The sequence below is a fragment of the Amycolatopsis coloradensis genome (assembly GCF_001953865.1).
Classification (GTDB): Bacteria; Actinomycetota; Actinomycetes; order Mycobacteriales; family Pseudonocardiaceae; genus Amycolatopsis; species Amycolatopsis coloradensis.
This window is the reverse complement of sequence record NZ_MQUQ01000030.1, coordinates 1-56920: the sequence shown is the minus strand read 5'-3', so window position 1 is coordinate 56920 and position 56920 is coordinate 1. Positions and strand designations below refer to the sequence as shown.

Genomic DNA, 56920 nt, shown 5'->3' with positions numbered 1-56920 from the left:
ACCGAGATCCCGCTGCTCGTCCTGCCGACGAACAAGACGATCCAGTACAACCTGCGGTCGGCCGACGTCATCCACTCGTTCTGGGTGCCGGAGTTCCACTTCAAGCGGGACGTCATGCCGGACCCGGAGAAGAACAACCAGGACTTCACCTTCCAGAACTCGATCGACAAGGAAGGGTCGTTCGTCGGCCGTTGCGCCGAACTGTGCGGCACCTACCACTCGGGGATGAACTTCGAGGTCAGGGCGCTGTCGGCGGACAAGTACGCGCAGTACATCCAGCTCCGCGGCACGGTGAACCCGAAGAGCGGCAAGCCGAACACCGCCTCCGAGGCGCTGACGGCGATGAACTGTGGCGACCTGTGCTCGCCCTACGCCGTCACCACCACCCCCTTCAACACCGACCGCACCGCGCGGGTCGCGTCCAACTGACCCGGCTGTTCGAGCCCGAAACAGGAGTGAGGCAACGTCCATGAAGGTCGAAGGACGGATTTTCTTCCTCGTCGCGGTCTTCTCCGTCGTCGTGGCGGGTGTTTACGCGTACATGACCGGAACGATGACCCGGGACGGCGTCGAGCCGGTCGGAGTGGTGGCCCTGATCCTCACCGGCGGCCTGGCCTTCCTGGCCGGGAGCTACCTGCAGTTCGTGGCGCGGCGCATCGAGCCGCGGCCGGAGGACCGGGAAGACGCCGAGATCAGCGACGGTGCCGGTGAGCTGGGCTTCTTCAGCCCCGGCAGCTACTGGCCGATCGGTCTCGCGGCGGCCGCCGCGCTGACCGGTCTCGCGCTTGCTTTCTTCCACATCTGGCTGCTGATCATCGCGCTGGGCCTGGTGATCGTCGCCATCGGCGGGCTGGTGTTCGAGTACCACACCGGTCCGAACCACGAGTGACGTCTTGACGCCGAATCGGCGCCCCGCTCCCTGGTGGAGCTGGGCGCCGTTTTCGCGTTCAGAGGACTAAACGCGGGCGGGGAGGGGTGCCGGGACGCGTTTCGGTGCGAGCGCGGCCACCAGGACGGCCAGCATCCCCACGCCCTCCAGCCACGTCGGCCGGTGCCCGTAGGCGAGGACGTCCACCACCACCGCGACCACCGGATAGACGTAGGACAGCAGAGCCACCGTCGCGGTCGGCAGCTTGCCGATGCTCGCGTACATCAGGACGTACATCAGCGCGGTGTGCACGGTCCCCAGCAACACCAGCCACAGCAGTCCCGAGGTGTCCGTCGGCAGCGGCGTGACGAGCAGCGCGGGCGCGAGCACGATCGTGCCGGTCACCAGCTGGATGGCCGCCAAGACGTGCGGGCGCAGGTGTTTGAGCTGCTTCGCGACGAACGAGGCGCCGGCGTAGAGCGCGGCCGCGCCGAGAGCGAGCGCGATTCCCGCCAGTCGCACGGGTTCGCCGTCGGCACCGTGCGCGGACAGCGAGATGAGCGTCACCCCGCCGAACGCGATCAGCGCCCGGATCAGCTGGCTTTTCACCATTTTCTCGCCGAGGAACGCCGCGGCGAGACCGACCAGCATCAGCGGCTGAGTGTGGTAGACGACGGTGCTGACCGAGATCGACGACAGCGCGTACGAGGCGAAGAGCAGCACCCAGTTCCCGACCAGGAACAGCCCGCCGAGGATGGCGAGCAGCAGGTCACGACGGGTCACCGTCCACGGGCGGAGCCAGCCACGGGCCGCGCTCCACACCAGGAGCAGCAGGCCGCCGACGAGGCTCCTCGCGAACGCCACGGCGGGCGCGTCGGCGCCGCTTTCGAGGACGACGGCGCCGATCGTGCCGGACAGGGCCATCGCGGCGGTCCACTGGAGCAGAGGGTTGTTCTTGGTCATGGCGACCACTTTCGCCCTCGCACGACTACCCGACCAGTGTCAGAGATGACATCGACCGCAAAACTTATGACAGACTGCCGGGATGGATGTGAAGAAGGTCGCGGTGGTGCTCGCCGACCAGGTCTCGCCGTTCGAACTCGGCGTCGCGTGCGAGGTCTTCGGCACCGATCGCAGCGCGGACGGCATCGAGGGCTGGGATTTCGCGGTCTGCTCGCCCGGTGGGGAGAACGTCTTGAGCTGGTCCGGATTCGGCCTCGACGGGCTGGAGAGCCTGGACTTCGCGGCGTCCGCCGACCTGCTGATAGTCCCGACCTGCGCGCCACGGAGCGCGAGCCCGCCGGAGCCGGTCCTCGAAGTCTTGCGTGACGCCGCGAGCAGGGGTGCCTGGGTCGCGGGTTTCTGCGCGGGTGTCTTCTCGCTCGGCTACGCGGGGCTTCTCGACGGGCGCGACTGCACCGTGCACTGGGTTTACGAGCAGGAATTCCGGTCACGTTTCCCGACGGCGAAGGTCGACCCGAAGGCGTTGTACGTCCATGACGGTGGTGTCCTCACCAGCGCGGGGACCGTCGCCGCCGTCGACCTGTGCCTGCATCTGGTGCGCGAACTCCGCGGTGTCGCCGCGGCCACCGCGCTGGCGCGGCGGATGGTCGCGGCACCGCACCGGGTCGGCGGACAGGCGCAGTTCGTGCAGGCGCCGGTCCCCGAGACCGCCGCACCGGACGACACCGTGCTCGCCGAGGCGCTCGAATGGATCGAGCGGCGACTGGACCAGCCGTTCACCGTCGCGGAACTCGCCCGCCGCAGCGGTTTGGGGGAGCGCACGTTCCTGCGCCGGTTCTCGGCGGCCACCGGAACGACCCCGCACCGGTGGCTCACCGAACGACGGCTCGATCGCGCCCAGTCGTTGCTCGAAGAAGGCCGTCTGTCCATTGAGGACATCGCGACCGCCTGTGGATACGCTTCCGCGGCGGCGCTGCGGCACCAGTTCGGCAAGCTTCGCGGAACGAGCCCGAGCGCCTACCGTAGGACGTTTTCCGTCGGCTAGAAGGAGATTTCCTGCCCGACGGTGACGGTGACGTGGTCGGGTACCTCTTCGTGGCTGTCACCGACCGACAGGGTTCCGGTCGGTTCGAAGAGCAACAGCGACGCACCGTCCACTGAGGATGGTTTGTGGTAGGTGCCGCGCGGGACGACGAACACCGAACCGCGCGGCAGCGTGACGACGCGTTCGCCAGCCTCTTCGCGCAACGCGATGTCGAGGCTCCCGTCGAGGACGAGGAAGAATTCGTCGGTGTTCTCGTGGACGTGCCAGACGTGCTCGCCCGCGACCTTGGCGAGGCGGACGTCGTAGTCGTTGACGTGGGCGACGATCCGCGGGCTCCAGATCTCGTCGAACCCGGCCAGCGCGGTCCCCAGATCGATCGGCTGCTTGCTCATGATCCGATCCTGGCCACTGGACCGCCCGAGGGGTGAGTGCTAGGAATCGCATATGTCGCATGATTTCTCGCACGAGGTCGCCGTCCTGGTCGACGAGGGCTCCAACCCCTTCGAAATGGGCGTCGCGACCGAACTCTTCGGCCTGCGGCGACCGGAACTGCACCGGCCCTGGTACGGCTTCACACTGTGCGCCGCCGAGTCGTCCGTGCGCATGCACCTGGGGATGTTCACCCTCACCGGGGTCGCCGGGCTCGAAGCCGCGGAATCCGCCGACACGGTGATCGTGCCCAACCGGCTCGATCCGGAGCGCCCGGCCCGGGAATCGGTGCTGACGGCCATCCGTGCCGCGGCCGCGCGGGGTGCCCGGCTGGTGAGCTTCTGCACCGGCGCGTTCACCCTCGCGCAGGCGGGTGTCCTGGACGGGCGGCGTGCGACGACGCACTGGAAGTGGGCCGAGCGGTTCCGGTCGCTGTTCCCCGCAGTGCGGCTGGAACCGGACGTCCTGTTCGTCGACGACGGCGATGTCCTGACCGCGGCGGGCAGCGCGGCCGCGCTCGATCTCGGGCTGCACTTGATCGGCCGCGACCACGGTGCCGAGATCGCCAACGCGGTGAGCAGGCGGCTGGTGTTCGCCGGGCACCGCGACGGTGGGCAGCGGCAGTTCGTCGAGCGCCCGGTGCCGTCGGTACCGGACACCTCCCTGGCGCCGGTGCTCGAATGGGCACGCGAACGACTGGACCGGCCGCTCACCGTCGCCGACCTCGCCGCCAGGGCGGCGGCCAGCCAGGCGACGCTGCACCGGCGGTTCCGCGCCGAACTGGGGACGACGCCCCTGGCGTGGCTCACGACGGAACGCATCGCGCTGGCGTGCCGGCTGATCGAGCGCGGCGAGCAGCGGCTGGACCGGGTGGCGCGGGCTTCGGGTTTCGGTACCGCGGCGAACCTGCGTACGCAGCTTCGGCGGGCTACCGGCCTGACGCCTACGGCTTACCGGGCGCGGTTCAGCACCGCTTCGTAAGGCTAGGACTTGTTATGAACGGACCTTTCATAACAGGATTTGTTATGAACGGTCCGTTCATAACGCCTCGTCCCGGTTGCGGGGTGTCGGCTGGAGAGTCCGTGGAGGCCTCCTTCCCTACTCTCAGGGTGGGTAAGGAGGCCTTCACTACGTCGCTGGCCAGGCGCGGGAGCGCGCCGGTGGCCGCTCCGCAGTCGCCCCAATGTTATGAACGGACCTTTCATAACAAATTCTGTTATGAACGGTCCGTTCATAACACGCGCGAAGCTAAGCGAAGGTAATCCACCGGTTCAGCAGGTCGGCCGCCGCACCTGAGTCGACGGCCGAGGCCGCCCGCGCCAGACCCGCGGCGAGGTCGTCTTCCAGCGAGTCCGAGAAGCCGGTGAAAGCGGCCAGCGCGGCCGCCGAGTTGAGCAGCACCGCGTCCCGCACCGGCCCGGGCTTCCCGCCCATCACCTGGCGGAACACCTCGGCGTTGTGCGCCGCGTCGCCGCCGCGCAGGTCTTCGGCGGTCGCGCGCGTGATGCCCAGCGACGAAGGGTCGAAGCTGCGCTCGGTGATCTCGCCACCGGAGACGACCCACACCGAACTCGTGGTCGTGGTGGTGATCTCATCGAGCCCGTCGTCGCCGCGGACGAGCAGCACGGTCATCCCGCGACGCGCGAAAACCTCGGCCAGGACGCGGGTCTTGTCCGCGTAGGCGCAGCCGATCAGCGAACTGCGCGGTTGCGCCGGGTTGGTGAGCGGGCCCAGCAGGTTGAACGTCGTCGGCACGCCGAGTTCACCGCGCGTCGGGCCGGCGTGGCGCAGGGCGGGGTGGAACTTCGGCGCGAAGCAGAAGCCGATGCCCAGTTCGTTGACGCTGCGCTGGACCGTCTCGGGCGGCAGGTCGATGGTGACGCCCAGTTCCTCCAGCACGTCGGCGGCGCCGGACTTCGACGAGGCGCTGCGGTTGCCGTGTTTGGCCACCGGGGCACCGGCCGCGGCCGTCACCACCGTGGCCATGGTGGAGATGTTGACCGAGTTGGACCGGTCGCCGCCGGTACCGACGATGTCCACCGACGGCCGGTCGATGGTCACCCGTTTGGCGTGCGCCAGCATGGCGTCGGCCATGCCGGAGATCTCCGCCGGCGTCTCGCCCTTCGCGCGCAGCGCGACGGCGAATCCGGCGATCTGGGAGGGCGTCGCCGCCCCGCTCATGATCTGGTCCATCGCCCACGCGGTGTCCTGTTCGGACAGGTCCGCGCGCGCGATGAGCTGGTTGAGCAGGGACGGCCAGGTCTTGGCGGCCGCGCTCATCGGCTCAGCCGCGCACGGCCGGCACCCGCCGGGCGCGCAGCACGTCGGCGACCGTCTCGGCGGCGGTCAGCGGGTCGAGCGGGTGGACCAGCACCGCGTCGGCCTGCGACCAGGTCGCGAGCCAGCGGTCGTCCTTGCGCCGCACCGACACGATGATCGGCGGGCAGTGCTCGATCTCGTTCTTGAGCTGACGGGTCAGCCCGATGCCGCCGGTCGGCTGCGCCTCGCCGTCGAGGATGGCCAGGTCCACGTTGCCCGCGTCCATCTCGACGAGCACCTCGGAGATGCCGGACGCCTCGGTGTAGTCCACCCGGCCGAGGTCGGCGGCGGGCCTGCGGCCGACGGCGTTGATGATCGCCTCGCGCACCTCCGCCTTGTGGCTGAACACCAGGATCCGCATCGCCTGCTCGCCCATGAGCGCGCCTCCGCCTCGTTTAGTCATGTCGACCCCGCGATGTTATCCGCCATGACCGACATCACGTGGACGCACCCGACGGCTGGAGCGCGTCCCAGCCCAGCGAGTCCCCGCCGAGCCGCTGCGCCAGGCCCGCCATCCGCGACCGTTCCTGCGCGCAATGCAGCGCGTCGAGGGTCTGGACGCGCACCGCGTGCGTCAGCGTGAAGCCGCCGTCCGGCCCCTGTTCCCGCAGCTCCCAGCCGTCCTGGGCGAGGATCGAGGTCGCCTCCGCCACCTTTTCGGGCGGAAGTTTCAAGTGGTGGCGCAAGATCGCGGGTGCTTCGGCGACCCAAGCGGGTGATCTCGCCAGCACCGAAGAGTCCGCCTCGGCCGGATCGAAGGCCTCCGCGACGACCTCCACGCCGGGCGTGTCGACCGTCAGACCTGGGAGGTTCGGCTTCTTGACCAGGTCACGGAGCCGATCTAGTAAACCCATGAGTAGCCCAGTCCCCTCTTTCGTTCAGATGTGACCCGACACGCATGCGACTTGCCGTGGACCCACCCGGCGGGCCCCATGCGTGAGAGGACATAATGCGACGCGTGACAACGGCAGCTCCCACCATCAGCCAGCGGGTCCACTCGCTGAACCGGCCGAACATGGTCAGTGTCGGCACCATCGTGTGGCTGTCCAGCGAACTGATGTTCTTCGCCGGACTGTTCGCCATGTTCTTCACCGTGAAGGCGCAGAACGCGTCCGGCCAATGGCCGCCGCCGCTGCACGGTGAGCCCTTCCACCTGAACATCGCGCTGGCGATCCCGTTCACGGTGATCCTCGTGGCGTCGTCGTTCACCTGCCAGTTCGGTGTGTTCGCCGCCGAAAAGGGTGACGTGTTCGGCCTCCGCCGCTGGTACATCATCACCTTGATCATGGGCGCGATCTTCGTGGGCGGCCAGGGCTACGAGTACCTGAACCTGATCCACGAGGGGCTGACCATCCCGTCCGGCGCGTACGGCACGGTCTTCTACCTCGCGACCGGGTTCCACGGCCTGCACGTCATCGGCGGGCTCATCGCGTTCGTGTACCTGCTTATCCGCACCAAGCTGAGCAAGTTCACCCCGGCCCAGGCCACCTCGGCGATCGTCGTGTCGTACTACTGGCACTTCGTCGACATCGTGTGGGTGGGCCTGTTCGCGGTGATCTACATCCTTCCGTGAACGAAGCCCCCACCACGACCTATCGGCCTGAACTGACAGCAAGGGTTGCCGCAAGATGACCTCCAGCAAGGACAAGACGGAGCGCCGCTTCCGCAAGCGCTCCAAGGCGCGCAAGCGGTTCGCCGGCGCGCTGGCGCTCGGGATCGCGCTGCTGAGCGTGGGCGGGCTGTACGCCGTTTTCGCACCGGAGCCGCAGACCGCGCAGGCGCAGGGCGAGTCCGCCCTCCTGCGCGAGGGCGAAAAGCTCTACAACAACACGTGTATCGAATGTCACGGGCCGAAGCTCGAAGGCGTCACCGACCGTGGCCCGAGCCTCATCGGCATCGGCGACGCGGCCGTGTACTTCCAGACCTCGACCGGCCGCATGCCCGCCGTGCGCCAGGAGGCCCAGGCGCAGCGGAAGCCGCCGAAGCTGTCCGAGGCCGAGATCAACGCGCTGGGCGCCTACATCCAGGCCAACGGCGGTGGCGCGCAGCGTCCCGCCGAGAAGGGTGACGCGCTGCGCGGCGAGGACGTCGCGCGCGGCAGCGAACTCTTCCGCCTCAACTGCGCCTCCTGCCACGGTTTCACCGGCCGCGGCGGCGCGCTCTCGTCGGGCAAGTTCGCCCCGAACCTGGACCCGGCCACGGAAGAGCAGATCTACACCGCGATGCTCACCGGGCCGCAGAACATGCCCAAGTTCTCCGACCGGCAGCTGTCGCCGGAGGAGAAGAAGGACATCATCGCGTTCGTGAAGTCCGTGAGTGACGGGAAAAACTCCCCCGGCGGTAGCTCGCTCGGCGGTCTTGGCCCGGCCTCGGAGGGCGCGATCGCGTGGATCGTCGGGATCGCCGCGCTGATCGGCGTGACGTTGTGGATTGGATCGAAGGCATGAGCGCCGAAGGGCCGAAGCCGCCGACAGAGGCGGAATTGGCGGACATGGATCGCGACCAGCTCGTCAAGCTGGGTACCGCGCTCGACGGGGTCGAGATCGTGGAGTACCCGAAGCCGTGGCCGGTCGAGGGGACGCGGGCTGAGAAGCGCGCCGAGCGCTCGGTCGCCCTCTGGTTCGTGCTGGCCGCGTTGTCCGGCCTCGCGTTCGTCGTGATCCTCGCCTGGCCGGAGTGGTTCGAGTACACCGAGCCGGGCCATCACGGGTACACGCTGTACACGCTCTACACACCGCTGCTCGGGGTCACCCTCGGCCTCGCCGTGCTCAGCATCGGCATCGGCGCGGTCCTCTACACCAAGAAGTTCATCCCGGCCGAGGTCGCGGTGCAGGAGCGCGGGGACGGCGGGTCGAAAGAGGTCGACAAGGCCACCATCCTCGCGCAGCTGGCCCACTCGGGCAGCGACAGCACCATCGCGCGCCGGTCGCTGATCAAGCGGTCCGCGGGCGCCGGTGCCGGGGTGCTCGGCCTCGCCGTCGCGGCGCTGCCGGTCGCGTCCTTCATCAAGGACCCGTGGAAGGACACCGAGAACCGCGACTCGCTGTGGCACTCGGGCTGGAAGAAGAACTTCCCGGAAGAGGTCGTCTACCTGCGCCGCAACACCGGCCGTCCGCACGAGGTCTCCCTGGTCCGGGTCGAGGACCTCGACGCGGGCGCCATGGAGACGGTGTTCCCGTTCCGCGAGTCTGAGCGGGAGGACGAGCACGCGTTGTCCGCCGCCTTCAAGCGGGTCGACAACCCCGTCATGCTGATCCGCCTCCGCCCGACCGACGCCGCCAAGGTCATCAAGCGTCAGGGCCAGGAAGACTACAACTTCGGCGACTACTACGCGTACACGAAGATCTGCAGCCACGTCGGCTGCCCGACCTCCCTGTACGAGCAGCGGACCAACCGCATCCTCTGCCCCTGTCACCAGTCGCAGTTCGACGCGCTCCACTACGCCAAGCCGATTTTCGGTCCGGCGACGCGGCCGTTGGCCCAGCTTCCGATTACAGTGGACAAAGAGGGCTTCCTGATCGCGCGCGGAGACTTCAACGAGGCCGTCGGACCGGCCTTTTGGGAGCGTAAGTCATGAGTTCACTCACCACCCCGACGAAGGGGACGAACCCGGTCGAGAAGGCCGCGGGCGCGGGTGCCAAGTGGGCCGACGACCGGTATCACCTGGCCAAGGGCATGCGGCACCAGATCAACAAGGTGTTCCCGACCCACTGGTCGTTCCTCCTCGGCGAGATCGCGCTCTACAGCTTCATCATCCTGCTGCTGTCGGGTGTGTACCTCACACTGTTCTTCGACCCCTCCATGGAGGAGGTCGTCTACAACGGCAGCTACACCGGCCTTCAGGGCGTCGAGATGTCGCGGGCCTTCGCGACCACGCTCGACATCTCGTTCGACGTCCGCGGCGGTCTGTTCGTCCGCCAGCTGCACCACTGGGCCGCGCTGATCTTCGTGGCCTCGATGATGGTGCACATGTTCCGGATCTTCTTCACCGGCGCGTTCCGTCGCCCGCGTGAGGCGAACTGGGTCATCGGCGCGCTGCTGCTGGTCCTGGGCATGTTCGAAGGCTTCTTCGGCTACTCGCTCCCGGACGACCTGCTCTCCGGTACCGGTATCCGCGCGACGCTGTCGGGCATCGTGCTGTCGGTGCCGGTCATGGGCACCTGGCTCCACTGGGCGCTGTTCGGCGGCGAGTTCCCCGGCAACGAGATCATCCCGCGCCTGTACACGATCCACATCCTGCTGCTGCCGGGCATCATGCTCGCGCTGGTGGGTGCGCACCTCGCGCTGGTCTGGTACCAGAAGCACACGCAGTTCCCCGGCGTGCGCCGTAAGGAGACCAACGTCGTCGGCGTTCGCATCATGCCGGTCTTCGCGCTCAAGGGCGGTGCGTTCTTCGCGCTGGTCACCGGCGTCATCGCGCTGATGTCAGGCCTCTTCCAGATCAACCCGATCTGGAACATCGGCCCGTACAACGCGGCGCAGGTCTCGGCGGGTTCGCAGCCTGACTGGTACATGGCCTGGGCCGACGGCATGCTGCGGATCTGGCCCGCGTGGGAGCTCTACCTCGGGAACTACACGGTCCCCGCGGTGTTCTTCCCCGGCGCGGTCGGGATGCCGCTGCTGATCGGGTTGCTGGTGATGTATCCGTGGATCGAGCGAAAGCTGTCCAAGGACATCGCGCACCACAACCTGCTGCAGCGTCCGCGCGACGTCCCGGTCCGGACCTCGCTGGGCATCATGGCCCTGACGTTCTTCGCGGTCATCATGCTGTCGGGCTTCAACGACATCATCGCGTTCGCCTTCGACATCTCGCTGAACGCGACGACGTGGGCGGGCCGGATCGGTGTGCTGCTCGCACCGCCGATCGCGTATTACCTCACCTACCGGATCTGCCTGGGTCTTCAGCGGGCCGACCGCGAGGTGCTGGAGCACGGTGTCGAAACCGGCATCATCAAGCGCCTGCCGCACGGTGAGTTCATCGAAATCCACCAGCCGCTCGGCCCGGTGGACGATCACGGCCACCCGCTGCCGCTCGAGTACCAGGGCGCGTCGGTGCCGAAGAAGATGAACAAGCTCGGCTCGGCCGGACACGCCGTCGCGGGTTCGACCTGGTCGCCGGACCCGGTCGAGGAGACGGTCGCGCTGGAGCGCGCCCGATCCAACGGGCACGGCAACGGCAAGGTCGACGACATCGGCGGCGAGCCCTCGGCGGAGCGCAGGGAGATCTCCTCCGGGCACTAGGTCGGCAGAAGTACGTGAAGGCCCCCTTCATTGCGCCTAGCGCAATGAAGGGGGCCTTCACGTATCTGGGACGGAGCTGTTACCCGTGGTGGATCCAGGTTGAACGTCCCTGTTTCCACAGCCGGCCGCCTGGTCGTCGTGACCGGACCGTTCACGCGGAACTGTGTGGCACGACCATGAGCAACGGAGGATTCGGGACACTCACCGTCCCCGATCCTCCGTTGATCATGGTCTGGAGTCGAGTGGCGTGGTGACGATGAAGGAATTGGGACGTTCAACGTCCCAATTCCTTCATCGTCGATCCCGATAGCCCTCGGTGATCGTCAGCCTCGCGTAGGTAGGCCTTCACGGACCGGTCACACCAGCGTCAGCCGACGACCCGCAGCTCCAGCGGCCGCATGTCGTCCTCGCTCGGCACCACGGTGAGGCCCGCGGCGGAGAGGACCGCGGTGAGCGCCGCCCTCACCGCCGCGTGTGCGGCGTTCAGCTGCCGCACTCTCGGATGCTCGATCTCCCCGGCCGTCAGGTGCCGGTAGACCTCCTCCTGCCAGGTGACGTTCATCAGCCAGTTCACGTAGACGCCGCCGGCTCGTCCGAAGAGGTCCACGTCGATCGCCGCGCCGCCCTCGTCGCTGAGGCCGGAGAGGTCCGGTTCGGCGATCACCCGGAAACCCGCCTCTCGCAGGACGGCCGCGGTCCGGCCGCCCAGTGCGAGCAGCCGTTCCTGGTCGGCGGGGGAGACCCGTCGCGGCGACGTCATCCGGCACCCACGAGCACGCGTTCCTCCTGGGTCTCGGCGATCAGCGCGCCGGGGAAGTGGATGCCGCGTTTCCGGTAGGCGTCCCGCATATAGCCCTGCAGGATCGTCTTGTACCCCGAATTGAGCAGTTTGTCTTTCGTCCAGTTCACGGAGAACGAGACGACCAGATCGTCCCCCATTTCAGGCACCCAATCCCGGTCGCAGTCGGGGCACGGCTTTCGTTCGGAGTACAGGGCCTTGATGTTCTTCGGATCCTTTCCCTTGGCCCGTACCTTCTCGACGATGTCCCGCTCGGAGTGCCGGTCCTCGCCGTCGCTGTAACCGATCACGTAGTTCGGGTATTTGCCGTCGGGGTTGGTCCAGCCTTCCAGATAGGCGACCGCGATGTTGTGCCCGATCCCGAAGCCGGACCCGATCCGCGCGTCCATCGCGATGGACGACATCCCGCCGCTGTCGTAATCGACGAGCCCGCAGGTGAAGTCCGGGAGATCCGCTGTCCTGGCGGCGGCCACCGGGACTTCGGAGAGCCGCTTGCACCATTTGCGGATGGTCTTGAAGATCGGCGTGACCTTCTCCACGACCTTGCTGAAGAGCGCGGACTTGCTCACGAACTTCTTGATGTTGTCGATGATCTTCACGACCGCCGAAGCCACCTTCGGCAGTTTCAGGAACACCGCGACCACTGACGCCACGTTGAGCACGGTCCAGATGCAGGCTTCGATGTTGCCGTCGCCGAAGCACCTTTCCGCGTCGCGCCAGCCGATGACCTCCAGCAGCACTTCGGCGCCGATCTCGACGAGGAATTCGACGACGCCGCCGCCGCTCTGGGCCTTCTCCCTCGCCTGCCGGTATTCGTCCAGGAGCATGCGCCCGAAATCGGACGTCGAAAGCATCGCGACCTCTTCCGGCGTCAGGTCCGGAAGCTGCCCGGACGCCTCGGCCGCCTTGCGCCGTGCTTCCTCCTCTTCCTGACGTTGCCGTTCTTCGGCGCGGTCCGCGGCCTGCTGGGCCTCGGTCGCGCTCTGCCTCGCCCTCTCGGCCGCGGCGGCGGCGTTGCGGGCGTGCTCCTCCGCCCGGTCGGCGGCGTCCCTGGCCTCGGCCGCCGACCTTTCGGCGTTCGTCGCCGCTTCCCTGGCCAGCCGCGCGTCGTTCTCGGCCCGGCCCGCGGCGTCACGGGCGGCCTGGGCATCCCGCTCGGCCGCCGCCGCGCTCCGGCCCGCGATGGCCGCGTCGGCGTTCGCCTCGTTGGCGGCGGCCCTGGCGGTCTGCGCGTCGGCCCTGGCGGCCGCGTCGGACGCGTTCGCCCGTTCGCCGGCCGCTCGGGCGAGTGCTCCTTCGGCCGCCGCGCGTGCGGCCGCTTCCTGTGCCTCCGCGGCGGAATTCGCGGCCGCCGCGGCCGACGACGCCGCCCGTGCCGCGGCTTCGAAGGCGGGTTTCACCGTCTCCGCCGCTCGCCTGGCGGCCTCGGCGGCACGCTCGGCGGCCAGCTGGGCTTCGGTGGCCCGTTCCCGCGCCGCCCTCGCCTGTTCGTCGCCGACGGCCCTGGCCTGGCTCGCGACCAGGATGACGAAGTCCGCGTCGATGTCCGTGCCCGCGTACGGCGCGACGACCCGGATCGCGGTGTTCGCCGGATCGGTGATGGCCGCCGACGAAGAGCTCGCCGCCGTGGACGCCCGGAGCGCGACGGACGCCTGCGTGGCCGCCGAAACCGACTCGTTGAAGGCCGCGTCGGCCTCGGCCCGGGTCCGTTCCGCCGCCATCAGCGACCGCATCGCCTCCTGGGACGCCTGCTCGGCCAGCTGGACGGCCGAACGCGCGGCCTCGGCCGCCTTGGTCTCCTCCAAGGTCGCTTCGCTGGCTTTGACGTTGGCCAGGGTCGCGTGCTGGTGCGTTTCCGCGGCCGACGACTCAGCCTGGCCCGCTGCCCTGTCCGAAGCCGCGGCCGCTGCCTTGGCCTCCTGCGCGGCCGCGCGTGCCCGGGCCGCGGCCCGGGTCGACTCGGTCGCCGCTTCCCTGGCGACCACGGCCGCCCCGGTCGCCCGGTTTGCCGCGTCCCGTGCCGCGGAAGCCGCCGAGGCGGCCTGTCCCGCCTCGGCACGGGCCGAGTCGGCCGCCCGGCGCGCGTCGCCCTCGGCCGTCGTCCCGCGGGCCGCCGCCTCGGCCGCCGTGAGCGCGTCCGCCTTGGCCTGGGCCGACTGCTTGCGCTGCTCGGCCGCGTAGGCGTTGTCACGGGCCGTCCGCGCGTTGCCTTCCTCGGTGACCGCCCGCTGTTCGGCGTCGCTCGCGAGCCGCTCTTGGTGTTGCGCCCGCTGGTTGGCGTCCTCGGCGATTCCGGCCTGACGCTGGGCCTCGCCGCGCTGCCGTCGTGCTTCCGCCGCGGCCTGGTCGGCACGCTGTCGCGCGTTGGCCGCGTTGACGCGTTCCGCCTCGGCGACCTGCCGGGCGTTCTTCGCCCGGTCCCGCTGGCGTTGCGCCTCCTCCCGGTGCCCGCGGGTCCGGTCCGCGGCCGCCTTGGCCGCCTCGGCCGCGGTTTCCGCCTGTTCGCGAGCGGATTTGGCGCGGACGGCGGCGTCCTTGGCCGCCGCGGCCTGTGCGGCCGCGGCATCGGCGACCGCTTTGGCGGCCTGCGCGTGCTGTTCGGCGTGCAGGCCCCACTGACGTGCCTGTTCCGCGTGCCGCTCCGCCCGTTCCTGCGCGTTGCGGGCCTGATCGGTCGCCTCGGTGGCGTCGATCGCGTGCTGCGCGGTCTCCGAAGCGTGCACGGCGCCCTGGGCGGCCGCGGCCATTCCCCGGGCCATGTCGCCCCATTGCGTGCCGTAGGGCAGCCCGGCGGCGATGAGTTCGGCGGCCTGGACACCCGCGCGTTCGGCGGCGCCGACGGCGTCGGTCGACGCGGTGCGGGCGTTGGCCACCTGACGCGCGGCTTCGGTCTTGACGAGGGTGAACGAATCCGCCGGGTGATTCCCCGCCGCGTCGTTGGCGTCGAGGATCTGCTTGGCCTTACGGGCTTCGTTGCCCGCCTGCACCATCGCGTTGGCGACCCGCTGCAGCGCCCGCAGCGCGTCGCCGTGCGCCACCACGAGCTGTCCGCGCGCGGTCATCGCCCTGGCGGACCGCCGGGCGAGATCACCCAGCTGGTCGGCCGCGCGTTCGGCGGCCTCCTGGTCGCGGATCTGCTTGTCGCGATCTTCGGCGTCGCGCCGCGCGGCGGCCAGGTAGCCGGTGTTGAGGAATTCGGCGATCGCCGCGTCACCGGCGTCGATCGCGGCTTGCGCCGCGGTCTTCACGTGGTGCCCGGCGACGCCGAGCAGGGCGGTGACCCGCGCGCGCAGCTGGTCGGCCCTGGCCTGGGTCCCGGCGGCGATCTGCGTGTCCCGTTCCTGCGCGATCTCCTTGCCGTAGGCCAGGAACTGCTCGCGATCGGTGTCGGTGCCCGCCAGCACCCGCTGGACTTCGGCCTTGAAGATCGGGCCGCCGGTGCCGGCCATCGCCTGGATGGTGACCCGGTTCTGCCTCGCTGTTTCGGCCACGCGTGCCGCGGCGCGGGCTCTGGCCGCGTCGAGACCTTGTTCGAGGAATTCCTCCAGCGCGGTGGCGGTTCCGGCGGCCAGCGCGGCCGCGGCGGCTTCGCGGACCTCCGGCTCCTCCGCCAGTTCCGCGTGGTCGGCGACGATCTGACGGACGAACGGTTCGCCGACGAGGGAGGGGACACCCGCCTGTCCGTCCCAGTTGCGATACGGGTCCTCCGGCATCGGCCGCGCGGGCGACGTCGGTGGCGGGGTGACAGGTGGTGGATCGTCGGCCGACGCGGAACCGGGCTGGATCAGCCCGGCGAAAACGGTCAGGACCAAGAAAAGGACGAGCGCTCTCAGCGCGTGTTTGGGTTGGGACATCTGAACCCCCAGAAGTCTTCGTTTCCCGGAAAGGAAAGGTGGCCTCGCCGGTTTCCCGGCGAGGCCACCGGTGTCACCTGGCGTACGCCCACGCGCCCTTCTGGGCGGTGTGATCGATGTTGCCGAACTGGAACATGCTCCGGCGTTTCCCGGGTTCACCCGGGACGTCCATCTCGTCGGAGATGGGATAGCCGAGCCAGCTCCGTTCCCAGCCCATCTTTTCCCAGAGATCGCGGATGGCGCCGTAGATCAGCCGCGAATCCGTGCCGGGACTCCAATAGATGGACCGGCCGCTTTCGAGATGGGTCGCCCTGCCGACCCCGTCCGGGAGGAAGAGATTGTCGACGATGGGCAGGTTGGCGGGGACCTTGTGCCCGCCCATGGACCAGTATTTGGTCAGGACCGGGTACAGGATGTTCTTCGGCCCCAGTGAAGGGTTCCAGAAGGCCGCGCCGTTCTGGAACTTCCGCACCCGCACCCCGTTCTCGATGTACTCCGGCGTCACCGCGGGCCCGAAGTACTCGCGCCACCAGTCCTCGTTGAGCAGCCGGAGGTCGATCTTCGTGGAGATGTTCGGGTTCGGGTCGACGGTCCTCCACGACGCGTCGGTCGCGTAATTGCCCGTGGTGTCGAAGTTGTTCTCGGCGCTCTGGCCGTGCGCGGCCCACAGCTCGCCCCAGTACTGCCGCAGGTACCGGCCGGGGTGCGCCTTCGACTGCAGGCTCACGTTGCCCGCGCTGTTGTCCAGGCCCGGCCGCGCGCACCAGGTCGCGTTGAGCTTGAACCCGTCGGTGCCGTCGTTGCCCGCGAGCTGGACCCGAAGGTTCGGCGCGACCCGCAGATAACTGCCGACCCGGGTGGCCGATTCGAGCGAGAAGCAGTTCGCGTCCGCGAGCCCGGTGACGACCTTCCAGCTGGCCTCGCCGAGCGGAGCGGTGACGGTGTTCGCCGGCTGCGTCCCCGGAGTCGCCCACGCGTCGCCTCCACCGCTGCGCACGTGCCAGCCGCGGGTGTTCACGGTCACTCCCGAGAAACCCTGCTCCAGCGGAAGGTACTGGCCCTTGGCGAGGAAGTCCTTGACCTGGTCCCAGGTCCCGGTCGCCGCGACCGAAGCCGCCGCGGCCGAGAGCCGCGGGCGCACCCTGCTCGCGTCGGCCTTCGTCTTGATGTCCCGCACCTTCTGCCGGTCGGCTTCCTCACGCTCGCGCAGGATCCGGGCATCGTCGCGGGCACGGGCCTCGCCGATGCCGGTGACGATGAACCGCGTCCAGTCCGCCGCCCCGGCGATCAAGGCGGCGTTCGCCGCGTTCTTGATCTCGCGGTGCGCGGGGTCGGTCAGCTCCGGCGTCTTCAGCAGTTCCCGGATGAAGTCGTCGTCGGGCAGCAGCAGCCAGCTCGCGACGGCGACGACCGGGATCTTGTGGCAGGCGTCCTTCTTGGCCGCGACCGCTTCGGCGCGTCGGCCTTCTTCCTCGCCCTTCTGCTTCTCCCGCTCGATGTAGTCGAGCTGGTCCTGATGGTGCAGCTCCCGGATCTTGTTCTCGATGAAGTCCTTCCAGACCGCCGCGTCGCCACCGAAGGCGTCGAGGGCACCGAGCTTGAGCTTGGTGCCCGCCGGAGCCCGTTGGTAGACCTTGTAGACGAAGTTCTGGTCGTTGTCGTTGAGGATGACGTCGTCGTAGGCGAGTTCGGCGTCGATCAGCGCCTCCCGCCGGACGCGGACGGTCTCGTTCCACGCGTCCTGGCGGCGCTGCCGTTCGATCCGGTCCCGCGCGGCGAAGTCGAAGACCCCGGTGCGGATGAACGCCGTCGCGTCCGGCGCGGTGGGCGTCTGCACCATGATCCGGTAGACGCGGTACGACTCTTCCTTGGTGAGCGGGAAATCGGTGCCGTTGATCCGGTCGAAGACCTTGAAGACGAAGTTCATGTCGGTGGCGTTGCGCCATTCCGGCGTCGCCTCGCCGACCTCGATCTCGTGGACCGCCCTGACCTTTTCCAGTTCGGTCGCGGCGGGGAGTTCGGCCGCCGTCGCGTCCGGGCTCTCCAACGGGACCCCGGGCGCGGGCGGCGGCGGTGCGGCGCTCGCGGCCGCCGGGGTGACCAGACCGGTCAGCGCGGTGGCGACGGTCAGGATCGCGAGCGTCCGGGTCAGTTTTCCGGTGTTCCCCAGTGTTCTTCGCATTTCGGAATACCTTCGTCGAGGAGAAGGGAAAGACCGGCCGGGGAACGGGACTCCCGGTCCCCGGCCGGATTCGGGCCGAACTCAGCCCACGGGAACGACCACGCGGCGGAATACCTTCATTTCGCCGTCGGCCGCGTTCCAGCTGATGGACCAGCCGTTCTGGAAATCACTGCGGCGTCCGCCGGGGATGTCGTACTCGTCGCTGGTCGGGAAACCGAGCTGACCGGTCTCCGCGCCGAGCGAATCCCATTTGCCGCGGATGGCGCCCATCACGAGCTTGGCCCCGGTCGCCGGGGTCCAGTAGATCGCGACACCCTGCTGCAGCGAGATCTTCGCCGAACCGCTCCCGGAGACCTGATGGGTCAGCGGCAGCAGCCATTTGTGCCCGCCCAAGGCCAGATACCGCGTGTGGACCTCGCCCGTGACGAACCTGGCGCCGGTCTCCGGGCCCCAGTAGACGCGCCCGTTCTGGAAATCCCGGTAGCGGACGCCGGCGTCGTGGACCTCGGCGGCCTTCGGGTTCCCGGCCAGGGCACGCAACTGGTCGTCGTTGTACCAGCCCAGCATCAGCGGCGTGGAGACCTCGGGGTTGGGGGCGACGACCTTCCAGCCCGAGTCCTCGTTGAACAGCCGTTCGGTGTCGAACCAGTTGCCACCGCCGGGTTGCGCGACCCACAGCTGCGCGTCGACGTGCCGCAGGACCCGGCCCGGCTGCGCCTTCGACTCCAGCGCGATGCCCCAGCCGGTGCGCTTCGGGCACCAGGTCGCGTCCCGTTTGAACGCGTCCGTGCCGTCGTTGCCGTGCAGTTTGACCCGGAAGTCCTGCTGCCGGAGGTAGTTCCCGGCGCGGTCGACGGATTCGAAGGAGTAGCAGAGCGGGTCGGCGAGCCCGTTCGCGACCTTCCACGTCGCGTACGGCAGCGGTTTGGTGCCGTCGGTACCGGCCTGCCCGGGGGTGATCCAGGCGTCGCCGCCGCCGGAGTGCACGTACCAGCCCTTCACCCCGGGGGTCACGGTCTGGAGCGACTGGTTCAGCACCTGGTACTGGCCCTCGCGCAGGAACGCGACGACGTCGGCGCGCGAACCGGTGAGCGCGGTGTCGGCGGCCGCGACCAGCCGGGGCCGGACACCGCCGTTCTCCGCCCTGGTCCTGATCTCCCGGACGACACGGCGGTTCGCCTCGTCCTCCTCGCGTTCGCGGCGGGCCTTGCCCCGGTCCGCCGCCTCCTTGAGGCCGGTGTTGACGAACGTCCGCCACACGGCCGGATCAGTGCTGCGCGAAGCGAGATCGGCGGCGTCCTTGATCTCGACGTTCGCCGGGACCGCGAGTTCGGGAAGACGCAGCAGTTCGCGGATAAAGACGTCGTCGGGTGCCTGCAGCCAAACGGTCTGGAAGGTGGCGGGGATGGCGGCCACCGCCGAACGCCGTTTGAGCTCGCGCTCGACGCGCTGTGCCTCTTCCTCGCTCTGCTGACGCGCCTTTTCGATGGCGGCGAAGTCGTCCTGCTCGGCGAGTTCGAGGACGGTGACCTCGATGAAGGTCTTCCACACGGCGGCGTCACCCTGGTACGCGGTGGCGGCGCCCGCCTTGACCTTGCTCCCGGTGGTGGCCCGGCTGAAGACCTGGAACACGAAGTTCCGGTCGGTCAGGTCGAGCATCGCCGGGTCCGGGGCGATGTGCGCGTTCTCGATCGCCTTCATCCGGGTGGTGACGCGATGCTGCTTTTCGGCGTCGCGCAGCACCTGCTCGTCCTGATCGCGCTGGACGAATTCGTGGACGCCGGTCCGGATGAACACCGAGGCGTCGGGCACGGTGAGCCCGTAGACCCGGGAGGCCTCGGCCTTGGTGCGGGGGAACTTGTCGATACCGATCTTGTCGTAGATCCGGAAGACGAAGTTCTTGTCGGACAGCCGGAGCCAGTCGTCGGTCGGTTCCCCGACGTGGATGGCGTTGACGGCGTCGAACTTCTCCCGTTGCGTGGCGGCGGGAATGGTGGTCGAGCCGACGTCGGGTTCGGCCGTCGGGATCGCCGGCGGCACGGCCTGCCCCGGCGGTGGTTCGGCCGCGTGGGCGGGAACGCCCAGCAGTCCGGAGAAGGCGGCGGCGACGGTGGCCACCGCCAGGCCACGGCTCAACCGTGACGTGGACATAGTCGTTCTTCGCATACCCCAGTTCCTTTTTCTCGAGAGAGACGGTCGTGATCAGCTCGGGTTCTTGACCCGCTGTTCGCCTTCGAGTGCCTGCCGCAGCAGCGATTCCCAGTACGCGGCCTGGTCGAGCGCCATCGAGCGGTTGTTCTCCCAATCGGCCTCGGTCGCCTTCGCGGGGTCGATCATCGCGTTCCAGTTCTGGTTCTGCGCCTGCTGGGCCGCGAGCAGGATGGCGCGCCAGGTTTCGGCCTGCCGCCGCGAGAAATCACGCGCCTCCTCCCATTTGGACTGTGCGGGTGTGGCCTGCGTGCCGACGTTCCGCCAGGCCGCGGCGGCCTTGTCCCTGGCTTCTTTCCCGGCTTCGCCCTCGGTCTCCCTGGCGGCCTTCTCCGCGGCTTCCGCGGCGGTGATCAGCCGCGCGATGGTGTGCAGCCACTGCTGGTTCTGGTCCAGCACCCGCTCACGGAACGACTCGATGTCCAGCCGCGCCGCGTGTGCCCAGCCCCAGGCGAAGAAGTCGGTCAGGTCGTCGTCGGTCGCTCCCGTCCGGACGGCGTAAGAAGCGGCGAAGCGCACCTGCGCGCCGGGATCGTTCTGCGCCAGCATCCGGATGTAGTGGCGGTCCTCCTCGACCAGCGCCCGTTTCTGCTCTCCGAGATCGGCGCGGAACTTCAGGTCGCGGGCCTTGGCGGCCTCGTAACCGCCGCCGTGGCAGAACTCTTCGCGTTTCGACGGCGGCTGGGTCAGGTAGTACGTGGCCGCCTGGTGGACCTCCGGCGAATACTGCCGGGTGTGCGTTTCCAACAGCCTGTTCAGGAAATCGATGTTGCGTTTGTCGAGGTTCTGTGCCCTTTCCTTCGCGAAGACGAGACCGCCGTCGGGAAGACGCAGGAATTCGATGGCCGCCGCGTCCGGATCCTCGCTCAGCAGCGCCACCCACGCGTCGGTCTTCACCGTCGCGTATACGCCGTATTTCGCGTGGTACAGCACTTCTCGCCGGGCGATCTCACCCGGCGTCGAGGCCGAGACCGAGACGACGCCCGGCACGGCCGCGCCCGCCGCCGGAACGGAGACCGTCCCGGTGAACAGGACGGCCGCGCACAAGGCGCAGGACAGCATTCGTTGATACACGGAAGCCCCCAATCACTTCGGTGCAGAATGGATATTCGGTTGTGGGTGGAAAGGGTCAGCGGCGATAGGCCAGCGTTTGCCCCGTCGCCGGGTAGTGCACGATCCAGCCGCCTTGGAAGTCGCTGCGTCTTCCGTTTTCGACGGCGTATTCGTCACTGATCGGGTATCCGAGATAACCCGTCCCGCCGCCTTCGGCGATCCATTCGTCCTGGATGGCGCCGTAGACGAGTTTCGGTTCGATCGACTTGTCGCCCCAGTAGAGGCTCGCCCCGTTCCGGAACTTCACGCGGTGCGCGCCGTCGGGGAGGGTCTCCTGGTCGGTCTCCGGGAACGAGAACTGGAGGCCGCCGAAGGCGACGTACCTCGCGACGAACGGCGAGCCCATCCACTTCGCGGCCGGTCCGAGCCGATCGTGCTGGTACATCCGGCCCTTGGCGAAGTCGCGGTACCGGAACCCGTTGCCGTCATAGCCTTCGAACACCTCGGGGGCGACGGGCGTGCCCACCGCCGCGGCGGCCGCGGCGTCGTTGTGCCACCGGAGCATGAGGACCGTGGTGATCTCGGGGTCCGGTTCCCGGGTCGCCCACGCGATGTCGGCCATGAAGGACGGGCCGCCGTCGAAGGCGTTGGACCCGGTCCGTGCCGCCGCCCAGAGCTTGTTCTGGAAATGGCGGAGGAAACGGCCCGGCTGGGCCTTCGATTCCAAGGCGACGTGGGCCGAGACGGGGTTCGGGCACCAGGTCGCGTCGAGTTCGAACTGGTCTGTGCCGTCGTGACCCTGCACCTTCACCGCGAGGTTCTGCTGCCGGAGGTAGACACCCGCCTGACGGGTGGATTCCAGCGAAGAGCAGCCCGCGTCGGCCAGCCCGGTCACCACCCGCCAGTTCGCCGCGGGGAACGGCCTGGTCCCCGTCGGCCGGTTCGGGTTGTCACCGGTGCCGACGGTCCCGTCGCCGACGGCGTTGCCGGTCACGTAGTAGCCACGCCGCCCTTGCGAGGTGGCCATGAGCGACTGTGCCAGCGGCAGGAACTGCCCGTCCCGCAGGAACGCGGTCACGTCGGCGGGGGTGCCCCGCAGTGCCGCGTCGGCGGCCTGGACCAGCCGCGGCCGCAACCGGGAGGTCTCGGCCTTCGCCCTGATGTCCCGCACCTTCTGGCGATCGGCCTCGTCGCGCGCGGCCTGTTCTCGGGCGCCGTCCCGTTTGACCGCGTCGTGGACGCCGCGGTCGATGTACGCCCGCCACACGAGCCTGTCGCTGCTCTGCAACGCGGCCAGCGCGGCGGCCTTGACCTCCGCGTGGACCGGATCGGCGAGCTGGGTGGTCTTGAGCAGCTCGCGGATGAAATCGTCGTCGGCCAGGCCGAGCCACGCCGGGTTCGGCGGGACCGGGACGGCGTTGACCGCGTTGGTGCGGGCGAAGTCGGATTCCAGTTTCTTCGCGGCTTCTTCGTCCCGCTCGCGTTCACGCTCGATGGCGTCGAGCTGGTCTCGCGTGTGCAGGTCGTAGATCGTGGTGATGATGAACGTCTTCCAGTCCGCCGCTTCGCCGCCCCAGGCGTCGAGAGCGCCGTTCTTGACCTTCGGCCCGGAAGCGCGTTTCCAGACCTGGTAGACGAAGTTCTGGTCGGTCCCGTCGAGCATCGCGGCGTCGGCGGTGATCCCGGCCCAGCGCGCCGCGTCCTCCCTGGCCTTCCTGGCCAGCGCGAGTTCACGGTCGCGCCGGATCTTCTCGTCGTGGTCGCGTCCGACGAATTCGTGGATCCCGGTGCGGATGAACGCCGACGCGTCGGCGACTTCGAGTTTGTAGACGCGATACGCCTCGGTCCTGGTCAGCGGGTACTGCGCCGGGTCGGCCCGGTCGTACACGCGGAACACGAACGCCTTGTCGTCCAGTGAGGTCCACTCACCGGTGATCTCTTCGCCGATGGCCGTGACGGCCCTGGCCTTTTCGAGGACACCGGCGGGCGGGACTTCCGTCGTGGCGACGTCTGTCNNACGTCTGTCGCCACGACGGCGGCCATCGGTGACGCGATCGCGAGGTTTCCGGACAGAAAAAGGGCAGCGGCCATCGCCGCGATCCCCGAAGGGACCGATCTTCGGTACATGTTCAGTTATCCCCAGTTCCCGGAATTCCCCCAGTGAAATCCCGGTCGAGGTTCACCTAACCGCTGATGTCCGATTCGCGCAAGATCCGCTTGGACGAGTCAGGAAATCACTCTTGCGACGTGTGTCCGGAAAGGAATTGTCAGGCGCCTTCCACCCCGATGTCGAAGGCCGACTCGCTGTCCGCCTTCGAGTACGAGCGGAACGCGATGTGCGTGACCGTGCTCAGCACTCCGGGGACCTTGCCGATCTTCGCCGGGATCAGATCCGCGAGGTCCTCGTGGGCCGCGACGCGGACCGAGGCGATCAGGTCGACGTCGCCCGCGCAGGAGTAGACCTCGCGGACGCCCTCGATGTCCGCGATCGCCTGCGCCGCTTCGGGGATCGCATCGGCTTCGACCTGGATCAGCACGATCGCCGTGATCAAAGGGTCCTCCTGTGTTCGTTGTCGCGCGCTGACGGGAACGCGCCGAAGGAGCGCAGTCAGCAGGCCGGCTAACTTGATCAGACGGGCGCCCCTTCATCGCGTTCCCGTGGGCCTTCGGCCCCAAAGAGGCGCGCGCGAGGTGAAGTCTCCGTCGGGCGCGGAGCGCCCTTGGGGAGACCCTTTGGTCCCGTCAGAAAGATCCTAGCCCGCGACCCGCTCCAGCGCCGTCGCGCTCGCCGCCAGGTCGAGCCACTCCTGCCAGCCGCCCGCGACGGCCGCCTCGGCCCACGGGTGGGTGGTACGCACGAGCCGGACCCCCGGGCGGGTCAGCCAGCGGAGCAGGATGCCGACCTCCTCCGAGATCGCGCCGAAGAGCGGCCCTGGGCCGGGGATCACCGTCTCGGCCGAGGCCACCAGCATCTCGACCACCGGCATCGGCGGCACCCCGCGCCGGGCGACGCCCGCCGACGCGAGCCTGCCGTGCCGGATCACCGCGAGTTCCCAGCCGCCCTTCCCGTCCGGCCCGGCGGCGATCAGCTCGGGAATGCCGGCCAGCGCCGACAGCCGGTGCGCCCGGCCGACCGCGCGGATCAGCCCGGCCAGCTGATCGCGGTGCTGGGCCGCCTGTTCGAAATGCTCCGCCGAGGCGAGCCGGGCCAGCTGGTCGGCGGCGGCCCGCAGCGGACGGGCGTCCGTCCCGGCGATGAGACCGGACACCGCCAGCACACCGGGCCGGTACGCCTCGACCGTTTGCAATCCCGCGCACGGCGCTCCGCAGCGGCCGAGTTCGGCGAGGACGCAGGGCTTGCCGCTCGGCGCGGTGGCCGAGATGCGCTGGGTGCACGTCCGCAGTCCCGAGGCGCCGGCGAGGGTGTCCGCGGCGGACCGGGCGTCCGTTTGGCTGCGGAAGGGCCCCAGCATCCCGTCTCGCGGCATGCGGACCACCGAGAGGCGGGGGAACGCCTCCTCGGTCAGCGCGACCCACCAGGCGTGCCGTGGGTTCTTGGAACGGCGGTTGTACATCGGACGGTGGGCGGCGATCAGCCGCAACTCCCGGACCGCGGCCTCCAGCGCGTGCGCGCACTCGACCGCGTCGACCCGTTCGGCGAGCGCGACCATCTCCCGGATCCGGCCACGGCTCTCCGAACCGGTGAAGTACTGCCGGACCCGGCGGCGCAGATCGGACGACGTCCCGACGTAGAGGACCTCCTCGCTCGGGCCGCGGAACAGGTAGACCCCGGGCCTCGACGGCAGATGCTCGGCCAGCGATCGTTTGCGGCGCTGGGCCGGGGTCACCTCGGGCAGGTAGTCCAGCAGTTCTTCGAGCGTGTGGACACCGACGTTGCCGACGCGTTCGAGCAGTGCGTGGAGGACGTCCACCGTGGCGCGCGCGTCCGCGAGGGCGCGGTGGTTGGGCGTCGTCCTCGCCCCGAACAGCGCGGCCAGCGCGGAAAGCCGGTAGCTGGGCGTCTCGTCGCGGGAGATGACCCGGCGGGCCAGCCGGACCGTGCAGACGACGGCCGTCTTCGGCCAGTGGTAACCGTGGCCTTCGCAGGCCGCGCGCATGAAACCGGTGTCGAAGGGGGCGTTGTGCGCCACGAGCACGGCACCGGAGATGAACTCGAGGAACGCCGGCAGGACGCGCTCGATCCGGGGGGCGTCGTAGACCATCGCGCTGGTGATGCCGGTGAGCTCGACGATCTGCGGCGGGATCGGCATCCCCGGGTTGACGAAGGTGGCGAACTCGCCGACGATCTCACCGGCGTGGACCTTGACCGCGCCGATCTCGGTGATCCCGTCCGGCCCGGGTCTCGTCCCGGTGGTCTCCAGGTCGAATACGACGAAAGTGGTGTCCCGCAAGGGTGTTCCGAGTTCGTCGAAGGCGAGTTGTGCCGCCCCCGGCCGCCGTCCGGTGTCCATGATCGGGCACAGTAGGGGTGGGCACCGACAATCTCGCGATCCGCGCACGGTGTCCCATCGAGCGCGCCCCGGGCCGGTGGGGCCTACGCTGGAGCGATGCAGCCGCAGCCCGCAGTGCCCGAACTGCCCGAGGACGCCACTGGCGGCCCCTCGGGGGTCGTGGCGTCGTCAGGTGGGCCGGAACCGTCCGAGGAGGTCCCGGCCGAGGGCTGGACCGCCTTGCCGGAGACCGTGCGGGAGCGGATCGCCGAGCTGGCGGCCGCCGCCGTCGGGAAGCTGCCGGTCGCCGACGTGCCGAGGCAGCTGCGCCCGGTCGCGAAGTTCGCCCCGGCGAAACGCGCGAAACTCGGCGGGACTGCGCTGATCGCCGCGCTGGGGGAGTCGTCGCAGTTCCGGGTCGCGGTCACCGAATGGCTGCGCGACCACCGCACCGACGCCCTCGATCCGAACGCCCCCGACTCCGTCGCCGCCGCGGCCGCCGCCGTGCTGCTGGGCGAGGCGGGCGCGGCGGGCCGGGTCCGGCTGGTGGCGAAGAACGCCGAAGAAACGGCGTTGCGTGCCGAACGCGACGCCGCGTTGGCGCGTAACCAGCGGCTCGAGGCCGAACTGGCCCAGCTCCGCGAAGAGTTGCGTGAGGCAAGAGAGATCGCCGGCAACGCGCGGGGCGAACGTGACGCCGAAGTCGAGAAGCTGTTGAAGCGACTGCGAGAGCAAGGTGTCCAGCTTCGTCAGGCCAAGGACGCGGTCGCCGACGTCCACGCCCAGATGGAGAGTGGCGGTGCCGAGCGCGCCGAGGAGATCAAGGCGCTGAAGGCCCAGTTGGACCGTGAGCGGCAGCGGGTCGCCACTGAGCGGGCGCGGGCGGAGAAGGCCGTCACGGACGCTGAGATCGCCCGTCAGTCCGCGCGCGAGGCACGTCAGGCCGACGAGGTCCGGCTCGGGCTGCTGCTGGACACGATCGAGGGCGCCGTCGGCGGGCTGCGCCGGGAACTTTCGGTGAGCGCGCGGGGCCAGCGTCCGGCGGACATGGTCCGCGGTGCGACGTCGGGCTTGGGGGCGGGCGGCAAGATCCAGGACGTCACCGCGCTCGACCGGTATCTCGCGCTGCCCAACGTGCACGTGATCGTCGACGGCTACAACGTCACGAAGACCGGGTACCCGGAGCTGGTGCTCTCCGACCAGCGCGACCGGCTGATCCACCAGCTTTCCGCGCTCGCCGCGCGGACCGGCGCCGAGGTGACCGTGGTGTTCGACGGCGCCGGTGTGCTCTCCGTGCCCGCGGCGGTGCCGCGCGGGGTGCGGGTGCTGTTCTCCGAACGCGGCGTGCTCGCGGACGACGTCATCCGGTCGCTGGTCGCGGCCGAGCCGCCGGGGCGGCCGATGGTGGTCGCCAGCACGGACCGGGCGGTGGCGGATTCGGTACGGCGGAAGGGCGCGCACCCGGTGCCCTCGGCGGTGCTGGTGTCGCGGCTCAGCCGGGTGTGAAGGTGCGGGTGCCGTGAGTGGCGATTCTGATCAGGCGCCAGGGCCCAGGCGAAGTCGAGATTTCGCCGGTCAGGCAGCTATTCGTCACGGGGACATACCGGTCACGAAGCTTCCCTGCTCACCCCTTACAGGCAGCAGCGGAGTCACATCCGGTTCTCAGGCGACCAGGGCGCAGGTACCGAGAGGTCCCGAAACTGTCGGTGGTCGCTCTTAATGTGCACCTCACCACTGAAAGTGAGGAGCCCGAGATGCACGACAAGGCCATCGCCGATATAGCGGACATAGAGACGCTCGTCATCGATTGCGACCGCTGCGCGGTCCGCGGTGACGCATGTCATGACTGTGTCGTCAGTGTCCTTTTGGGGGCGCCGCCGTCGCTCGAATGGGACGCCGACGAGCGGAAGGCGGTCGACGCACTCGCGGAGGCCGGGATGGTCCCGCGCCTCAGGATGGTCGAAATCGTCGGTCAGGAGCGGCGAATGTCGGCCTGAGACACGCCACGACAGTGGCATTCGGCGAGTGGTCGATCCGATCGGGTGAACGGTAGGTAGTCACGACCCTCCCTGGATGTAACGTCCGTCACAACTTTCCGCTCATGCTGGTCCGATGGTGTTTCGGCGCATCACGGAGAGTTTTTATGCCTGCCATGGTGGACGTGGTGCCTGTGGTTTCGTAACCTGGCCGAGATCTCGTGGCCGGTAGTCGTCGCCAGATGACGACACGAGATCGCCACTGAAGCAGCTTTGTCGGGGAGTTGCACCAGAACCAGCCGTGCGCCAAACCTGTTGCGATAGCACTCGGCCAGGCGCAAGGCGGGAACGCGGGGAACCGCGCGGGCCTCACGGTCGGCGACGCGGCTTCGCGGAAGAGGGCCCCCGACCTCTTCGTCCCAGGTTTCGGAGTCGGTGGCCGACAGCAAAGGAGACACGCGCGACCGTGCAGTCGCATCCAGTCAAGCGCGTGGTGTCAGGAGCTTTGGCCGCGGCCGCGGTGATCACCGCCGTAACGGTCGCCCAGCCTGCCGCCACTGCTGCCCCAGCCCCCGCCCCCCAACAGCCCCCTTCCGGATCGGAAGCGCTCGCCAAGTACCGCGACCTCGCGGCACAGGCCGAGAAGGCAAACGAAGACCTCCTCAAGGCGAAGGACGATCTCGCCGCGAAGCAGGGCGAGCTCGACAAGGCCACTTCGGACGCCGCCGCCGCCAAGGAAACCGGTGTCAAGGCGGCCGGAGACGAGAAGACGTTCCAGGCCGAGGTCAACAAGTTCGCCGGTGCGTCGTTCACCAGCGGTGTGCAGCTGAACAAGCTGTCGTCGCTGCTGTCGGGCGCGTCGACCCAGGACTTCCTGGAGCGCTCCTCGGCGCTCGAGGTCCTCGCCGCGAACAAGAACACCGCCCTGAACAACCTGAGCGGCGCCGTCGCCCAGGCCGCGGCCGCCGCGAAGCAGGCGGCGGACGCCGAGGGCGCCGCAACCGCCGCTCGTGACACCGCCGCCAAGCTGACGACGGACATCGAGGCGCGCAAGAAGACGCTGGACGGCCAGCTCCAGGAGATCCAGCGGGCCAGCGGCAACCTGAGCACCGCGGACAAGGCCGCCCAGAAGGACAAGGGCGGCGCGTTCCCCAACCTGCCCGCCCCGGGTCCCGCCGCCGCTTCGGCCCTCGCGGCCGCGAAGAGCAAGCTCGGCAGCCCCTACGGCTGGGGTGACGTCGGCCCGTCGTCGTTCGACTGCTCGGGTCTGATGCTGTGGGCGTACAAGCAGGCGGGTGTCACCCTGCCGCGGTCCAGCCGTCAGCAGTCCACCTTCGGCGCCCCGGTGCAGCGCTCGCAGCTCCAGCCGGGCGACCTGGTGTTCTACAACTCGCCGGTTTCGCACGTCGGCATGTACGTCGGCAACGGCATGATGGTGCACGCGCCGACCACCGGTGACGTCGTCAAGGTGTCGCCGCTGCAGAACAACTACGTCGGAGCCCGTCGCCCGACGGCCTGACGAAAAGCGAGAAAAGGGGCGGTACCGCGCAGGCGGTGCCGCCCCTTTCGCGTGCGGAGGGCCAAGTAGCCTTGCAGGGGTGCTGAGGACGCTGCTGGTGACCAACGACTTCCCGCCCCGGCCAGGCGGTATCCAGAACTATCTGAACTCGCTGGCCACCCGCCTGCCCGCGGACGACCTCGTCGTCTACGCCCCGTCCTGGGAATCGAGCACCGGCTCGCACGGCGAGTTCGACGCCGCCGCCCCGTTCGAGGTGGTGCGCCATCCGACGTCCCTGATGCTGCCGACACCGGACGTTCTCAAGCGGGCCAAGGAGATCATGCGCGCCCGCGACTGCGAGGCCGTCTGGTTCGGCGCCGCCGCGCCGCTCGCCTTGCTGGGGCATCCGCTGCGGTCGGCGGGCGCCCGCCGCGTGCTGGCGTCGACGCACGGCCACGAGGTCGGCTGGTCGATGCTCCCCGGGTCGCGGCAGGCGTTGCGGCGGATCGGCGACACCGTCGACGTGGTCACCTACGTCAGCAAATACACGCGCTCCCGGTTTTCGGCCGCTTTCGGCCCGATGGCGGGGCTGGAAATGCTCCCGTGCGGTGTCGACACCGAGCTTTACCGTCCGGATGCCGCCGCGGGCAAGGAAATCCGCGATCGGCACGGTCTCGGCGACCGTCCGACGATCGTCTGCGTTTCGCGGCTGGTGCCGCGCAAGGGCCAGGACATGCTGATCAAGATCCTGCCCGAACTCCGCGAACGGATCCCGGACGTGGCGTTGCTGCTCGTCGGCGGCGGCCCGTATCGCAAGACGCTCCACGGGCTCGTCGGCGCGCTGGGGGTCGAGGACAACGTGGTCATCACCGGATCGGTGCCGTGGAAGGAGTTGCCCGCCCACTACAACGCGGGTGACGTCTTCGCGATGCCCGCGCGGACACGCGGAAAAGGGCTCGACGTCGAGGGCCTCGGCATCGTGTACCTGGAGGCTTCGGCGACCGGGCTGCCGGTCGTCGCCGGAAATTCCGGCGGTGCGCCGGAAACGGTGCTGGACGAGGTCACCGGGCACGTGGTCGACGGCCGTGACGAACAGCAGCTGAGGGAGACGCTGGCCGCGTTGCTCGCCGATCCGGTGCGGGCACGGCGGATGGGGGCCGCCGGCCGCGAATGGGTCGCCGCGGACTGGCGATGGGACACCATGGCGAGCAGGCTTTCCGGCCTGCTCGACGGCGACCCGGTCGCGGCGGTGCGCTGAGCACGGTCAGGGTTCGTAGCGCGCCGGGTGGTTCGGGTCGTCGACGCGGATCACCACGTCGGACAGCGCCACCGGGTCCACTTCCTGTTCGTAGCGCTCGTAAGCGGGCAGCGCCCAGGCGTCGGGCACCCGCCGCTCGAGCGCGGCGGGCGAGAGCCACAGGTGCACGCTCAGGTCGAAAGCGAGCCCCGCGCCGAAGAGGAACTCACCGTCCACCAGGACGACGCCGCCTTCGGGCACTTCGACGCGTTCGGCGCGGGTGGCGCGATCGCGGACCGGGTCCCACAGCGAGGGGAGGACCCGGCCGCTGCCGTCCTCGGCGAGCGGGTCGAGCACTTCGCGGCGCAGGGCACCGATGTCGAGCCAGTCCGTGTAGCGCGAGTCCGGGTCCTCCTTGCCGCGTTCGAAGCGCAGCGAGGCGGGGCGCAGAAAGTCGTTCGCCGAGATTCGCAACGCCGCGTGACCGGCGACCCGCAGGGGATCGACCAGGGCGTCGGCGAGTTCTGTGGTGTCGGTCGCACCGGCGGCACCGTCGACGGCGACCGCGATCCGGCGGCGGCCGGTGATCGCCGTGATGCGTTCGGTCAGTTCGGAGACCAGCAGAGCGGAAGAAATCGGACGGTAGCGCACAGAAAGAGATCTTCCACCCGCACCGGTGACTGTCGCACGGCACACCCGACGGAATGATGGCCTGGTGACGAAAGCAGTGGCCAAAACCGCCGGAAGTGGTTGGCAGACAGGCGTTTCCCAAACGGTGCCGGACAGCGGCGCGCAGGTGTGGGACTTCCTGGTCGGACGCGAGGGTGCGGAGATCTGGCTCGGTCCGGGCGCCGAACTCGGCCATGAGCTGGGCGCGGCGTACGAGACGGCGAACGGGACGACGGGCGAGATCCGCGCCCGCGCCGAGGGCGACAAACTCCGGCTGACCTGGCGGCCGAAGGACTGGGACCACGACTCGACCCTGGCCGCGCTGGCCGAACGCTGACCAGCGTGCTGGTCAGCGGGCCGATGCGGATGTCCGAAGATCGCGAACAGCGTGTTCGCCCTCCTGAGCGACTGGCCGCGCTCCGCGCCGGCTGCACGTCGCACGGTCGGCGAATGGGCCGCTCGCGTCCGGGCACGGCATCCACCACCGCGTCGGCGCCCCACTCGCGCGGCTGGATGCCGAGATCGCCTTGCGGGGCCTGCTCGACCGATTCCCGTGGCTGCGTCTCTGCGCCGAGCCGGAAATCTTGCGCCGGTGGGAAAGCACCCTCGTGCACGGCCTGGAAACCCTCCCTGTGCCGCTGCGCTGAGCAGGGCGTGTCGTAGGGTCGCGGCATGGACGCCGCCGAACTCCTCGCGCTCGACGCGGAACACGTCTGGCACCCGTACGGGCCGATGCCGAGCCCGATCGAGTCCCTCCTGGTCCGCGAGGCGAGTGGCGTCCGGCTCACCCTCGACGACGGCCGCGAACTGGTCGACGGCATGTCGTCCTGGTGGGCGGCGATCCACGGCTACCGGAACCCGGTGCTGGACGCCGCGCTGGCCGACCAGGCGCGCCGGATGAGCCACGTCATGTTCGGCGGGCTCACCCACGAACCGGCCATCAGGCTGGCGAAGACCCTGGTGGACCTCGCCCCGGACGGGCTGCGGCACGTCTTCCTGTGCGACTCCGGGTCGGTGTCGGTGGAGGTCGCCGTCAAGATGTGCCTGCAGTACTGGCAGTCGGTGGGGCGCAAGGAAAAGCGGCGCCTGATGACCTGGCGCGGCGGCTACCACGGCGACACGTTCACCCCGATGAGCGTCTGCGACCCCGAGGGCGGGATGCACTCGCTCTGGCGCGGGATCCTGCCGGACCAGCTGTTCCTGCCCAAGCCTCCCGGCGGTTTCGGCGACGAGCCGGACCAGGCCTACCTCGACCTGCTCGCGGCCGAAATCGAGCGGCACGCGGGTGAACTGGCCGCGGTCATCGTCGAGCCGGTCGTCCAGGGCGCCGGCGGTATGCGGTTCCACCCGCCCGCGTACCTGCGCGCGCTGCGCGAGATCACCGAGGCCAACGGCGTCCTGCTGATCTTCGACGAGATCGCCACCGGTTTCGGCCGCACCGGCACGATGTTCGCCGCGGAACACGCCGGGGTGACGCCCGACGTTCTGTGCCTCGGCAAGGCGCTGACCGGCGGTTACCTCACGATGGCGGCGACGTTGTGCACGCCGGGGATCGCGGACGGCATCTCACGCGGGGAACTGCCGGTGCTGGCACACGGCCCGACGTTCATGGCGAATCCGCTGGCCTCGGCGGTGGCCAACGCGTCGCTGGGAATCCTCGCCGAAGGCGGCTGGAAGTCCGACGTCCCGCGGATCGAGGCGGCGCTGAAAGCCGGGCTCGAACCCGCTCGCGAGCTGTCTTCGGTCACCGACGTCCGGGTGCTCGGCGCCATCGGCGTGGTGGAACTGGACCATCCGGTGGACATGGCGGTGGCGACCGAGGTCCTCACGGCCGGCGGGGTCTGGCTGCGGCCGTTTCGGAACCTGATCTACACGATGCCGCCCTACATCTCCGGCGCGGACGACCTGGCCGCGATCACTTCCGCAATGGTCGCGGCCGCGCAAAAAGCGTAAAAACGGCTAAATCCATCCTAAAGAGTGTGACGGTGGCCACAGGAAACCTGGGAGACCACGCTCGGTACAGAGCGTGGTCGAGAAGTGATCATGATCAGGCGAACGGGCGAGTCCGATCGAGAGGCCGGCCGACGGTTTTGTCGTAAAAGTGCGGTATGTCCTAGTTCCCTGGTGCACAAGCAAACCTGAGAAACCTTTGCGTAGCGGACTTTTGCGCGCCGATCCGGTTTCCTGCCCCCATGATCGACATCGTTGGTGACGAGCACGACACCGGGCCTCCGGGCCGCCGAAACCCCGCATCGACCCTCCTCAAGAACCTCCGCCACGACATCCCGGCTTCGGTCGTCGTCTTCCTCGTGGCCGTCCCTCTTTCCCTCGGCGTCGCGCACGCCGCCGGAGCCCCCTTGCTCGCCGGACTCGTCTCCGCCGTCGTCGGCGGATTCGTCGCGAGCCTCTTCGGCGGTTCCGCCCTTCAGGTCAGCGGCCCGTCCGCCGCGCTGACCGTCGTCCTCGCGGAGACCATCGCCACCTTCGGCTGGGCCGCCACCTGCGCCATCACCGTCGCGTCGGGCGTGGTCCAGATCCTCTTCGGCGTCAGCCGCCTCGCCAGGGCCGCGCTGGCGATCTCTCCGGCGATCGTGCACGGCCTGCTCGCCGGGATCGGCCTGATCATCATCCTCGGCCAGCTGCACGTCGTGCTCGGCGGAGCGGCGCAGGGTTCCGCGATCGCGAACATCCTCGCGCTGCCGGGCCAGATCGTCGGTCACCATGACCAGGCCGCGTTGGTCGGTGTGGTCACCGTCGGCGTTCTGCTGGCGTGGACCCGGATGCCGCGTTCAATGCGCCGAATCCCCGGTCCGCTGGCCGCCGTCGTGCTGGCCACCGCGCTTTCCGTCGCGGCGGGGATGCACCTGCCGCGCGTCGACCTCCCGAACGGCCTGCCAGGGCTGGGTTTCGTCCCCGAGGCGCCGTCCGGGTCCTGGGCCGCGATCACCGCGGCCGTACTCACCATCGCGCTCATTACCAGCCTGGAAAGCCTGCTTTCCACCCTCGCCGTCGACAAACTGCGCGACGGGCCCCGCGCCGACCTCAATCGCGAACTGGTCGGCCAGGGCCTGGCGAACGTCGCCGCCGGGTCGCTCGGCGGCTTCCCGGTCACCGGCGTCGTCGTCCGCACCATGACCAACTTCGAAGCGGGCGCCCGTACCCGGATGTCGGCGATCCTGCACAGCGTCTGGATTCTCGGCTGCTGCCTGTTCCTGGCAGGCGCGCTGCGGCTGATCCCGCTCGCCGCCCTCGCCGGGCTCCTCGTCTACGTCGGCGCCAAACTGGTCAACGTCACCAGTCTCCGCGAAGTCCGCCGCCACGGCGACCTGCCGGTCTACCTCGCGACACTGGTGGGCGCGGTCGCCGTCAACCTGCTCACCGGGGTCGCCGCGGGGATCGCGGTGGCCCTCCTGCTCATGGTGCGCCGGATGCTGTTCTCCGGCATCCACGTCGAACCGGACGGCGCGCGGACCCGCGTCGTCATCGAAGGTGCACTCACTTTCCTTTCCGTGCCAAGGCTCACCACCGTCCTGGCCGAAGTCCCCGAACAGTCGGAAGTGACGCTGGAACTCTTCGTCGACTACCTCGACCACGCCGCTTTCGATTGCCTTCGAGGCTGGCAGCGCGCGTACGAGCGGGCGGGGGGAGTGGTGGCCGTCGACGAGATCGGGCATCCGTGGTTCGAACGCGGCAAGGCGGGCGTCCCGACCGTGCGGCGCGGTGTCGCGTCCCGGGTGGTGCCGCGCTGGCTCGCGCCGTGGTCGGAATGGCAGGCGGAGCATCTCGAACTGCCGAGCCAGCGCGGCGGCAGCGTTCCGTTGTGCCGCGGTGCTTCGGAGTTCCAGCGGCGGACCGCGCCGTTGCTGAGGCGGACATGGGACGGGCTGGCGAACGGGCAGCAGCCGCATACGCTGTTCGTCACCTGTGGCGACGCGCGGATCGTGCCGAACCTGATCACCACCAGCGGGCCGGGGGACCTTTTCACGGTGCGGAACATCGGGAACCTCGTCCCGCACGCCAGTGTCGAAGCGGATTTCTCCGTGGGGGCGGCGATCGAGTACGCCGTCGGTATCCTGCGGGTACGGGAAGTGGTGGTGTGCGGGCATTCCGGCTGTGGCGCGATGAAAGCGCTGCTCGGGGACGCGCCCACCGGGCTCGCGCGCCTCGGTGGCTGGCTACGCCACGGCGAGGAAACGTTGCGGCGCAGGGAAACCGAGGGACCGGTCCTGCTCGACGGTGCCCGTCCCGGCCGTGAGGCCGATCAGCTCGCCCTGCACAACGTGGTGCAGCAACTGGAAAACCTGTGCTCGTACCCGGTCGTCGACGCCGCGCTGGCGCGGGGCGAACTCCGGCTCACCGGCATGTACTTCGACGTCGGGAAGGCGAACGTGTACCTGCTCGACGCGACGCACCGGTCATTCACTTCGGCCACTTCACCGGTGAAGTCCTGAGCCCGAGCGGTACCGGGCCGCGGGGAGCGTCACGGAGCACCACACCACGGTTTCGTGAAAGTCCTTCAGCTCTCAGTATTTGGGAGCCCGCAAGGCTTTTCGCAACGCGTGGGACATCTCCAGGCAAACGAAAGAAGGCGAAAGTGGGCTACGCCACCCGACAGACGGGTGATATTCACTCGATCAGGTGGTGCATATCGGACAAATCACCAGTTTCCTGGTGATCATGAGACCCCAACTCCGTGCCGTGCTTCGTCACGACCTGCCCGCCTCGCTGGTGGTGTTCCTCGTCGCCGTCCCGCTGTCACTCGGGATCGCTCTCGCGTCAGGGGCGCCGATCGTCGCGGGGCTGATCGCGGCCGTGATCGGAGGTGTGGTCGCCGGGTCGCTCGGCGGCTCCCCGCTTCAGGTCAGTGGCCCGGCCGCCGGCCTGACGGTGATCATGGCCGAAACGATCGCGACCTTCGGCTGGAAGACGACCTGCGCGATCACCGTCGCCGCGGGGGCGCTCCAGATCCTGCTCGGGCTGAGCCGGATCGCCCGCGCGGCGCTCGCGATCTCGCCGGCCATCGTCCACGGCATGCTCGCCGGTATCGGCGTCACCATCGTCCTCGGCCAGTTGCACGTCGTGCTCGGCGGATCGGCGCAGAGCTCCGCGCTCAAGAACATCGCCGAATTGCCGGCACAGATCGTCGGCCACCACGACACCGCCGCGCTGATCGGCGTGCTCACCATCGGCATCCTGCTGCTGTGGCCGCGCCTGCCCGAGTCCGTCCGCAAGATCCCGGGTCCGCTGGCCGCCATCGCGCTGGTGACCGTGCTGTCCGTGACCACCGGGATGACCCTGCCCCGCGTCGAACTGCCCGGCGACCTGCTTTCCATCCGTTTCGCACCCGAATTCCCGGACGGCGGCTGGGGCGCGTTCGCCGTCGCGGTCGTCACCATCGCCCTGATCGCCAGCGTGGAAAGCCTGCTGTCGGCCGTCGCGGTCGACAAGATGCACACCGGGCCGCGGTCGAACCTCGACCGCGAACTGATCGGCCAGGGCGCCGCGAACCTGACCTCCGGCGCGCTGGGCGGCCTCCCGGTCACCGGCGTGATCGTCCGCAGCTCGACCAACGTCGCCGCGGGCGCCCGCACCCGCACGTCCGCGATCCTGCACGGCGTCTGGATCCTGGTGTTCGTCGCGGCGTTCGCCGGGCTGATCCAGAACATCCCGCTCGCGGCGCTGGCAGGCCTGCTCGTCCACGTCGGCGCGAAGCTGGTGAACCCCGGCCACATGAAGCAGGTCCTCAAACACGGTGACCTGGGGCTGTACCTGCTGACGCTCGCCGGTGTCGTCGTCTTCGACCTGCTCACGGGCGTCCTGCTCGGCATCGCGCTGTCGGTGCTGCTGATGCTGCGCCGCACCGTGTGGTCCGGCATCCACGCCGAACGCGACGGTGACGAATGGCGCGTCGTGGTCGAAGGCGTCCTGACGTTCCTTTCGGTACCGAGGCTCAGTCGGGTGCTCGCGACCGTGCCCGATGGCGCGAAAGTGACCCTGGAGCTGGTGGTCGACTACCTCGACCACGCCGCCTTCGAGAGTCTTTCGAACTGGCAGCAGGGGCACGAGCGCTCCGGCGGCGAGGTGATCGTCGACGAGGTCGGGCATCCGTGGTTCGCCAACGGCAAATCCGGCGATCCCACCCTGACCAGGACGGACGCGGTGCGTTCGGTGCCGAGGTTCCTCGCGCCGTGGTCCGACTGGCAGGCCAAGGACGTCGTGGTGCCCGGCCAGCGCGGCGGGCCGACACTGCGCGGGGCGACGGAGTTCCAGCGGCGCACGGCCGCGCTGATGCAGCCCGCGCTCAGCAAGCTGGCGGGCGGCCAATCGCCGCACACCCTGTTCATCACCTGCGGTGACGCGCGGATCGTGCCGAACATGATCACCACCAGTGGTCCCGGCGACCTGTTCACCGTCCGCAACATCGGGAACCTGGTGCCCGCCCGGCAGGCCGACCCGTCGATGGGCGCCACCGTCGAGTTCGCCGTCGGCGTGCTGAAGGTGCGCGAGATCGTGGTCTGCGGGCATTCCGGCTGCGGCGCGATGCAGGCGCTGGCGACCGGCGCTCCCGACGGCACGCCGATGCTGACCTCCTGGCTGCGGCACGCCGAGCCGAGCGCCAAGCGCAAGGTTCCGGTGACCCTCGACGGCGAACGCCCGGAGACCGAAGTCGACCGGCTGGCGTTGCAGAACGTGTTGCAGCAGCTGGACCACCTGCGGCACTACCCGCTGATCGCCGAGGCGGAGGCACGCGGGGAACTGCACTTGACCGCGATGTACTTCGATGTCGGGGCGGCCCAGGTCTACCTGACCGATGACGGCAGCCCGGCTTTCACCCCCGTCGGTGCCGTGACGGCGTTCGGGGGCTGAAGAAGGCCTTACCCCGCGTGCCATGGATTGAAGAGCTGGGCGCGCCGATCGCCTGCGGGGAGGATTCAGCCCAGACCCCGCCCAGCCACCACCCTCAACGGAGAGGCCGCGCCCTGCCCACTAGATTCAACCCACGTGAGCATGCTGGTCATAACCGGCACCGGAACCGGTGTCGGCAAGACGATCACCACCGCCGCCATCGCCGCGCTGGCCGCCGGGCGGGGCCAACGCGTCGCCGTGCTGAAACCGGCGCAGACCGGAGTGGGGCCGGACGAGCCCGGCGACCTCGCCGACGTCCGACGGCTCGCCGGTCCGGTCACCACTCGTGAACTGCGGCGATACCCGGATCCGCTGTCGCCGGAGGCGGCCTCCCGGCTTTCCGGGCTGCCGGTGCTTTCCCCGAGTGAGATCGCCGCTTCGGCGAGCGACCTCGACGGCGAACACGACCTCACGCTGATCGAAGGCGCGGGCGGCCTGCTCGTCCGGTTCGACGCCGACGGGGCCACGCTGGCCGACGTCGCGTGGTCACTGGGCGCGCTGGTGATCGTCGTGGCCGAGGCGGGGCTGGGCACGCTCAACGCGACCGCGCTGACCGCCGAGGTCGCGACCAGACGAGGGCTCACCGTGGCCGGGGTGATCATCGGCTCGTGGCCGGAGGACCCGGACCTCGCGGCGGTCTCGAATCTTCAGGACCTGCCGGTCGCCGCCGGTGCCCCGCTGCTGGGCGTCCTGCCCGCCGGGCTGGGCACCGCCGAACCGGAGGAGTTCGCCGCGCTGGCCAGGGCGGGTCTCTCGCCTTGGTTCGGCGGGGAGTTCGACCCGGAATGCTTCGTCGGCCGCGCGTCGGCCCAGAAGTGATCTGCGTCGCTGTGGCCGAGCGGTCCCGTCGTGCACGATGATGTGCCTTTGCTTTGATGCCCCACCCCGAACAGGAGCCGCCCCGTGACCACAGCCCCGGAGACCGTCGACATCCTCGCCGTGGCGCGTGACCAGGTGCTCGAGCGTGGCGTCGGGCTCGGCGAGGAGCAGATCCTCGACGTCCTGCGGCTCGACGACGACCACCTGACCGACCTCCTGGCGCTGGCCCACGAGGTCCGGATGCGCTGGTGCGGCCCCGAGGTCGAGGTCGAGGGCATCATCAGCCTCAAGACCGGCGGCTGCCCCGAGGACTGCCACTTCTGCTCGCAGTCCGGCCGGTTCCCGACGCCGGTGCGTTCGGCGTGGCTGGACATCCCCGGCCTGGTCAAGGCCGCGCGCCAGACCGCCGAGACCGGCGCGACCGAGTTCTGCATCGTCGCCGCCGTCCGCGGTCCCGACAAGCGGCTGCTCTCGCAGGTCCGTGAGGGGATCAAGGCCATCCGCGAGGACGGCAACGACATCCAGATCGCCTGCTCGCTCGGCATGCTCACCCAGGACCAGGTCGACGAGCTCGTCGAGATGGGCGTGCACCGCTACAACCACAACCTGGAGACCGCGCGCTCGCATTTCGCGAACGTCGTCACCACGCACACGTGGGAAGAGCGTTGGGAGACCCTGCGCATGATCCGCGAGGCGGGCATGGAGGTGTGCTGCGGCGGCATCATCGGCATGGGGGAGAGCATCGAGCAGCGTGCCGAGTTCGCCGCGCAGCTGGCCGAGCTGAACCCGGACGAGTGCACGATGAACTTCCTCATCCCGCAGCCGGGCACGCCGTACGAGGGATACGAGGTCGTCGAAGGCAAGGACGCGCTGCGCACCGTGGCCGCGTTCCGGCTGGCGATGCCCCGTCCGCTGCTCCGCTTCTCCGGCGGTCGTGAACTGACCTTCGGCGACCTGGGCACCAAACAGGGCATGCTCGGCGGCATCAACGCGATCATCGTCGGCAACTACCTGACCAACCTCGGCCGCCCGGCCACCGCCGACCTGGAGATGCTCGACGAGCTGAAGATGCCGGTGAAGGCGATCAGTGACGTCCTCTGACCAACCGGCGTTCTGCGTCCACTGTGGACAGTCGTCCGACGGTGGCGCGGAACATCCCGCTTGCCACAACCCGAGAACGGCACTCGAGCCGCCGCGCTACTGCACGTACTGCGCGCGGCGGATGGTCGTCCAGATCACCCCGGTCGGCTGGACGGCCCGGTGCAGCCGCCACAGCGCTCTCTCCGGCTGACGCGCCCGCGTTTCGTCCTCTAGTTGCGGTAGTTGCGCGTGCATCCACCGCAACTAGAGGACGAATCGCAGCAGGGGGCGCGACTCGGTGCCGGGGTTGCGTGCGCTGGGGGCGTCATTGGTTACGCTCTGCACAAGCTGCGTGAGGGAGGGGTCCGGGTTGGGCGAGTCGTCGGGCAAACCGGCACACCTGTCTTCCAGCGTGCCCGACCCCTGGTCGGTGCCCGTGCTGCCGAAGCCGCGCCGCCCCCATCCGAAGGTCGTGATCAAGGCCGACCTGCTCCCGGCGATCAGCGTGCTGTCCACGGCCGGGCTGCTCGGTTTCCCGCTGGCCTGGCTTTGGGCGCGGCTCGCGCCGCCGCAGCGTATGCGGGTGATCAACGACCGCGGCGGTCTCGCGCCGCTGGAACTGGAGAGCTGGCACCGCTTCGACGACCTCGCCGTCTACGGATTCCTCGCGCTCGGCGCCGGGCTGCTGATCGGCGTCGTGACCTGGATGCTACGGGAGCGCCGCGGCCCGGTCGTGCTGATCGCCGCGACCGGCGGCGCCACCCTGGCCGGCTGGCTTGGCACGTCGATGGGGGTCGCGTTCGCCAACGGCCGCTACGAGATCGGCGCCGCGCCCGCCGTCGGTGACGTCATCGCGAAGGCGCCGCAGATCGAGTCGGTCTGGATCATGCTCGCCGCGCCGTTGATGACCACGCTGGCCTACACGCTGCTCACCGCGTGGAACGGCAGGGAAGACCTGGGTCGCCGCCTCGGCTGAGCGTTTCCTCTAGGGTGGGCTGGGACTTCTCTAGGGGGCTTTTCTTGACTGACGACATCGAGGTTTCCCGGCACAACGCCGTCCGCTTCCCGGGCATCAGCCCGCGCGCCTACGAACACCCCGTGGACCGCGGCGCGCTGGCCACTTTGCGCGCGGTCCCCGGCTTCGCGCAGGTCGTGAAGGCGGTGTCCGGTTTCTACGCCGAACGCGGTGAGCGGCTCATGGCGCTCGCGTCCGGGATCCGGGTGGGCCCGAAGCAGTACCCGGAACTGGACAGGATCCGCAACGAATGCGCCGAGACCCTCGACCTCGACCGCGTGCCGAACCTGTTCGTCGCCCGCAGCCCCGAGGTCAACGCGCAGACGATCGGCATGGACGAGCCGTTCATCGTGCTCAACACCGCGGCCGTCGAGGCGATGGACCTGGCGTCGCTGCGGTTCGTGATCGGGCACGAGATGGGGCATGTGCTGTCCGGGCACGCGGTGTACCGCACGATCATGATCCGGCTGATCGGCCTGCAGATGTCGATGTCGTGGACGCCGGTGAGCGCGATCGGCATCCGCGTCGTCATCGCCGCGCTGCGCGAGTGGTACCGCAAGGCCGAACTGTCCTGCGACCGCGCCGGACTGCTGTGCTCGCAGGACCCGACCGCGGCCCTGCGGTCGCAGATCCTGGTCGCGGGCGGTATCGACCCGTCGAAGATCGACATCCCGGCGTTCCTGCAGCAGGCGGCGGAGTACGAGTCGGTCGACGACATCCGTGACAGCTACCTGAAGCTGCGCTACGTCGAGACGATGTCGCATCCGCTGGCCGTCGTGCGTGCCGCGCAACTGCAGAAGTGGGCCGCTTCGGAGGAGTACCGGGCGATCCTGGCGGGCCAGTACCCGCGCCGCGACGCCGACGCGCCGTCCTCCACCTGGACCGACGACCTGAAGTCGGCCGCGAAATCCTACAAGGATTCCTGGAACAGCTCGGCCGACCCGCTGACGAAGGTGTTCAGCGACGTCGGCGAGGCGGTGTCCGGGGCGGCGGGCAAGGTGTGGAGCAAGTTCGGCAACGGCAACGGTTCCGGGGACACCGCTCCGGAGTCCGGCTCCGGCAAGTAGGTCATCGGCCGGAGATGTCGGCTCACCCGCTGCGGGGTTCGGGTGGGGCCGCCGTCCTGAAGGCCACCTTCAGGACGCTCAACTCTCAAAGGTGGCCTTCGAGACATCAGCTCACCACCGCCAGACCGGCGAGGCGGAGCAAACGCAAGTAGGTGACTAAATGCGACCTCGCGCCATCTCGCCGCAGTGTCGCGAAGGTTGCCTGCGAGGACGGTCGGTGTCCCGGCCCGGTGCGGTCGTGAGTGGCCCTGACCGCAATCACCACTCACGAGGCCGGACGACGTTCAGTTCAGGTTCGAAGGGCGCGTGAACTCGCCGAGTTCCCCCGGCGGCATCGGCACCGCGCCGAGGGTGTTCAGGAACCCCGCCTCCCGCGTCAGCAGACGGCACGCGATCCGCAGTCGTCGCAGCGGATTGCTCTCCTCCAGCAGGCGCTGCCGGTCCTCTAGTGGGAGCAGGCAGTCCGCGGTGAGGCGGTAGGCGAGCGCGTTGATGTCGCCGTCGTCGGGCGGTGTCGTCCAGTCGTCGGCGTGCCAGGCGGACTCGCAGTAGCGCCGGTGCGCGGCCTTCGCGACGTCGGCGAGTCTGGCCACGGTGTCGCCGTGCACCGAGGCGACGCGGTCATCGGGCATCCACTCGACCGAGCCGATCAGGTACGGCGCGGAAACGCGGTCGATCCCGAGGAGCCGGAACCGGCGCCGCGCGGTGGTGACGACGTCGAATCTGCCGTCGGGCAGCCGTTTCGCCTCGCGCAGCACCGTGGTGCAACCGACCTCGTGGACGTGCTCCGGCCCGCTCACCTCCCTGATCATCGCCGTCCGCAGGGCGATGACCCCGAACTCGCGGTCCGGGACGACGTCGCCGACGAGGTCGGTCATCAGCTGCCGGTACCGCGGTTCGAAAATGTGCAGAGGAAGGTGTGTCCCGGGCAGAAGCACGGTCTGTAGCGGGAACAGCGGCAAGATCGCCTTCCCGGTGGACTCATCGCTCGGCTCGGTCACCCGTTCAAGGTACGGGCACGGCACGCACTTCGCAGGACGGTCACTTCCCGGCGGGCGGGCGGAACACGGCGAACGGGTCGGTGATCTGCATCCCCTTGCCCGCGAAGGAGAAGAGGGCCGCCGGCCGCCCACCGCTGCGTCCGGGGGGCGCGGTGCGCCCGGTGGGCAGGAGCAGCCCGCGCCGGGACAGCACACGCTGCAGGTTCGTCGCGGACACCCGGTAACCCAGCGCAGCCGAGTAGAGCCTCCGCAACGCCGATACGGTGAACTCTTCCGGGGCGAGCGCGAACCCGAGATTCGTGTAGCAGAGCTTCGAGCGGAGCCGGTCCCGCGCGCGCAGCACGATGGACTCGTGGTCGAACGCCGTCCGCGGCAACTCGGAAACGTCGTGCCACTCGGTGTCTTCCGGGACCTCGGGGTCCACATCGGACGGTACGAGGCCGAGGAACGCCGTCGCCACCACGCGCGGGCCCGGCACCCGCTCCGGCGCGCTGAACACGGCCAGCTGCTCCACATGCTTCAACTGGCGTACGTCGACCTTCTCCGCGAGCTGCCGCCGAATGGACGCCTCGACGTCTTCATCCGGACGCAGCCTGCCCCCGGGCAGGGACCAGCGGCCCAGATGCGGATCGAGCGCGCGCCGCCACAGCAGGACCCGGAGTGTGTCCGAGCGCACTTGCAGTACCGCTCCCAAAACCTCGTGGGCGAGGGGGGTCTGGGTGTTAAGATGACTTCGCACGGTTTTCGATTGTAAGGCGAAAACCGACTTGGGACAAATCGGTCCAGGAGGGCCAGAACGATGACGAGCACCCTGCAGAACGACCTGACCCCCTTCGGTGGCGTCGTAGCCGACGAGGCATGGGCGGAGGAGGTACGGAGTCTCGCTCGTCAGCGCGACGCCGTCCTGCTCGCGCACAACTACCAGGTCCCCGAGATCCAGGACATCGCCGATTTCACCGGCGATTCCCTCGCGCTCAGCCGGATCGCGGCGAGCAGCGACGCGTCCACCATCGTCTTCTGCGGCGTGCACTTCATGGCCGAGACGGCGAAGATCCTGGCGCCGGAGAAGACGGTCCTGATCCCGGACGCGCGGGCCGGCTGCTCGCTCGCGGACTCGATCACGGGCGCTCAACTGCGCGCCTGGAAGGCCGAGCACCCCGGCGCGGTCGTCGTGTCCTACGTGAACACCACGGCCGAGGTCAAGGCCGAGACCGACATCTGCTGCACCTCGTCGAACGCCGTCGACGTGGTCGCCTCGATCCCCGCTGACCAGGAGGTTCTGTTCCTGCCGGACCAGTTCCTCGGCGCGCACGTCAAGCGTGTGACCGGCCGGGAGAACATGCACATCTGGGCCGGGGAATGCCACGTCCACGCCGGGATCAACGGTGCCGAACTGGCCGAGCGGGCCGCGGAGAACCCGGACGCCGACCTGTTCATCCACCCGGAATGCGGCTGCGCGACGTCGGCGCTGTACCTCGCGGGCGAGGGTGCCGTCGCCCCCGAGCGGGTCAAGATCCTCTCGACCGGCGACATGGTCCACGCCGCCCGCGCCACCTTGGCGAAGTCGGTGCTCGTGGCCACCGAGATCGGGATGATCCACCAGCTGCGCAAGGCCGCGCCGGAGATCGACTTCCGCGCGGTGAACGACAGGGCGTCCTGCCGGTACATGAAGATGATCACGCCCGCCGCCCTGCTGCGGTCGCTGCGCGAGGGTGCCGACGAGGTCCACGTCGACATCGAGACCGCCGCCCGTGCCCGCGCTTCCGTGCGGCGCATGATCGAGATCGGGCAGCCTGGCGGCGGAGAATGACCGACCCGGTTACCGCCCTTCAGGCGAAAACCCACCCGGTGTGGGAGGCCGCCGCCGATCTCGTGGTGATCGGCAGCGGAGTGGCCGGGCTCACCGCCGCGCTGCGCGCCCAGGAACTCGGTCTGCACGTCCTGGTGGTCACCAAGGCGGCGGTCTCCGACGGGAACACCCGCTGGGCACAGGGCGGGGTCGCCGTCGTGCTGGAGGGCGAGCACGAGCGGGGCGACTCGGTCGGCAAACACGCCGCGGACACGCTCACCGCCGGTGCCGGGCTCTGTGACTCCGGCGCCGTCCGGTCGATCATCGGCGGCGGCCCGGCGGCGGTGGCCAGGCTACGGGCCGAGGGTGCCCGCTTCGACCCGGCGGTGGAAAGGGGAAGCGAACTCGCGCGCACTCGCGAAGGTGGCCACAGTGCCTTCCGGGTCATCCACGCCGGTGGTGACGCGACCGGGGCGGAGGTCGAGCGGACGCTGGTCGCGAAGGCCGGTGACCGGCGCATCCCGGTGCTGGAGCACCACATCGCCGTCGACGCGATCCGCACGCCCGCCGGTGAGGTCGCCGGGCTGACCGTCCTGGACCACAACGGCGTTCCCGGTGTCGTCCGGGCGCCGGCGGTGTTGCTGGCCAGCGGCGGGCTGGGGCAGCTCTATCAGGCGACGTCGAATCCGGAGCTCGCCACGGGTGACGGGCTCGCGCTCGCGTTACGCGCCGGGGCGCAGCTCGCGGACATCGAGTTCGTCCAGTTCCACCCGACTGTCCTGTTCACCCCTGGTGCTCGCGGCCGGTGCCCGCTGGTCACCGAGGCGGTGCGCGGCGAGGGCGCGACCCTGCACGACGCGACGGGTGCTTCGGTCATGCGCGGCGTGCACCCGCTCGGCGACCTGGCGCCCCGCGACGTCGTGTCGGCGGCGATCACGCGCCGGATGGCGCAGGCTCCCGGCGGCGTCGATGATCACGTTTTCCTCGACGCCACCGGGATCGCCGGGTTCGCGAAGCGGTTCCCGACCGTGCACGCGGCCTGCGTCGCGATCCGGCTCGACCCGGCGAGGGACCCGATCCCGGTCACGCCCGCGGCGCATTTCGCCTGCGGCGGCGTCGTGACCACTGTGGACGGACGATCCGGCGTACGCGGTCTCTACGCGGCGGGTGAGGTCGCGAGGACCGGTCTGCACGGCGCGAATCGCTTGGCCTCCAACAGTTTGCTCGAAGGACTGGTCGTCGGGCGGCGGGTGGCCGACGCGGTCGCCGCCGACCTCGCCGCCGGGCTGCTCGCCGACCCGCGTCGCGGCGTGCTCGCGCCCCCGGCGAAGGTCGCGGTGGCCGACCGCGACGCGCTCCAGCGGGCGATGAGCCGCTACGCCGCGATCGGCCGGGACGCCGAAGGTCTGTCGGTCGTCGGTTCGGTGCTGGATCTTTCGGTGATTGAAAGTCCTTTGTGGACACCCCGGATCGTCGAGGACGCGGCGCTCACGCTGGTGGCGGAGGCGCTTGTCGCGGCGGCTGCCCGCCGGACGGAATCCCGCGGCTGTCACGTGCGGACCGATTTCCCCGCACGGGACGACGTCACCTGGCAACGCGGTCAGCTCATCCGGCTCAGCCCGTCGGGGCAGCCGGTGCTGGCCGATCCGATCGCTTTGGAGGGTGTGGCATGACCGAATTTTCCCCGTTGGTCACCAAAGCGCTGGCCGATCACGGCCTCGACGTCGCCGATGTGCGTCGCGTCGTCACGACGGCGCTGGCCGAAGACCTGCGGTACGGGCCCGACGCGACGACGAACGCCACCGTGCCCGAATCCGCGAAAGCACTGGCCGAACTCACGCCGAGAACGGCGGGCGTGGTCGCCGGGATCCCGGTGGCGCTGGCGGTGTTCGACCTCGTCCTCGGCAAGGACCTGGAGATCCTGGCCGCCCGCGACGACGGTGACCGGCTGATCGCCGGGGAGCCCGCGCTGGTCGTCCGAGGTCCGGTGCGCGGCCTGCTCACCGCCGAACGCACCGCACTGAACCTGTTGTGCCACCTGTCCGGCATCGCCACCGCGACCGCCGCCTGGGTGGCCGCGCTGGAGGGAACCGCCTGCCGGGTAAGGGATTCCCGCAAGACGTTGCCAGGGTTGCGGCTGCTGGAGAAGTACGCCGTCCGCGCGGGTGGCGGGGTGAACCACCGGCTCGGCCTTGGCGACGCGGTGCTGATCAAGGACAACCACGTCGTGGCCGCCGGTTCGGTGACGGCGGCGCTCGCCGCGGCCCGCGAGCACGCGCCCGAACTGCACTGCGAGGTCGAGGTCGATGATCTGGCGCAGCTGGAGGAGGCGCTCACCGCGGGGGCCGACGAGGTGCTGCTGGACAACTTCACGCCCGACGAGTGCGCGAAGGCCGTCGACAGGCGCGACGAGGTCTCGCCGAAGACCCGCCTGGAATCCTCGGGCGGGTTGAGGCTGGACGCCGCGCGGGCCTACGCGGAGTCCGGAGTGGACTTCCTCGCCGTCGGCGCGCTCACCCATTCCTCACCCGCGCTCGACCTCGGGATGGACCTGCGCTGACCTGGAGCACTAGAATTTCCTTGTGTGACAAGGGAATTCTGGAGGAATGGTGGGCTTTGCCGGTAAAAGTGCCGTCGCGGGGGGCATTGCTGTCGTGGCATTGCTCGGCACCCCCGTCCCGGGGACGGCGGTCGCCGAGCAGTGCGCGAATCCGACGGGCACCTACACCGCGGCCGTCCCGTGGGGACAGCGGCTGATCGATCCCGCGCGGATCTGGCCGCTTTCCCGCGGCACCGGGCAGCTGGTCGCGGTGATCGGCACCGGCGTGGACGGCCGCAACGGCCAGTTCGCCCCCGGTCAGGTCGTCGGCGGGCAGGGCACCACGGGCGACGACTGCGACGGCCGGGGCACGATCGCCGCCGGGATCGTCGGCGCGCAACCGGATCCGTCCACGACGTTCACCGGGATCGCGCCCGGCGCCAGGATCCTCCCGGTCCGCTACACCCAGGTGAACGGCGGCGGCGACCCCGGACAGCTCGCGTCCGCCATCGAGACCGCGCTGAACCGTGACGCCGGGATCATCCTGATCGCCGTCCCCGCCGCCGCCGACAGTCCCGCGCTCACCGGCGCCGTCTCGCGCGCCAGGGAGAAAGGCGCGCTCATCGTCTCTCCCGCCGCGGGGACACAGCAGGGCCAGACGTCCTACCCGACCGCGACACCCGGCGTGCTCGCCGTCGGCTCGACCAACCAGGCGGGCGAAGCGGTTCAGACCGAATCCGGTTCCTACGTGGGGATTTCCGCCCCTGGCGCCGAACTGGTCAGCACGTCCGCGGGCGCGGGCGGGACCGTGGCACACCGATGGCCGGTGAGCGACCCCAGCCTGGCCGCCGCGCATGTGGCGGGCGTCGCGGCGCTCGTGCGCGCGTATCACCCCGAGCTGTCGCCGGAACAGGTCGTCGCCCGGCTGACGCTGACCGCGCACCGCGGCCCGAGTGGGAGACACGATTCCCGGCGTGGCTGGGGCGCGATCGACGCCTACGCCGCCGTTTCCGTCGCCATTCCGGCCGATACGCCTGGCCCGGGAGGGCCGCCGAGCGTCGCTCCGGACACCTTCGTCGTCCCCGCGGCCGCCCCGGTCCGAGCAGGGACGGACAAGGTTTCCGGGGTGCTCGCGATCATCGGAGTGGCCGTCGCCATGGCGGCGGGTGTGGTGGTGGCCGCGGTCCGGCGGGGCAAGCGCCGAGGCTGGCGGCCTTCACGTTTTCGCGCCTCGTGAGCGGCAGTGGTGCACTGGGGGACACCACTTGCCGCTCACGAGGTCTTCGCGACCCCCTGGGGTTTTAGGGGACGGTTACGCAGGCTGTCGAGCCCACGATGGCCACGCCGTCACCGGTGCGGGAGACGTGCACGTTGAAGTCGGCGCCGTCGCGGCTGAACTGAGCGATCAGCTCACGCGGGTTGCTGCGATCGCGTGCGCGCCAGCCCTGGCTTTCCAGCAGGGGCAGGACGACGTCGACGAGCTTGCGGATCGCGTCGGACGCGTCGTCGACGCGGAGGCCGTATTGCCGGCAGAGCAGCCGTCCCGGCTGGGTCGGGTCGCAGTCCAGCTCGCCTTCCACGGTGCGTTCCGCGCTGGTGCCGAAGGTGCCGGCGACGCCGTCGATGACCGCGGCCAAATCCTCGGCCAGCGGATCGAGTTCGGTGTTCCTGGTGATCATGACCAACCCTCGGTGTCTGTAGGTGAACCCGCGACCGCGATCGACGTCGCCACGGCACGGGCCGGCGTATCAGACCTCGGATGGCGAACAAGGGCGCCGTGGCACCGCGATAGCGGGGCCTTCGGCCGGGGCGGGTTCACGCATGCGGCCGATTTTCGCTGTGCCATTCTGCTCCGCCTCCCATCCTTCACAGCCCGCGGCCGACGCCTTCGACGGCCATCTCCCGCAGCGAGCCACTCGTGAAGCCCTCCTGCGTGAGCGGTCCGCCCGTGAGCACACCGTAGATGTTGTTCCACGAATCCGAACCGGGCTTGAGCACCCCGCTGTGGGAATCCATGCCCCACTGCAGGTCGCCGTTCGCGTCGCGGCCGGTTTCCAGTTCGACGACGCCGGGGAAGCGGTCGGGGTCCGCTCCGTGCCCGGCGCCGAGCCATTCGATCAGGCCCGCGTTGCCCTGTGCGGCCACGATCGGGTCGAAGGGGGCCGTCATGGAGTAGCGCTGCACACCGGCCTGGCCCGCCGGGAGGTCGTTCGGGCCCCAGATGCCGTGTCCCATACCCGCGGATTCCACGTGCAGCACCTGATCGGCCCGGAGCCCGAGTTGTTCGGCGAGGCCGACGGTCGCCCCGCCGTAGCTGTGCCCGATGGCGGTGACCACGACGCCAGGACCGGCGTGGTTGTCGATCTGGTCACGCAGCTCATCGCTGAAACGTTTGAGCTCCGGCGCCATCGTCTGCGCGTAGTGTGCGGCGGGGCCTTCGGTGATCACGTTCTGGGGGAAGACCCCGTCGGCCCAGACCACCATCGCGGTCCGCCCGGTGGCGTCCGCGGCGACCAGGCTCTTGCCGAGGTCGGCGTAGCTCTGGAAGTTGCCGAACGAGGTGTTCACGCCGGGGACGAACAGGCCGACGTTGCGGGTGCCCGGTTCGATCCGGCCGACCAGTTCGGCGATCCGGCCGAGCTCGCGCGGGTCGAACCGCAGGATCTGCCGGTCGTTGGCGAGGATGTCCTCATACAGCGCGATCCGGTTGCGGGCGTTCGCGATGTCGTCGGCTTTTCCGCCGTGTGCCAAGAGGTTCGCGAGCCTGTCGCGTTCGGACGTCAGCGCGTCGGAGACCTTGGCGCGGTTCTCGGTGATGGCGGCCGCCCACTGCCCGGTGTCCGCCGCGCCGCCGACGCCCGCCGGATTCCCGGCCTTGGGCAACGGGTCCTCCGGCATCAGCGCCCGGTACGAGGCGGCGATCCGGACGTCGGCACGCCGGTAGCCGCCCGCGGCCGAGGTGAGCCCCTGGTGGATGACGGTCGCTTTGGTGAGCTGGCCGTCGAGTTTGCCCGCGACGTCCTTGATCGTCTTGGTGTACGTCGCGGAAGCCGCGCTGGAAGCCGAAACCTGGCCGAAGGCGGTGGCCGGGACGTTCTCACCCGCCAGCGCGGTCTGCGCGGTCTTGAGTACGCCGGCGCGCTGTTCCAGTTCGGCCGCCGCCGCTTCGAGTCTGGTGGGGGCGACTCGGTAACCGCCCGCACTGGATGCCATCACCGAGCCGCCTCTCCTGTTCGGAAAAATCAGTACTGCTCGGGCTCTTCGCCGAGCACGGCCGGAGCGACCGGGGCCGACTGACCCCAGACGTTCTCGGTTTCCACGAGCCACGGCGGGATACGACGGCCTGAGCCCATGTCGCCGCCCGCGCCCATGCCCATCGGCATCATGGGCATCATCGGCATCGCGCCCTTGGCCGCCGCCGCGCCCGCGGCACCGGCGGCTCCGCCCGCGAGCCCGCTCATCGCGGTGCCCGCCGAACCGTCGCCTGCCAGACCGGAGAACGCGGCCGGTGCCTCACCGGGACCGGCGAGCCCGCCGCCGCCGATGGCGCCGCCGTCCAGCGAGGGCGCGCCGCCACCGCCGATCGGGATACCGCCACCGGAGCCACCGGCGGTAACGCCCGCGCCCGCGCCACCGGCACCGGCAGCGGCACCGCCGCCGATGGGTTCACCGTTCTTGTTCTTGCCGTCGTTCGGGTTCTTGCCGGCGGCCCATCCGGGCACGCGCGGCATGATCGAGCCGAACCGGCCGAACGCGGCGGCCGAGGCCGCGGCGAGACCGGCGGTGAACATGTCGCCGAACAACGGGTTCGATTTGGGGATCTGGCCCGGCTGCCCGGTGGGGGGCGGCGTCGACCCGTCCGAGGGCAGCGGGTGCGTGTTGTCGCCCGGCGTCACGCCGACACCGGGGGTGCCGCCGATGTCGTTGCCGACGGACCCGCCACCTGGGGCCGTGCCGCCACCCGGGGCCGTGCCGCCACCGGTGACCGGCGGGGCGACGGCGTTCGGCGAGGCGGGGAAGGATTCCTCGGTCGTGGTGTACTCGCCCGCGAGCTGGGTCATCACCACGATCGCCTTGCTGTGTGCCGCGCTGGCCGCGCCCGCGGCCTGCTGCTGCGCCTCGACGTTCGCGATCGCCTGCTGCCGCTGCTGGGCGGCGTTGATGATCGTCGCCTGCGAGGAATCCGGCGGCAGCAGCGGCGGGTTGACCGCCAGCGAGACGTCGGCGGGCGAGACGTCCGGCACCGCGACCGGCGGCGGCATCTCCTTCTTGGCCTTCACCAGCGCGTCCGCCGCGTCCTCGAGGAGGTTGTTCATCGCGTGCGCGGTCTGGGCGACCTTGCGGATGCCGCCGACCAGATCGGTGATCATCGTGTGGTACTTGTCGGCGGCGCCGCCGGTCCAGCTCCCGGAGAAGTCCTTCAGCTCGCCGGTCAGGTTCTCGGCCTGTTCGAACAGCCCGGTGCCGGTGGACTGCCATTTGTGGGCCGCGTGGCGCGCCGTGTTGGGGTCGCCCGCCTGCAGCATCGCGTAGAGCTGCTGGTGCGAGTAGGCGGCGAAGTTCGTGTGCGCGGTGCCGGTCATCCCTTGTTCCCCCCGCCGTTGGAGCCGCTGTTGCCACCCAGCACACCGCCGAGGACGTTGAGCAGCGGATCGAGCAGCCCGGTCTGCTGGCTGGAGTGGTTGATGTCACCCGCGACGGAATCGTCGGCCGCCGCGTAGCCGTCGGCGACGGTCGTGGTGACGTCCTGAGCGAAGGTGATCGCACCCTTGACCTGGTCCAGCAGGCCCTGCATCTCGGCGACCGCGGCCTGGTGCGCCTTGGTGAGGGAACCCGCCTCCCCGAACTCGCCGAACAGCAGCGGGTGTTCGCTCAGGGTCAGCAGGAAGTCTTTCGGCTTGGACATCGCGTGGATCTGGGTCTCCAGTTCCCGCACGAAGTCCTTCAGTGATTCCAGATGGACGTAGTACGACTGGTCTTGCATTGATCCCGGCTCTCTCGTGATCGGCCATGCCATCAAGGGACGACTACGCGCAAAGCCGGCCGGCCGGTGCCGAGGGGGGTGAAAGCACCGGCCGGCCGACGGATGAGGACTCAGCCGGCGAACAGGCCCTGGTTACGGTTCTCCAGGCTGTGCTGGATATCGTGGGCGTCGCCGACCTTGCCGCCGAACTGCGCGATGATCGCCACGATGTCCGCGGTGGCCTGGCGCAGGCGGGTCTCGGACGCACGAGCGGCCTCACCGGCGGAGCTGCCGGAGGCGTACCAGGTCTGGGTGATCGGCTGCAGGTTGGTGTGCAGCTGTTCGAGCTGTGAAGTGAGCGCCTTGGCCTTGGCGGCCAGCGAGGCCGAGCTGTGCTGCAGCGCGGCGAAGTTGATTTCGACGACGTCAGCCATGATTGGTGGTCCTCTCGCGGATCAGGGGTTCAGCCGGTGGATCACGGTCTGGTCGACGGTTCCGCTGACCCCGGTGAGGCTTTCCCGGACCTGCTCGTCACCCGAGTTGTAGTTCCGGTTGCTCTCGTGGACGAGGCGCGACATCGTGTTGAGCTCGTTCACGGCGATGGTCATCTTCTCCTGCAGGCGGCGCTGCAGGTCCCAGAACGCGACCGCCTGGTCACCCTTGTAGTTGTGCAGGGTCTGGGTCAGCTCGCTCTCCAAGCTGGCCATCGTGGTCTTGGCGTTCGACGCGGTTTCCTCGAACCCCTGGACGGCGCGCGCCATCGCAGCTGCGTCTGCCTGATATCCCGTACCGGTCATGGATGGGCCACCTCCTCTCATCTCGCTGGAAATCCCGGTGAGCACCAGGGGACGCCCTGTCTGCTCTTGTGAAGGACACGCTAGAAAACAGGGGAGTGTGGTCAAACGGCACAACTGCCGGTTGTGGTGACGGCACTATTACCCACAGGTCGACGGTGGGGCCTTCCCCACCTTCGACCCGGGGGAGTGCTCCAGTGTCCGAATCGGAGTCCACCGGCAGGCTCGATCCATGGTGGGCAAGGGTTTCGGGGCAGTACGGCATCGCCCGTTGATGATCTTGGCGGCGGCGATGGCGGTACTCGGGGCGATCGCGCTCGGCGGTCTCGTTTTCGACGATCGGAGCCTCGTCGGCGCGCCCATTTGGCTCAAGCCGCTCAAGTTCACGATTTCCGTTGGGCTCTACGCGGTGACACTGGCCTGGCTGATCGGGCAGCTGACCCGGGGCAAGCGGCTCGGCTGGTGGCTCGGCACCGCGTTCGCGGCGGGCCTCGTTCTGGACATGGCGCTGTTGTTCTGGCAGATCATCGGCCGGGGCCGGACACTCCACTTCAACCGGGAGACCCCGGTGGACCAGTGGATCAACAACATGGTCGCGAACGGTGCCTTCACCGGCTGGGGAGCGACGGCGGCGATCGCGATTCTCCTGCTGTTCCAACGTCTTCCCGACCGCGCGTTGAGTTCCGCGTTACGCGCGGGTGCCGCGCTGTCGGTCGCCGGCATCGGGATCGCGATGCTGATGTTCGGTCCCGACGAGCGGCAGTTGGCCCAGTTCCGCGCCGGGGAGAAGCCATCGATCGTCGGCGCCCACGCTGTCGGGGTGCCCGACGGCGGACCGGGCCTGCCGGTGCTGGGCTGGAGCACCGTGGGCGGGGACCTGCGGATCCCGCATTTCGTCGGGATCCACGCGATCCAGGTGCTGCCAGTGGTCGCCTATGGACTGCTCATGCTAGCCCGGCGGTATCCGGTGCTCGAATCGAAATTCGTGCGGCGGAATCTGGTCCGGACCGCTTCGGTGGGTTTCGCGGGGTTGCTGGCGCTGCTCACCTGGCAGGCCCAGCGGGGGCAGTCCATCGTGCGCCCCGACTTCTGGACGCTGGTCACGGGCGCCGGGATCATCGCCGTCGTGGCGGCCGGTGCGACACTTTCGCTCCGGGCGCCGCGGCCGATGCACCAGCTGACGTGATCTTGCGCGAAATCCACTCGGGACTTCCTTCGGGATCGGATAGCTTTCGGTTCGATGAAGGGGGTAAGCGTGCAGGGAACGCAGACTTTTGGGCGGTTTTCGGGCAGACGCGCGGGCGTCGTGCTCACCGCCGCGGCGGTGCTGATCGGCGGGGTGGCCTGTTCGTCGGGATCTTCTCCCGACGCGGCCGCTCCGGCGGCACCCGAGGTGTTCGGCCCGGCGGGATACCGCGGGCTGACCTTGGGCATGGCCAAGGACGCGGCGCTGGCGGGCGGGAAGCTCGCCTCGGCGCCGACGTCCACTTTGGATGGTTGTACTGATTTCTCCTACACCGGCGGCCCGGCACCGGACCCGGCGAGGATGAAGGCGGAGGCCGACACCGAGGCCAAGGCCGAGGAGTTGAACAAGAAGGCCGACGAACTCGAGGCCGATCCCGGGTCGAAGCCGGGCGCGTCCGCCGAGGAGAGTGCCAAGTCGGCGGAGAAGTCCGCCAAGGACGCGCGACTGTTCGCCGACGCCGCTCAGGCGTCCGCCGATCTGGCGGGCAAACGCGAGGAGCGCGACAAGGCGTTCGTCGCGGCTGGAGGGGCTTCCTTCGGCAAGGACGGGCTGCGTGAACTCGCCGCCCCCTCGGACGCGAAGACGGCCGAGGGAATCGGTGCTGGTTCATCGTTGGCAGGCCTCAAGACGGCCTACGACGCCAAGGGGATGAAGGTCGGCGACAACGGCCGCTTCCAGGTGCCTGTCGACGGGAAACCGGACTGGGTCTACGAGTTCACCGTGAACGGTGACAAGGTCGGCTCGGTGTCGATGATCAACCCGAAGTCGAAGTGCGGCTGAGTTCCCGGGTTTTCGGGCACGAAGAAAGGGCCGTTCGTTTCCGGACGGCCCTTTCTTCGTGTTCTAGACTCCCGCGGTGGTGCGGATCCAGCTGCGGCTGGCCGCGACGCTGGCGTAGTTCTGGGTGCCCTGCGGGTTCGTGCCGGAGTTGCTGCCCGTCGAACAGACGCCCACCTGGACGCCGCCCGAAAGCTGCGGTCCGCCCGAATCGCCGTGCCACGCCGAACCGTTGACACCGACGCTGGCGATGGCCTGGCCGCCGTAAGCGTCGCTGCTGGTGCCGGTGATGCGGACGTTGGCCGTCTTCAGGACGCTCGACGGCGGGTTGTTGCCCTGCGTGCGGCCCCAGCCGTAGATCTGGTTGGTGGTGCCGTTGGCCGGGTTCGCGGTGCCGAGCTTCATGTACGTCGTGCTGACCGCGGTCTTGAGATGCAGCAGCGCGATGTCGCCGCGCGGGGCGGCTTTTTGCTGGTCGACGGCGGCCGAGGTGCCCTGGTTCAGGTTGACGTTGCCGACCTTGACGTGCATACCGGGTTTGTTGAGGCAGTGCTTCGCGGTGAGGACCCACTGCGGGGCGATGATCGTGCCGGAGCAGTTGAAACCGCCGAACGCGGTGGCGTCGTCCCAGTAGATCTGGGCGCCCCATGGCGCGGAACTCACGGTGCCGCCGCCGATGATGTCCTGGCCCGCGTTCGCTGCGGGGGTGGCTACGAGGGTGAGTGCCGCGGCGGCACCGGCCACCGTTGCGGCAATTTTGGACATACGCATGAATACGCCCTTCGGCCTGCGTCGGGGAGTTCGTTTCGACTTGAAACGGTTTCACCAAGTTATGGGGCGGTAAGGGTTTTTGTAACCTACCGAAGTCGGTAAAAGGTGCGAGGAAAGTATTGGGCCGTCCGGGTGGGGCTGTCCGTTGTATCCGGTTCGCGGTTTCGGCGTTGTTCGATCCGGTTGCGGAATTCCTTGCCGCCGCGATGGGCCGTTGCCGGTTTCGCCAAGTCCCTTTTAGGGTGATTCGGTGACTCAAGTGATCGTGATGAACGGCGGATCCAGTTCGGGCAAGTCCGGGATCGCCCGGTGCCTCCAGGCGGTGCTGCCGGATCCCTGGCTCACGCTCGGCGTGGACACGCTGATCGACGCGATGCCGGGTGACGTGGACGACGGGATCTCCTTCGCCTCGGATGGCGGGGTGGGTGTCGGGGCCGGATTCCGGCGCATCGAGGACGCGTGGATGGCCGGTGTCGCGGCGATGGTGCGGGCGGGTGCGCGGGTCATCGTCGACGACGCGTTCCTGGGCGGTGCGGAGTCACAGCGCCGGTGGCGGGACGCGTTTGATGGGCTCGAGGTGCTTTGGGTCGGGGTCCGGTGCGACGGTGCCGTGGCCGCCGGACGGGAGATGGCGCGGGGGGATCGGGTCGCGGGGATGGCCGAGTCGCAGGCCGAGGCCGTGCACCGGGGCGTGGTCTATGACCTCGAGGTGGATACGGGCTCGGCCGAGGCTCTGGCCTGCGCGCGGGAGATCGCCTCGCGGGTGACCTAGGAGGCCCTTGATGCGCGACGTGACTTACTCGATGGCCGTCTCACTGGACGGTGGCTGTACGAGGCGATGCCGTATTGCAGGATCCCTCGCTCGATGACTCGAGGCTTGAGTGGGCCGCGCTCTGTAAGGCGCTCCCGAAGGTGGTGGTCCGTTCTTTTCTCAGGGTGAGCGCAGGGTCGGCCTCGACCCGTCGAGACCCGTGATTTGGGCTCGGAGTCGTCTGCCTTCACCATCGGGTGGTGCGATTGGTCCTTTTTGGACATGGTGTCGCCGGTTGGTGGTCGAGGCGGGTTGGTGTAACGCTCCGATCGATCGTGTGGCAGCGGGCCGACGGACGGCGCCACACCGTGCCGGAACAGCACGGTTCCGGGCGTCATCCATCGGCGGCTCCGACGTGTCATGGGGCGGGACGGGGCTCTGTAAGTACGCGTTGTCCGCCCCATGCTCCGTGAACGGACCACGGCGCAACGGATGTCGAGTCAGAAGGGCGGGGTGTCGTCCTCTGGTTCGGGTCGTGGATCATGCAGAGGCTCGGGTGTCGCGTTGTAGGTGTGTCCGCTGGGGGTGGTGATGGTCATGCCGCCGTTGC

General features: G+C 69.4%; 50 protein-coding genes and 3 pseudogenes (1 of these 53 cut by a window edge). 29 read left to right on the top strand and 24 right to left on the bottom strand.

Annotated features, from left to right (window positions below; genetic code table 11):
• Window positions 1-429: the 3' end of an aa3-type cytochrome oxidase subunit II gene (gene ctaC / locus BS329_RS38405; RefSeq protein ID WP_076168093.1), read on the top strand. The gene continues 510 nt to the left of window position 1, outside the view; only the last 429 of its 939 coding nucleotides appear in the window; the start codon falls outside the window, past its left edge; its stop codon occupies window positions 427-429.
• Window positions 430-469: 40 nt separating this feature from the next.
• Window positions 470-889 (top strand): cytochrome c oxidase subunit 4, encoded by a 420-nt coding sequence (locus BS329_RS38400; protein ID WP_076168091.1) that lies wholly within the window; start codon window positions 470-472, stop codon window positions 887-889.
• 66 nt (window positions 890-955) lie between these two features.
• Here the strand turns inward: BS329_RS38400 and BS329_RS38395 are convergent, their stop codons facing one another.
• Window positions 956-1831, bottom strand: coding sequence for a DMT family transporter (locus BS329_RS38395; RefSeq protein WP_076168089.1), 876 nt, complete (start codon window positions 1829-1831; stop codon window positions 956-958).
• Between the two features lie 82 nt (window positions 1832-1913).
• Here BS329_RS38395 and BS329_RS38390 point away from each other — a divergent pair, with 82 nt between their 5' ends.
• Complete coding sequence (locus BS329_RS38390; protein ID WP_076168088.1) at window positions 1914-2876, top strand: GlxA family transcriptional regulator; 963 nt, start codon at window positions 1914-1916, stop codon at window positions 2874-2876.
• Here BS329_RS38390 and BS329_RS38385 read toward each other — a convergent pair.
• The gene (locus tag BS329_RS38385; RefSeq protein WP_076168086.1) at window positions 2873-3268 is read right to left on the bottom strand and encodes a cupin domain-containing protein; all 396 of its coding nucleotides are present in this window, start codon (window positions 3266-3268) and stop codon (window positions 2873-2875) included. The two genes, BS329_RS38390 and BS329_RS38385, sit on opposite strands and share 4 nt — an antisense overlap.
• Window positions 3269-3320: 52 nt before the next feature.
• Between BS329_RS38385 and BS329_RS38380 the strand changes: the two genes are divergently transcribed.
• On the top strand, window positions 3321-4286 hold the full coding sequence (locus BS329_RS38380; RefSeq protein ID WP_076168085.1) for a helix-turn-helix domain-containing protein: 966 nt from the start codon (window positions 3321-3323) through the stop codon (window positions 4284-4286).
• A 267-nt stretch (window positions 4287-4553) separates the two neighbouring features.
• On the opposite strand, the gene trpD is transcribed toward BS329_RS38380, so the two are convergent.
• The 3 genes from trpD to BS329_RS38365 all read right to left on the bottom strand — a co-directional run bounded on the left by trpD (window position 4554) and on the right by BS329_RS38365 (window position 6478).
• Window positions 4554-5585, bottom strand: coding sequence for an anthranilate phosphoribosyltransferase (trpD, locus tag BS329_RS38375; RefSeq protein WP_076168083.1), 1032 nt, complete (start codon window positions 5583-5585; stop codon window positions 4554-4556).
• 4 nt (window positions 5586-5589) lie between these two features.
• Window positions 5590-6000, bottom strand: a complete 411-nt coding sequence (locus BS329_RS38370) for a response regulator (protein WP_076168082.1) — start codon at window positions 5998-6000, stop codon at window positions 5590-5592.
• A 61-nt stretch (window positions 6001-6061) separates the two neighbouring features.
• The gene (locus tag BS329_RS38365; protein WP_076168080.1) at window positions 6062-6478 is read right to left on the bottom strand and encodes a hypothetical protein; all 417 of its coding nucleotides are present in this window, start codon (window positions 6476-6478) and stop codon (window positions 6062-6064) included.
• A 95-nt stretch (window positions 6479-6573) separates the two neighbouring features.
• Between BS329_RS38365 and ctaE the strand changes: the two genes are divergently transcribed.
• Genes ctaE through qcrB form a run of 4 tightly spaced genes read left to right on the top strand, consistent with a single transcriptional unit; the run spans window position 6574 to window position 10865 of the window.
• Complete coding sequence (gene ctaE / locus BS329_RS38360) at window positions 6574-7197, top strand: aa3-type cytochrome oxidase subunit III (protein WP_076168078.1); 624 nt, start codon at window positions 6574-6576, stop codon at window positions 7195-7197.
• 55 nt (window positions 7198-7252) lie between these two features.
• Window positions 7253-8071 (top strand): cytochrome bc1 complex diheme cytochrome c subunit, encoded by an 819-nt coding sequence (qcrC, locus tag BS329_RS38355; protein ID WP_076168077.1) that lies wholly within the window; start codon window positions 7253-7255, stop codon window positions 8069-8071.
• Window positions 8068-9201 (top strand): cytochrome bc1 complex Rieske iron-sulfur subunit, encoded by a 1134-nt coding sequence (gene qcrA / locus BS329_RS38350; protein WP_076168075.1) that lies wholly within the window; start codon window positions 8068-8070, stop codon window positions 9199-9201. Before qcrC ends, qcrA begins: the two co-directional genes overlap by 4 nt.
• A complete protein-coding gene (gene qcrB, locus BS329_RS38345; RefSeq protein ID WP_076168073.1) occupies window positions 9198-10865 on the top strand; it encodes a cytochrome bc1 complex cytochrome b subunit in 1668 nt (555 codons plus the stop codon). The genes qcrA and qcrB overlap by 4 nt, the downstream gene beginning before the upstream one ends.
• A 367-nt stretch (window positions 10866-11232) precedes the next feature.
• Here the strand turns inward: qcrB and BS329_RS38340 are convergent, their stop codons facing one another.
• From BS329_RS38340 to BS329_RS38305, 8 genes are all read right to left on the bottom strand, one after another.
• Window positions 11233-11625: a hypothetical protein gene (locus BS329_RS38340; protein ID WP_076168072.1), complete on the bottom strand. Its 393-nt coding sequence runs from the start codon at window positions 11623-11625 to the stop codon at window positions 11233-11235.
• On the bottom strand, window positions 11622-15518 hold the full coding sequence (locus BS329_RS38335; RefSeq protein WP_076168070.1) for a nucleic acid/nucleotide deaminase domain-containing protein: 3897 nt from the start codon (window positions 15516-15518) through the stop codon (window positions 11622-11624). The genes BS329_RS38340 and BS329_RS38335 overlap by 4 nt, the downstream gene beginning before the upstream one ends.
• Window positions 15519-15591: 73 nt before the next feature.
• On the bottom strand, window positions 15592-17700 hold the full coding sequence (locus tag BS329_RS38330; RefSeq protein ID WP_076168068.1) for an AbfB domain-containing protein: 2109 nt from the start codon (window positions 17698-17700) through the stop codon (window positions 15592-15594).
• A gap of 81 nt (window positions 17701-17781) precedes the next feature.
• Entirely contained in the window at window positions 17782-19866 is a 2085-nt protein-coding gene (locus BS329_RS38325) for an AbfB domain-containing protein (RefSeq protein ID WP_084750750.1), read from the bottom strand.
• Between the two features lie 36 nt (window positions 19867-19902).
• The gene (locus BS329_RS38320) at window positions 19903-20982 is read right to left on the bottom strand and encodes a hypothetical protein (RefSeq protein WP_143253384.1); all 1080 of its coding nucleotides are present in this window, start codon (window positions 20980-20982) and stop codon (window positions 19903-19905) included.
• A 55-nt stretch (window positions 20983-21037) separates the two neighbouring features.
• Window positions 21038-22858, bottom strand: coding sequence for an AbfB domain-containing protein (locus BS329_RS38315; protein ID WP_076168063.1), 1821 nt, complete (start codon window positions 22856-22858; stop codon window positions 21038-21040).
• Between the two features lie 370 nt (window positions 22859-23228).
• Window positions 23229-23513, bottom strand: a complete 285-nt coding sequence (locus BS329_RS38310; protein WP_005154220.1) for an Lrp/AsnC family transcriptional regulator — start codon at window positions 23511-23513, stop codon at window positions 23229-23231.
• Window positions 23514-23714: 201 nt separating this feature from the next.
• The gene (locus tag BS329_RS38305) at window positions 23715-25433 is read right to left on the bottom strand and encodes a DEDD exonuclease domain-containing protein (protein ID WP_076168061.1); all 1719 of its coding nucleotides are present in this window, start codon (window positions 25431-25433) and stop codon (window positions 23715-23717) included.
• A gap of 96 nt (window positions 25434-25529) precedes the next feature.
• Between BS329_RS38305 and BS329_RS38300 the strand changes: the two genes are divergently transcribed.
• From BS329_RS38300 to BS329_RS38285, 4 genes are all read left to right on the top strand, one after another.
• A complete protein-coding gene (locus BS329_RS38300) occupies window positions 25530-26918 on the top strand; it encodes an NYN domain-containing protein (protein ID WP_076168059.1) in 1389 nt (462 codons plus the stop codon).
• A 248-nt stretch (window positions 26919-27166) separates the two neighbouring features.
• Complete coding sequence (locus BS329_RS38295; RefSeq protein ID WP_076168155.1) at window positions 27167-27409, top strand: hypothetical protein; 243 nt, start codon at window positions 27167-27169, stop codon at window positions 27407-27409.
• A gap of 445 nt (window positions 27410-27854) precedes the next feature.
• Window positions 27855-28907 (top strand): C40 family peptidase, encoded by a 1053-nt coding sequence (locus BS329_RS38290; protein WP_208619357.1) that lies wholly within the window; start codon window positions 27855-27857, stop codon window positions 28905-28907.
• Window positions 28908-28986: 79 nt separating this feature from the next.
• Window positions 28987-30144 carry a glycosyltransferase family 4 protein gene (locus BS329_RS38285; protein WP_208619356.1) on the top strand — a complete coding sequence of 386 codons (1158 nt, stop codon included), beginning with the start codon at window positions 28987-28989 and terminating at the stop codon, window positions 30142-30144.
• A 6-nt stretch (window positions 30145-30150) separates the two neighbouring features.
• Here the strand turns inward: BS329_RS38285 and BS329_RS38280 are convergent, their stop codons facing one another.
• Window positions 30151-30774 (bottom strand): nucleoside/nucleotide kinase family protein, encoded by a 624-nt coding sequence (locus BS329_RS38280; protein WP_076168055.1) that lies wholly within the window; start codon window positions 30772-30774, stop codon window positions 30151-30153.
• 124 nt (window positions 30775-30898) lie between these two features.
• On the opposite strand from BS329_RS38280, the pseudogene BS329_RS38275 reads away from it, so the two are divergent.
• From BS329_RS38275 to BS329_RS38230, 10 genes and pseudogenes are all read left to right on the top strand, one after another.
• Window positions 30899-31108, top strand: a pseudogene (locus BS329_RS38275) (SRPBCC domain-containing protein); the annotation flags it as partial.
• Window positions 31109-31211: 103 nt separating this feature from the next.
• Window positions 31212-31439: pseudogene (locus BS329_RS44970) on the top strand (cytochrome P450); the annotation flags it as partial.
• A 25-nt stretch (window positions 31440-31464) separates the two neighbouring features.
• The gene (locus tag BS329_RS38265; RefSeq protein ID WP_076168053.1) at window positions 31465-32745 is read left to right on the top strand and encodes an adenosylmethionine--8-amino-7-oxononanoate transaminase; all 1281 of its coding nucleotides are present in this window, start codon (window positions 31465-31467) and stop codon (window positions 32743-32745) included.
• A gap of 239 nt (window positions 32746-32984) precedes the next feature.
• On the top strand, window positions 32985-35243 hold the full coding sequence (locus tag BS329_RS38260) for a bifunctional SulP family inorganic anion transporter/carbonic anhydrase (RefSeq protein WP_076168051.1): 2259 nt from the start codon (window positions 32985-32987) through the stop codon (window positions 35241-35243).
• A gap of 226 nt (window positions 35244-35469) precedes the next feature.
• A complete protein-coding gene (locus BS329_RS38255) occupies window positions 35470-37659 on the top strand; it encodes a SulP family inorganic anion transporter (protein ID WP_208619355.1) in 2190 nt (729 codons plus the stop codon).
• A gap of 135 nt (window positions 37660-37794) precedes the next feature.
• On the top strand, window positions 37795-38517 hold the full coding sequence (gene bioD, locus BS329_RS38250; RefSeq protein ID WP_076168049.1) for a dethiobiotin synthase: 723 nt from the start codon (window positions 37795-37797) through the stop codon (window positions 38515-38517).
• A gap of 84 nt (window positions 38518-38601) precedes the next feature.
• Window positions 38602-39618 carry a biotin synthase BioB gene (gene bioB / locus BS329_RS38245; protein WP_076168047.1) on the top strand — a complete coding sequence of 339 codons (1017 nt, stop codon included), beginning with the start codon at window positions 38602-38604 and terminating at the stop codon, window positions 39616-39618.
• On the top strand, window positions 39605-39808 hold the full coding sequence (gene bsaP, locus BS329_RS44965; protein ID WP_076168046.1) for a biotin synthase auxiliary protein BsaP: 204 nt from the start codon (window positions 39605-39607) through the stop codon (window positions 39806-39808). Before bioB ends, bsaP begins: the two co-directional genes overlap by 14 nt.
• A 159-nt stretch (window positions 39809-39967) precedes the next feature.
• Window positions 39968-40573: a DUF2567 domain-containing protein gene (locus tag BS329_RS38235; protein ID WP_076168044.1), complete on the top strand. Its 606-nt coding sequence runs from the start codon at window positions 39968-39970 to the stop codon at window positions 40571-40573.
• Window positions 40574-40617: 44 nt separating this feature from the next.
• Complete coding sequence (locus tag BS329_RS38230) at window positions 40618-41679, top strand: M48 family metallopeptidase (protein WP_076168043.1); 1062 nt, start codon at window positions 40618-40620, stop codon at window positions 41677-41679.
• Between the two features lie 284 nt (window positions 41680-41963).
• Here the strand turns inward: BS329_RS38230 and BS329_RS38225 are convergent, their stop codons facing one another.
• Both BS329_RS38225 and BS329_RS38220 read right to left on the bottom strand, forming a co-directional pair.
• Window positions 41964-42680, bottom strand: a complete 717-nt coding sequence (locus tag BS329_RS38225; protein WP_076168041.1) for an LON peptidase substrate-binding domain-containing protein — start codon at window positions 42678-42680, stop codon at window positions 41964-41966.
• Between the two features lie 40 nt (window positions 42681-42720).
• Window positions 42721-43356, bottom strand: coding sequence for an NUDIX hydrolase (locus BS329_RS38220; RefSeq protein WP_076168039.1), 636 nt, complete (start codon window positions 43354-43356; stop codon window positions 42721-42723).
• Between the two features lie 123 nt (window positions 43357-43479).
• On the opposite strand from BS329_RS38220, the gene nadA reads away from it, so the two are divergent.
• From nadA to BS329_RS38200, 4 genes are read left to right on the top strand one after another with little or no spacing between them, the layout of a single operon-like run.
• The gene (nadA, locus tag BS329_RS38215; protein ID WP_076168038.1) at window positions 43480-44490 is read left to right on the top strand and encodes a quinolinate synthase NadA; all 1011 of its coding nucleotides are present in this window, start codon (window positions 43480-43482) and stop codon (window positions 44488-44490) included.
• Entirely contained in the window at window positions 44487-46142 is a 1656-nt protein-coding gene (locus BS329_RS38210) for an L-aspartate oxidase (protein WP_076168036.1), read from the top strand. The genes nadA and BS329_RS38210 overlap by 4 nt, the downstream gene beginning before the upstream one ends.
• Window positions 46139-47029, top strand: a complete 891-nt coding sequence (gene nadC / locus BS329_RS38205; RefSeq protein ID WP_076168034.1) for a carboxylating nicotinate-nucleotide diphosphorylase — start codon at window positions 46139-46141, stop codon at window positions 47027-47029. Before BS329_RS38210 ends, nadC begins: the two co-directional genes overlap by 4 nt.
• A gap of 46 nt (window positions 47030-47075) precedes the next feature.
• Window positions 47076-48245 carry a S8 family serine peptidase gene (locus BS329_RS38200; protein ID WP_076168033.1) on the top strand — a complete coding sequence of 390 codons (1170 nt, stop codon included), beginning with the start codon at window positions 47076-47078 and terminating at the stop codon, window positions 48243-48245.
• A gap of 64 nt (window positions 48246-48309) precedes the next feature.
• On the opposite strand, the gene BS329_RS38195 is transcribed toward BS329_RS38200, so the two are convergent.
• The 6 genes from BS329_RS38195 to BS329_RS38170 form a co-directional block, all read right to left on the bottom strand.
• Entirely contained in the window at window positions 48310-48687 is a 378-nt protein-coding gene (locus BS329_RS38195; RefSeq protein WP_076168031.1) for a hypothetical protein, read from the bottom strand.
• 187 nt (window positions 48688-48874) lie between these two features.
• Window positions 48875-50221 (bottom strand): alpha/beta hydrolase, encoded by a 1347-nt coding sequence (locus BS329_RS38190; protein WP_076168029.1) that lies wholly within the window; start codon window positions 50219-50221, stop codon window positions 48875-48877.
• A gap of 29 nt (window positions 50222-50250) precedes the next feature.
• Window positions 50251-51591 (bottom strand): WXG100 family type VII secretion target, encoded by a 1341-nt coding sequence (locus BS329_RS38185; RefSeq protein WP_076168028.1) that lies wholly within the window; start codon window positions 51589-51591, stop codon window positions 50251-50253.
• The gene (locus BS329_RS38180; protein ID WP_076168026.1) at window positions 51588-51992 is read right to left on the bottom strand and encodes a hypothetical protein; all 405 of its coding nucleotides are present in this window, start codon (window positions 51990-51992) and stop codon (window positions 51588-51590) included. The genes BS329_RS38185 and BS329_RS38180 overlap by 4 nt, the downstream gene beginning before the upstream one ends.
• Window positions 51993-52102: 110 nt before the next feature.
• On the bottom strand, window positions 52103-52405 hold the full coding sequence (locus tag BS329_RS38175; RefSeq protein ID WP_076168025.1) for a hypothetical protein: 303 nt from the start codon (window positions 52403-52405) through the stop codon (window positions 52103-52105).
• Window positions 52406-52426: 21 nt separating this feature from the next.
• Complete coding sequence (locus tag BS329_RS38170; RefSeq protein WP_073848466.1) at window positions 52427-52768, bottom strand: WXG100 family type VII secretion target; 342 nt, start codon at window positions 52766-52768, stop codon at window positions 52427-52429.
• A gap of 229 nt (window positions 52769-52997) precedes the next feature.
• On the opposite strand from BS329_RS38170, the gene BS329_RS38165 reads away from it, so the two are divergent.
• Entirely contained in the window at window positions 52998-53951 is a 954-nt protein-coding gene (locus BS329_RS38165) for a hypothetical protein (RefSeq protein ID WP_076168023.1), read from the top strand.
• Between the two features lie 69 nt (window positions 53952-54020).
• Window positions 54021-54791 (top strand): hypothetical protein, encoded by a 771-nt coding sequence (locus tag BS329_RS38160; protein ID WP_244197457.1) that lies wholly within the window; start codon window positions 54021-54023, stop codon window positions 54789-54791.
• Window positions 54792-54854: 63 nt separating this feature from the next.
• Here BS329_RS38160 and BS329_RS38155 read toward each other — a convergent pair whose 3' ends face one another.
• Entirely contained in the window at window positions 54855-55553 is a 699-nt protein-coding gene (locus tag BS329_RS38155; protein ID WP_076168021.1) for a S1 family peptidase, read from the bottom strand.
• 256 nt (window positions 55554-55809) lie between these two features.
• Between BS329_RS38155 and cpt the strand changes: the two genes are divergently transcribed.
• Window positions 55810-56331, top strand: coding sequence for a chloramphenicol phosphotransferase CPT (gene cpt / locus BS329_RS38150; RefSeq protein WP_244197456.1), 522 nt, complete (start codon window positions 55810-55812; stop codon window positions 56329-56331).
• 479 nt (window positions 56332-56810) lie between these two features.
• Here the strand turns inward: cpt and BS329_RS44960 are convergent.
• Window positions 56811-56920, bottom strand: a pseudogene (locus BS329_RS44960) (HNH endonuclease); the annotation flags it as partial.

Excerpts from the sequence above, each read along its gene's own strand:
- BS329_RS38175 (WP_076168025.1), bottom strand. The coding sequence starts at position 52,405 with ATGGCTGACGTCGTCGAAATCAACTTCGCCGCGCTGCAGCACAGCTCG.
- nadC (WP_076168034.1), top strand. The coding sequence starts at position 46,139 with ATGACCGAATTTTCCCCGTTGGTCACCAAAGCGCTGGCCGATCACGGC.
- BS329_RS38165 (WP_076168023.1), top strand. The coding sequence starts at position 52,998 with ATGGTGGGCAAGGGTTTCGGGGCAGTACGGCATCGCCCGTTGATGATC.
- BS329_RS38340 (WP_076168072.1), bottom strand. The coding sequence starts at position 11,625 with ATGACGTCGCCGCGACGGGTCTCCCCCGCCGACCAGGAACGGCTGCTC.
- BS329_RS38305 (WP_076168061.1), bottom strand. The coding sequence starts at position 25,433 with ATGGACACCGGACGGCGGCCGGGGGCGGCACAACTCGCCTTCGACGAA.
- BS329_RS38330 (WP_076168068.1), bottom strand. The coding sequence starts at position 17,700 with ATGCGAAGAACACTGGGGAACACCGGAAAACTGACCCGGACGCTCGCG.
- qcrA (WP_076168075.1), top strand. The coding sequence starts at position 8,068 with ATGAGCGCCGAAGGGCCGAAGCCGCCGACAGAGGCGGAATTGGCGGAC.
- BS329_RS38295 (WP_076168155.1), top strand. The coding sequence starts at position 27,167 with ATGCACGACAAGGCCATCGCCGATATAGCGGACATAGAGACGCTCGTC.
- BS329_RS38400 (WP_076168091.1), top strand. The coding sequence starts at position 470 with ATGAAGGTCGAAGGACGGATTTTCTTCCTCGTCGCGGTCTTCTCCGTC.
- ctaE (WP_076168078.1), top strand. The coding sequence starts at position 6,574 with ATGCGACGCGTGACAACGGCAGCTCCCACCATCAGCCAGCGGGTCCAC.
- BS329_RS38185 (WP_076168028.1), bottom strand. The coding sequence starts at position 51,591 with ATGACCGGCACCGCGCACACGAACTTCGCCGCCTACTCGCACCAGCAG.
- BS329_RS38385 (WP_076168086.1), bottom strand. The coding sequence starts at position 3,268 with ATGAGCAAGCAGCCGATCGATCTGGGGACCGCGCTGGCCGGGTTCGAC.
- BS329_RS38300 (WP_076168059.1), top strand. The coding sequence starts at position 25,530 with ATGCAGCCGCAGCCCGCAGTGCCCGAACTGCCCGAGGACGCCACTGGC.
- BS329_RS38370 (WP_076168082.1), bottom strand. The coding sequence starts at position 6,000 with ATGGGCGAGCAGGCGATGCGGATCCTGGTGTTCAGCCACAAGGCGGAG.
- BS329_RS38260 (WP_076168051.1), top strand. The coding sequence starts at position 32,985 with ATGATCGACATCGTTGGTGACGAGCACGACACCGGGCCTCCGGGCCGC.
- BS329_RS38180 (WP_076168026.1), bottom strand. The coding sequence starts at position 51,992 with ATGCAAGACCAGTCGTACTACGTCCATCTGGAATCACTGAAGGACTTC.
- qcrC (WP_076168077.1), top strand. The coding sequence starts at position 7,253 with ATGACCTCCAGCAAGGACAAGACGGAGCGCCGCTTCCGCAAGCGCTCC.
- BS329_RS38155 (WP_076168021.1), bottom strand. The coding sequence starts at position 55,553 with ATGTCCAAAATTGCCGCAACGGTGGCCGGTGCCGCCGCGGCACTCACC.
- trpD (WP_076168083.1), bottom strand. The coding sequence starts at position 5,585 with ATGAGCGCGGCCGCCAAGACCTGGCCGTCCCTGCTCAACCAGCTCATC.
- BS329_RS38380 (WP_076168085.1), top strand. The coding sequence starts at position 3,321 with ATGTCGCATGATTTCTCGCACGAGGTCGCCGTCCTGGTCGACGAGGGC.
- BS329_RS38195 (WP_076168031.1), bottom strand. The coding sequence starts at position 48,687 with ATGATCACCAGGAACACCGAACTCGATCCGCTGGCCGAGGATTTGGCC.
- BS329_RS38265 (WP_076168053.1), top strand. The coding sequence starts at position 31,465 with ATGGACGCCGCCGAACTCCTCGCGCTCGACGCGGAACACGTCTGGCAC.
- BS329_RS38170 (WP_073848466.1), bottom strand. The coding sequence starts at position 52,768 with ATGACCGGTACGGGATATCAGGCAGACGCAGCTGCGATGGCGCGCGCC.
- BS329_RS38365 (WP_076168080.1), bottom strand. The coding sequence starts at position 6,478 with ATGGGTTTACTAGATCGGCTCCGTGACCTGGTCAAGAAGCCGAACCTC.
- BS329_RS38335 (WP_076168070.1), bottom strand. The coding sequence starts at position 15,518 with ATGTCCCAACCCAAACACGCGCTGAGAGCGCTCGTCCTTTTCTTGGTC.
- BS329_RS38325 (WP_084750750.1), bottom strand. The coding sequence starts at position 19,866 with ATGCGAAGAACGACTATGTCCACGTCACGGTTGAGCCGTGGCCTGGCG.
- nadA (WP_076168038.1), top strand. The coding sequence starts at position 43,480 with ATGACGAGCACCCTGCAGAACGACCTGACCCCCTTCGGTGGCGTCGTA.
- BS329_RS38390 (WP_076168088.1), top strand. The coding sequence starts at position 1,914 with ATGGATGTGAAGAAGGTCGCGGTGGTGCTCGCCGACCAGGTCTCGCCG.
- BS329_RS38190 (WP_076168029.1), bottom strand. The coding sequence starts at position 50,221 with ATGGCATCCAGTGCGGGCGGTTACCGAGTCGCCCCCACCAGACTCGAA.
- BS329_RS38255 (WP_208619355.1), top strand. The coding sequence starts at position 35,470 with ATGAGACCCCAACTCCGTGCCGTGCTTCGTCACGACCTGCCCGCCTCG.
- BS329_RS38395 (WP_076168089.1), bottom strand. The coding sequence starts at position 1,831 with ATGACCAAGAACAACCCTCTGCTCCAGTGGACCGCCGCGATGGCCCTG.
- BS329_RS38210 (WP_076168036.1), top strand. The coding sequence starts at position 44,487 with ATGACCGACCCGGTTACCGCCCTTCAGGCGAAAACCCACCCGGTGTGG.
- qcrB (WP_076168073.1), top strand. The coding sequence starts at position 9,198 with ATGAGTTCACTCACCACCCCGACGAAGGGGACGAACCCGGTCGAGAAG.
- BS329_RS38200 (WP_076168033.1), top strand. The coding sequence starts at position 47,076 with ATGGTGGGCTTTGCCGGTAAAAGTGCCGTCGCGGGGGGCATTGCTGTC.